Annotated in this window: 47 protein-coding genes and 1 tRNA gene (1 of these 48 running past the window's edge); 24 read left to right on the top strand and 24 right to left on the bottom strand. The window is 66.4% G+C overall.

Annotated features, from left to right (window positions below; all coding sequences use genetic code 11):
• The 3 genes from selB to EBS11_RS14945 all read left to right on the top strand — a co-directional run.
• A protein-coding gene (selB, locus tag EBS11_RS14955) for a selenocysteine-specific translation elongation factor (RefSeq protein ID WP_290603893.1) crosses the window boundary here: on the top strand, positions 1-1,078 show its 3' portion. The gene continues 878 nt to the left of window position 1, outside the view; the window shows 1,078 of its 1,956 coding nt (coding positions 879-1,956); its start codon lies off the left edge, out of view; its stop codon occupies positions 1,076-1,078.
• 12 nt (positions 1,079-1,090) lie between these two features.
• A tRNA-Sec gene (locus EBS11_RS14950) sits at positions 1,091-1,186 on the top strand.
• Between the two features lie 173 nt (positions 1,187-1,359).
• Positions 1,360-2,076 carry a transporter substrate-binding domain-containing protein gene (locus tag EBS11_RS14945; protein WP_290603890.1) on the top strand — a complete coding sequence of 239 codons (717 nt, stop codon included), beginning with the start codon at positions 1,360-1,362 and terminating at the stop codon, positions 2,074-2,076.
• A 14-nt stretch (positions 2,077-2,090) separates the two neighbouring features.
• On the opposite strand, the gene EBS11_RS14940 is transcribed toward EBS11_RS14945, so the two are convergent.
• The 7 genes from EBS11_RS14940 to fur all read right to left on the bottom strand — a co-directional run bounded on the left by EBS11_RS14940 (position 2,091) and on the right by fur (position 6,807).
• A complete protein-coding gene (locus EBS11_RS14940; RefSeq protein WP_290603888.1) occupies positions 2,091-2,831 on the bottom strand; it encodes a GGDEF domain-containing protein in 741 nt (246 codons plus the stop codon).
• A gap of 3 nt (positions 2,832-2,834) precedes the next feature.
• Positions 2,835-3,233, bottom strand: coding sequence for a DUF1987 domain-containing protein (locus EBS11_RS14935; protein ID WP_290603886.1), 399 nt, complete (start codon positions 3,231-3,233; stop codon positions 2,835-2,837).
• A gap of 22 nt (positions 3,234-3,255) precedes the next feature.
• Positions 3,256-3,813 (bottom strand): SiaB family protein kinase, encoded by a 558-nt coding sequence (locus EBS11_RS14930; protein WP_131372967.1) that lies wholly within the window; start codon positions 3,811-3,813, stop codon positions 3,256-3,258.
• 59 nt (positions 3,814-3,872) lie between these two features.
• Positions 3,873-5,090, bottom strand: coding sequence for a SpoIIE family protein phosphatase (locus tag EBS11_RS14925; protein ID WP_290603883.1), 1,218 nt, complete (start codon positions 5,088-5,090; stop codon positions 3,873-3,875).
• A 180-nt stretch (positions 5,091-5,270) separates the two neighbouring features.
• Complete coding sequence (locus EBS11_RS14920) at positions 5,271-5,861, bottom strand: NAD(P)H-dependent oxidoreductase (RefSeq protein WP_290603881.1); 591 nt, start codon at positions 5,859-5,861, stop codon at positions 5,271-5,273.
• A gap of 72 nt (positions 5,862-5,933) precedes the next feature.
• Positions 5,934-6,296 (bottom strand): MerR family transcriptional regulator, encoded by a 363-nt coding sequence (locus EBS11_RS14915; protein ID WP_290603879.1) that lies wholly within the window; start codon positions 6,294-6,296, stop codon positions 5,934-5,936.
• A gap of 70 nt (positions 6,297-6,366) precedes the next feature.
• Positions 6,367-6,807: a ferric iron uptake transcriptional regulator gene (gene fur / locus EBS11_RS14910; protein ID WP_131372970.1), complete on the bottom strand. Its 441-nt coding sequence runs from the start codon at positions 6,805-6,807 to the stop codon at positions 6,367-6,369.
• A 255-nt stretch (positions 6,808-7,062) separates the two neighbouring features.
• Between fur and EBS11_RS14905 the strand changes: the two genes are divergently transcribed.
• Positions 7,063-7,959 carry a LysR family transcriptional regulator gene (locus EBS11_RS14905; protein WP_290603876.1) on the top strand — a complete coding sequence of 299 codons (897 nt, stop codon included), beginning with the start codon at positions 7,063-7,065 and terminating at the stop codon, positions 7,957-7,959.
• Between the two features lie 148 nt (positions 7,960-8,107).
• Positions 8,108-8,725: an OmpW family outer membrane protein gene (locus EBS11_RS14900; RefSeq protein WP_290603874.1), complete on the top strand. Its 618-nt coding sequence runs from the start codon at positions 8,108-8,110 to the stop codon at positions 8,723-8,725.
• 87 nt (positions 8,726-8,812) lie between these two features.
• On the opposite strand, the gene EBS11_RS14895 is transcribed toward EBS11_RS14900, so the two are convergent.
• From EBS11_RS14895 to EBS11_RS14875, 5 genes are all read right to left on the bottom strand, one after another.
• Positions 8,813-9,640 (bottom strand): MetQ/NlpA family ABC transporter substrate-binding protein, encoded by an 828-nt coding sequence (locus tag EBS11_RS14895; RefSeq protein WP_290603872.1) that lies wholly within the window; start codon positions 9,638-9,640, stop codon positions 8,813-8,815.
• 25 nt (positions 9,641-9,665) lie between these two features.
• Positions 9,666-10,340 (bottom strand): methionine ABC transporter permease, encoded by a 675-nt coding sequence (locus EBS11_RS14890; RefSeq protein WP_290603870.1) that lies wholly within the window; start codon positions 10,338-10,340, stop codon positions 9,666-9,668.
• Positions 10,333-11,142 (bottom strand): methionine ABC transporter ATP-binding protein, encoded by an 810-nt coding sequence (locus tag EBS11_RS14885; RefSeq protein WP_290603868.1) that lies wholly within the window; start codon positions 11,140-11,142, stop codon positions 10,333-10,335. Before EBS11_RS14885 ends, EBS11_RS14890 begins: the two co-directional genes overlap by 8 nt.
• 295 nt (positions 11,143-11,437) lie before the next feature.
• Positions 11,438-11,929 (bottom strand): YbaN family protein, encoded by a 492-nt coding sequence (locus tag EBS11_RS14880; RefSeq protein WP_290603866.1) that lies wholly within the window; start codon positions 11,927-11,929, stop codon positions 11,438-11,440.
• Positions 11,929-12,546 (bottom strand): biliverdin-producing heme oxygenase, encoded by a 618-nt coding sequence (locus EBS11_RS14875; RefSeq protein WP_290603864.1) that lies wholly within the window; start codon positions 12,544-12,546, stop codon positions 11,929-11,931. The genes EBS11_RS14880 and EBS11_RS14875 overlap by 1 nt, the downstream gene beginning before the upstream one ends.
• A 20-nt stretch (positions 12,547-12,566) precedes the next feature.
• On the opposite strand from EBS11_RS14875, the gene EBS11_RS14870 reads away from it, so the two are divergent.
• The gene (locus tag EBS11_RS14870) at positions 12,567-12,818 is read left to right on the top strand and encodes a hypothetical protein (protein ID WP_290603862.1); all 252 of its coding nucleotides are present in this window, start codon (positions 12,567-12,569) and stop codon (positions 12,816-12,818) included.
• Positions 12,819-12,987: 169 nt separating this feature from the next.
• The gene (locus EBS11_RS14865; RefSeq protein ID WP_102298271.1) at positions 12,988-13,554 is read left to right on the top strand and encodes a YceI family protein; all 567 of its coding nucleotides are present in this window, start codon (positions 12,988-12,990) and stop codon (positions 13,552-13,554) included.
• Between the two features lie 91 nt (positions 13,555-13,645).
• On the opposite strand, the gene EBS11_RS14860 is transcribed toward EBS11_RS14865, so the two are convergent.
• Both EBS11_RS14860 and EBS11_RS14855 read right to left on the bottom strand, forming a co-directional pair.
• Positions 13,646-15,454, bottom strand: a complete 1,809-nt coding sequence (locus tag EBS11_RS14860; protein ID WP_290603857.1) for an NAD(P)/FAD-dependent oxidoreductase — start codon at positions 15,452-15,454, stop codon at positions 13,646-13,648.
• Positions 15,455-15,597: 143 nt separating this feature from the next.
• Positions 15,598-16,749 carry a helix-turn-helix domain-containing protein gene (locus EBS11_RS14855; protein ID WP_290603855.1) on the bottom strand — a complete coding sequence of 384 codons (1,152 nt, stop codon included), beginning with the start codon at positions 16,747-16,749 and terminating at the stop codon, positions 15,598-15,600.
• A gap of 333 nt (positions 16,750-17,082) precedes the next feature.
• On the opposite strand from EBS11_RS14855, the gene EBS11_RS14850 reads away from it, so the two are divergent.
• The 4 genes from EBS11_RS14850 (at position 17,083) to EBS11_RS14835 (ending at position 23,261) form a co-directional block, all read left to right on the top strand.
• Positions 17,083-18,579 carry an alginate export family protein gene (locus tag EBS11_RS14850; RefSeq protein WP_290603852.1) on the top strand — a complete coding sequence of 499 codons (1,497 nt, stop codon included), beginning with the start codon at positions 17,083-17,085 and terminating at the stop codon, positions 18,577-18,579.
• Positions 18,580-18,691: 112 nt separating this feature from the next.
• Entirely contained in the window at positions 18,692-19,972 is a 1,281-nt protein-coding gene (locus tag EBS11_RS14845; RefSeq protein WP_290603918.1) for a serine hydrolase, read from the top strand.
• Positions 19,973-20,038: 66 nt separating this feature from the next.
• Complete coding sequence (locus EBS11_RS14840; protein ID WP_290603850.1) at positions 20,039-21,637, top strand: EAL domain-containing protein; 1,599 nt, start codon at positions 20,039-20,041, stop codon at positions 21,635-21,637.
• An 82-nt stretch (positions 21,638-21,719) separates the two neighbouring features.
• The gene (locus EBS11_RS14835; protein ID WP_290603848.1) at positions 21,720-23,261 is read left to right on the top strand and encodes a CHASE2 domain-containing protein; all 1,542 of its coding nucleotides are present in this window, start codon (positions 21,720-21,722) and stop codon (positions 23,259-23,261) included.
• Between the two features lie 237 nt (positions 23,262-23,498).
• Here EBS11_RS14835 and EBS11_RS14830 read toward each other — a convergent pair whose 3' ends face one another.
• From EBS11_RS14830 to EBS11_RS14820, 3 genes are read right to left on the bottom strand one after another with little or no spacing between them, the layout of a single operon-like run.
• Positions 23,499-26,297 carry an Hsp70 family protein gene (locus tag EBS11_RS14830; RefSeq protein WP_290603846.1) on the bottom strand — a complete coding sequence of 933 codons (2,799 nt, stop codon included), beginning with the start codon at positions 26,295-26,297 and terminating at the stop codon, positions 23,499-23,501.
• 2 nt (positions 26,298-26,299) lie between these two features.
• The gene (locus tag EBS11_RS14825) at positions 26,300-28,171 is read right to left on the bottom strand and encodes an Hsp70 family protein (protein WP_290603844.1); all 1,872 of its coding nucleotides are present in this window, start codon (positions 28,169-28,171) and stop codon (positions 26,300-26,302) included.
• Positions 28,168-28,749 (bottom strand): DUF2760 domain-containing protein, encoded by a 582-nt coding sequence (locus tag EBS11_RS14820; protein ID WP_290603842.1) that lies wholly within the window; start codon positions 28,747-28,749, stop codon positions 28,168-28,170. The genes EBS11_RS14825 and EBS11_RS14820 overlap by 4 nt, the downstream gene beginning before the upstream one ends.
• Before the next feature lie 262 nt (positions 28,750-29,011).
• Here EBS11_RS14820 and EBS11_RS14815 point away from each other — a divergent pair, with 262 nt between their 5' ends.
• The 7 genes from EBS11_RS14815 (at position 29,012) to urtE (ending at position 36,300) form a co-directional block, all read left to right on the top strand.
• Positions 29,012-29,611, top strand: a complete 600-nt coding sequence (locus tag EBS11_RS14815; protein ID WP_290603840.1) for a transglutaminase family protein — start codon at positions 29,012-29,014, stop codon at positions 29,609-29,611.
• 106 nt (positions 29,612-29,717) lie between these two features.
• Positions 29,718-30,413: a DUF4349 domain-containing protein gene (locus EBS11_RS14810; protein ID WP_290603838.1), complete on the top strand. Its 696-nt coding sequence runs from the start codon at positions 29,718-29,720 to the stop codon at positions 30,411-30,413.
• Positions 30,414-30,638: 225 nt separating this feature from the next.
• Positions 30,639-31,892, top strand: a complete 1,254-nt coding sequence (gene urtA, locus EBS11_RS14805; protein WP_290603836.1) for an urea ABC transporter substrate-binding protein — start codon at positions 30,639-30,641, stop codon at positions 31,890-31,892.
• Positions 31,893-32,030: 138 nt separating this feature from the next.
• Positions 32,031-33,632, top strand: a complete 1,602-nt coding sequence (gene urtB, locus EBS11_RS14800; RefSeq protein ID WP_290603834.1) for an urea ABC transporter permease subunit UrtB — start codon at positions 32,031-32,033, stop codon at positions 33,630-33,632.
• Positions 33,629-34,750 (top strand): urea ABC transporter permease subunit UrtC, encoded by a 1,122-nt coding sequence (gene urtC, locus EBS11_RS14795; protein WP_290603832.1) that lies wholly within the window; start codon positions 33,629-33,631, stop codon positions 34,748-34,750. The genes urtB and urtC overlap by 4 nt, the downstream gene beginning before the upstream one ends.
• Positions 34,747-35,583, top strand: a complete 837-nt coding sequence (gene urtD / locus EBS11_RS14790; RefSeq protein WP_290603830.1) for an urea ABC transporter ATP-binding protein UrtD — start codon at positions 34,747-34,749, stop codon at positions 35,581-35,583. The genes urtC and urtD overlap by 4 nt, the downstream gene beginning before the upstream one ends.
• Positions 35,584-35,601: 18 nt before the next feature.
• Positions 35,602-36,300 (top strand): urea ABC transporter ATP-binding subunit UrtE, encoded by a 699-nt coding sequence (urtE, locus tag EBS11_RS14785; RefSeq protein ID WP_290603828.1) that lies wholly within the window; start codon positions 35,602-35,604, stop codon positions 36,298-36,300.
• A gap of 1 nt (position 36,301) precedes the next feature.
• On the opposite strand, the gene EBS11_RS14780 is transcribed toward urtE, so the two are convergent.
• The 3 genes from EBS11_RS14780 to EBS11_RS14770 are packed head-to-tail and all read right to left on the bottom strand — an operon-like array spanning position 36,302 to position 38,093.
• Positions 36,302-36,913: an alpha/beta fold hydrolase gene (locus EBS11_RS14780; protein WP_290603826.1), complete on the bottom strand. Its 612-nt coding sequence runs from the start codon at positions 36,911-36,913 to the stop codon at positions 36,302-36,304.
• A gap of 11 nt (positions 36,914-36,924) precedes the next feature.
• Positions 36,925-37,509, bottom strand: a complete 585-nt coding sequence (locus tag EBS11_RS14775) for a chromate transporter (RefSeq protein WP_290603824.1) — start codon at positions 37,507-37,509, stop codon at positions 36,925-36,927.
• Positions 37,506-38,093: a chromate transporter gene (locus tag EBS11_RS14770; RefSeq protein WP_290603822.1), complete on the bottom strand. Its 588-nt coding sequence runs from the start codon at positions 38,091-38,093 to the stop codon at positions 37,506-37,508. Before EBS11_RS14770 ends, EBS11_RS14775 begins: the two co-directional genes overlap by 4 nt.
• A gap of 216 nt (positions 38,094-38,309) precedes the next feature.
• Here EBS11_RS14770 and EBS11_RS14765 point away from each other — a divergent pair, with 216 nt between their 5' ends.
• Positions 38,310-38,531, top strand: coding sequence for a hypothetical protein (locus tag EBS11_RS14765; RefSeq protein WP_290603820.1), 222 nt, complete (start codon positions 38,310-38,312; stop codon positions 38,529-38,531).
• Positions 38,532-39,000: 469 nt separating this feature from the next.
• Here EBS11_RS14765 and EBS11_RS14760 read toward each other — a convergent pair whose 3' ends face one another.
• Positions 39,001-39,603 carry a response regulator gene (locus EBS11_RS14760; protein WP_290603818.1) on the bottom strand — a complete coding sequence of 201 codons (603 nt, stop codon included), beginning with the start codon at positions 39,601-39,603 and terminating at the stop codon, positions 39,001-39,003.
• A 361-nt stretch (positions 39,604-39,964) separates the two neighbouring features.
• A complete protein-coding gene (locus EBS11_RS14755; protein ID WP_290603816.1) occupies positions 39,965-40,507 on the bottom strand; it encodes a phosphohydrolase in 543 nt (180 codons plus the stop codon).
• Positions 40,508-40,725: 218 nt separating this feature from the next.
• On the opposite strand from EBS11_RS14755, the gene EBS11_RS14750 reads away from it, so the two are divergent.
• Entirely contained in the window at positions 40,726-43,863 is a 3,138-nt protein-coding gene (locus tag EBS11_RS14750) for an NAD(P)-binding protein (RefSeq protein WP_290603813.1), read from the top strand.
• A gap of 39 nt (positions 43,864-43,902) precedes the next feature.
• Complete coding sequence (locus EBS11_RS14745) at positions 43,903-44,817, top strand: alpha/beta hydrolase (protein ID WP_290603811.1); 915 nt, start codon at positions 43,903-43,905, stop codon at positions 44,815-44,817.
• A 169-nt stretch (positions 44,818-44,986) separates the two neighbouring features.
• On the opposite strand, the gene EBS11_RS14740 is transcribed toward EBS11_RS14745, so the two are convergent.
• Complete coding sequence (locus EBS11_RS14740; protein ID WP_290603808.1) at positions 44,987-47,899, bottom strand: hybrid sensor histidine kinase/response regulator; 2,913 nt, start codon at positions 47,897-47,899, stop codon at positions 44,987-44,989.
• Between the two features lie 176 nt (positions 47,900-48,075).
• Between EBS11_RS14740 and EBS11_RS14735 the strand changes: the two genes are divergently transcribed.
• A complete protein-coding gene (locus tag EBS11_RS14735) occupies positions 48,076-48,705 on the top strand; it encodes a LysE family translocator (protein WP_290603806.1) in 630 nt (209 codons plus the stop codon).
• On the opposite strand, the gene EBS11_RS14730 is transcribed toward EBS11_RS14735, so the two are convergent.
• A complete protein-coding gene (locus EBS11_RS14730; protein WP_290603805.1) occupies positions 48,668-49,471 on the bottom strand; it encodes a YceI family protein in 804 nt (267 codons plus the stop codon). The two genes, EBS11_RS14735 and EBS11_RS14730, sit on opposite strands and share 38 nt — an antisense overlap.
• A gap of 739 nt (positions 49,472-50,210) precedes the next feature.
• Between EBS11_RS14730 and EBS11_RS14725 the strand changes: the two genes are divergently transcribed.
• The gene (locus EBS11_RS14725) at positions 50,211-57,377 is read left to right on the top strand and encodes a hypothetical protein (protein ID WP_290603803.1); all 7,167 of its coding nucleotides are present in this window, start codon (positions 50,211-50,213) and stop codon (positions 57,375-57,377) included.
• Entirely contained in the window at positions 57,346-57,588 is a 243-nt protein-coding gene (locus EBS11_RS14720) for a hypothetical protein (RefSeq protein WP_365955488.1), read from the top strand. Before EBS11_RS14725 ends, EBS11_RS14720 begins: the two co-directional genes overlap by 32 nt.
• The last annotated feature ends 83 nt before the right edge of the window (positions 57,589-57,671 follow it).

Raw genomic sequence — 57,671 nt, 5'->3', positions numbered from 1 at the left:
GCACCTGGGCGCGGCGCACCAGCTGGCGCGCGCCGTCATGCTCGATGGCGAGACGCTCTCGCCGGGGCAGACGGGCAGGGTGCAGCTGGTATTCGACGCTCCCATGCACGGCGTGCCGGGCGACCGCTTCGTCGTGCGCAATGCGCAGGCCACGCAGACGGTGGGCGGCGGCATGGTGCTCGACCCGTTCGGTCCCGCGCGCAAGCGCCGCAGCCCGGCGCGCCTGGCCTGGCTCGATGCGCTGGCCGCATTCGTCGCGCACGGCGACTATGCGGCCCTGCTGGCGCAAAGCCCGCTGGGCTTGCGCGAGTCCTTGCTGGTGCGCCTGTCGCTGTTGCCGGCGCAGGCCATGGCGCTGCCGCCCGACACGCGGCGCATCGCCCTGCGCGCCAACGACGCCCTGCTGCTGGCACCCGCGGCGCAGGCCGCACTGGAAGACAGGGCGCTGGCCGCCTTGGCAGCCTTCCATGCGCGCGCCCCCGACGAGGCGGGGCCGGAACTGTGGCGCTTGAAGCGCATCGTCGACGCGGAGATGGAAGACGCGCTGTGGAGCCATCTGGTGGACGCCCTGCTGGCGCAAGGCGCCGTGCAGGGGCGCGGCGCCAGCCTGCATTTGCCGACGCACAGCGTGGAGCTGACGCCGCAGGAGCAGGCCGTGGCCGAGCCGATGCTGGCGGCGCTGCTGCAGGGCCGCTTCGATCCGCCGTGGACGCGCGACCTGGCGCGCGACTTCGGCCTGGCCGAGGAGGAAACCCGCAGGCTGCTGCGCAAACTGGCCAAGGCTGGGCAGATCAGCCAGGTGGTGCACGACCTGTTCTACCATCCGGCCGCGCTGGCCGAGCTGGCGCAGCTGGCGCGCACCCTGGCTGAAAAAACGGAGCGGGACGAGGGCTTGCCGCCCGGCGCCGGCGCCGTGAGCGCGGCCACCTTCCGCGACGCCAGCGGCCTGGGACGCAAGCGGGCGATCCAGGTTCTGGAATTCTTTGACCGCGTCGGTTATACTCGCCGTGTTGGCAATGGGCATTTATTGCGCCCGCAAGCACTGTGGACCTACAGCCCGGCCTTGCCCAGCAGCTAGCTCAAGTACCGCGGAAAGCACACTCATCCGGTGATGTGGCCGGGCTTCAAACCCGGTGGAGGGCGTCAGACGTTCTCCCGTAGGTTCGACTCCTACTGTTTTCCGCCAGTTATTTCCCCTTTTTCCACTCCCTCGTACGCCTCCAGCCCGCGTTGGCCAGCGGCCACGGTATGGAAAAACAATGATCAATTTTGCAATATTTCATGATGGCTGGCGCGAGCCGATGGTAATATCGTAGTGGTAACAGGGACGCGTATGCCCTGTGGAAGAAGAAGGCAAGCATGAAACAAGGAAGGATGGCGTGGCGGCTCGCCGCGCTGCTGCTGATGCTGCCCATGGCGGCCGGCGCGCAGGGCGTGCGCATCGTCGGCGAGCACTTGCCGCCATCGAGTATGATGGAAGGCAATGTCGTTGTCGGGCGGGAAACCATGAAGGTGCGCGAGATCATGGCGCGCGCCGGTATCGGCTATGCCATCGAGCTGTTGCCGTGGAAGCGCGCGTATGCGCAGGCGCTGCGCGAGCCTGACACCTGCATCTTTTCCACCTCGCGCACGCAGGAGCGCGAAGCCCTGTTCCGCTGGATCGGCCCCCTCAACGAAGCAGAATGGGTGCTGTACGGCCTGGCCGAGCGGCGCCTGGCGCTGCGCACGCTGGATGACGCCCGCGGCCTCGTCATCGGCACGGTGCTGGGCGACGCGCGCGACGATTATCTGCGCCAGCGGGGCCTGAACGTGGCGCCCGTGACCCAGGAGTGGCTCAATCCGCAAAAGCTGCTGCTCGGGCGCATCGACCTGTGGGCCGTCGGCATGGCGGTGGGCAGCAAGCCTTTTCTCGGCAAGGAATGGGAAGGCAAGGTGGTGCCCCTCTTGACCTTCAACCGCGTGCAGACTTACCTGGCCTGCAACAAGCAGCTGCCCGAGGCGCAGGCGGCGGCCATGCAGCGCGCGGCAGCGGCCATGCGCCGCGACGGCAGCATGGCGCGCGAACAGCTGCGCTGATCCGGGGCGCCGGCTCAGCTCTCCAGCCACTGGCGCACGCAGTTGCGCCCCTCGCGCTTGGCCTGGTACAGGGCCTGGTCGGCGTGGCTGTAGGCCGTCTCGAAGGCCGTACCGGCGCGGTTCCAGCTCAGGCCCACGCTGACGGTGATGGCGCGCGTGATGGGTGCCGCATGGCGCTGGCGGCCCACCGTGTCGCAGATGCGCTGCGCCACCTTGGCCGCCTCGTCGCGCGAGGAAGTGGGCCAGACGACGGAAAACTCTTCGCCGCCGACCCTGCCGATGGCCGTTTCCTGCCCCAACAAGCCCTTCAGGCAGTCGACCACGGCCTGGATCACGCCGTCGCCGGCCGGGTGGCCGAAGTCGTCGTTGACCTGCTTGAACAGGTCGATATCGAGCACGATCAGGGCCATGTCGCCCCGTTCCAGGCAGCGCGAGGCGTGGTCGATCACGGCGCCGCGGTTCAGCGCGCCCGTCAGCGGATCGTGCGTGGCGCGGTATTCGAGCTGGCCGGCCAGGGTTTGCAGCTGGCGGTTCAGCAGATGCATGTCGCGCTCGGCGCGGTCGCTGCGGCCGATCAGGCGCCGCGTCTCGCGCATCAGCCGTTCGTAGTGGACGATCAGTTCGCCGAGCACGCGCCGCTGTTCCGCGCCCGGCGCGCCGGCGTCGGCGTGCATGCGGCGCGCGGCGGCCAGCGCCGCCGCTTCCACGGTGAACAGGTCGGGTTCCAGTTCGGACTCGGAGATGGCGGCGCGCATGCCTTAGGTTCCCTGCACGGGGTGGTCGCGGAAGTCCAGCGCCGTGAAGTCCTGCTGCAGCTCCTGGCCGAATTCCAGGATGGTGTCGTCATCCTCGTCGTGGTACCAGTTCAGGCGCACCTGGTTGCCGTCCGCGGCGGCCTGGTTCAGGGCGTCGAACAGGGTAAACAGCATTTTCGTGCTCGAGCTGTTGAAGTAGGCCAGCGAGACATTCACGGTGATGGCGGCTGCGCGGCAGCCTTCCAGGTAGGCGCGCACGGCGGCGATCAGCGGGCCATAGAAGGCGGCCGCGTTTTCCGGATACGACTCGCCCTTGATCGACAGGGTGTGCTGCTCGAAACGGAAGTCGATTTCGGGCGAACTCGGGGTCGCGGCGATGAACAGTGGTGACGGTAATTGCATATGCTTTCCTGAGTCGGCTCTTTCAAATGATGGCTTTGATGCAGAAGATGGTGTGGCCCGGCTCCTGGGGGTCCTGGACGAATTCGAATTCCAGCGGCTCGCTGGCGTCGCGCGCCATGGTGAGGAAGCCCAGGCCCGCGCCCTTGCTGTCGGCGGGCGCCTCCTCGCGCAGGGCCTTCTTGTAGGCCAGGCGGATCTCGTCCATCGTCATGGTGTGCAGCGGTTCCAGGCGGGCGCGGATCTGCGCCACGTTGTCCGTCGAGACGGGGTTGGCGCACAGGAGGAAGAAGCTGTCGCCGCGCGTGCCGATGCAGAACGAGCCGCGCCGCATCTGCTGGTCCAGCTGCGCGTCGGGCGTCAGGCTGTCGGCCGAATAATGCATGATGTTTTGCGACATCTCGATGAACGAGGAAAAGATGCGCCGCCGCGTGGGGCCGGCCGCGCCGGCCGTATCCAGGCGCGCCTTGATGGTTTCGGATATGGCGCTGACCACGTGCTGCGAGAAATAGCCCACGTAAAAAAAGATGATGTTGCGCTTGCGCGCCACGTCCCAAAACTCGTTGAATTCTTCGTACAGCACGTCAGTGCTCCTGGCTAGCCGGTGACCCGGTGTCTGGTTGATAGGGGATGGGCGTCTAACTACAGCCGGAAACAGAAAAAGGTCAGGTCGTCGCGGCGTGGCTGCCTGCCTTGCCAGGCCGCGCTGTCGCGCAGCAGGGCCGCCGCCACGTCGCCGGCGGGCGCGTCGCGCTGCGCCAGCAGCTGCTCGCGCATGCGCCGCTTGCCGTAGGCGATGTCGCGCGCGCCGCCGATCTGGTCGAGCAGGCCGTCGGTGGTGATGAACAACAGGCTGCCGGCGGGGATTTCGGGCGCCTCGTTGCGCCAGCAGTAGCCGGCCGGCGTGTCGACGTAGCCCACGCCCATGCGCGCGCCGTCGATGGCGCGCACGGCGTCTTCGCCGGGCGCCACCACGTGCAGGGCCAGTTTCGCCCCCGCGAAACGCAGGCTGGCGCTGGCGTCGTCATAGCACAGGAAGGCGCAGTCCATGCCGTCGTTCGAGCCGGCGTGGCCCGGCGCTTCGCCGCCCGCGTTGCCATCCTGGCCCAGCAGGGTCTTGATGGCGCGGCTGACGGCGCCGATGAGGGCGGCCGGGTCGTGCGGGCCCAGTTCGCGCAGGGCCTGGCTCAGTGCGGACGAGGCGATCAGGGTCATGAAGGCGCCGGGCACGCCGTGGCCCGTGCAGTCGGCGATGGCGGCGAACCAGCCGCCCGCGTGGCGCTCGAAAAAGTAGAAATCGCCGCCGACCACGTCGCGCGGCTGCCATTCCAGGTGGGCGTCGGGCAGGGTGGCGCGCAGCTCCGCGTTGGACGTGCGCAGCAGGGCGCGCTGGATCACGCTGGCGTAGTCGATGCTGTGCATGATCTGGCGGTTCTTTTCCGCCTGCATGGTGGCCACCACGTTCATCAGCTGCAGGCCGAAGCCCACGCCGGCCAGCGCGCCATCCTCGGTGATGATGAAGCCGTCGGCCAGCGCCTTTTCGCCCGCTTCCACTGCGCGGAAGGTGAGGTCCTCGATGCTCATGGCGCCGTCGACGATCAGCGGTTCCTTGTCCATGAAGGCGATGCAGCTCTTCTTGCCGTACACCTCGTGGTAGAACGGTTTCGACATCTGCGACATGAAGATATTGCGGCTGATCAGACCGATGGGCCGCTGCTGTTCCGTGACGGGCAGGCTCATCATGTCGCGCCGTTCCGTGAACAGTTCCAGCACGGCGAAATTGCTGGCATCGGCCTGCACGGATTCCGTGGGAATGCACAGGTCGGCGGCCACGGAGGTACGATAACGGGGAAGATGCAATCGAGAAGCGTTGAACTCCACAGCGGCTACCTTTACATGACGATCGGAGCCCTTGTTGTCGCGACGGCAAGGCGGCTGACAAACAGGCAATATCATCATGGTAGCCGTCGAATATGACGGCTTGATTACCAGCTTGTCAAAACCGTATGCAAGATGGCTGCGTGGCAAGCCGTTGCCGGGCTAAGCGTGGCGCGCCAGCGTGCTAGCCTGCGCCAGCCAGCGGGTCCGCTGCGGCTCGGTGGAACCGAGGATGGGGCCGAAGCTGGCCACCCTGACGGGCTTGACGCCGCAAAATTCCAGGGTCGTCCTGCGCAGCTGGTGGATGCCGGGCATGCGGTAAACCCAGCGGAAATACCAGGGCGGTGTATCCATCGTCACCAGCAGCTGCGCCGTGCGGCCTCGCAGCAGCTGTTCCGGAAAGGCCTTGCCCGGACGGTACTTGAAGGCAAAGCCGGGCAGGAAGGCGCGGTCGACAAAGCCCTTCAGCAGGGCCGGCGCGCCGCCCCACCAGATGGGGTAGGCGAACACCAGGTGTTCGGCCCACAGGATGGCTTCCTGCGCGGCCAGCAAGTCCGCCTCCAGCGGCTGCACCTGGCGGTAGCCTTCGTGCAGGCTGGGGTCGAAGTCCAGCTGGCCCAGGCGCAGTTCGCGCACGGCGTGGCCCTGCGCGCGGGCGGCGTCGGCGTAGGCTTCGGCCAGGGCGGCGCAGAAACTGTCGCCGGACGGGTGGCCGAGGAGTATCAATATGCGCTTGGAGGATGTCTTGGTCATGGGCAGGCTTTCCGCTAAAGAAGAGCCTGCATGCTAAAGCCTGCCCCTGGGGGCAGAGTCAAGCGCGCCGTGTCACGCGGCTTGCAGGCGCTGGCGCGCCAGGCAGCCGTGGATTTCCTCATCGATCTCGCCCAGCTGCGCGTCGAGCTGGCGCAGGCGGGCGATATCCTGCTGCACCTGGGCGCGCTTGGCGGCGATGTGCCGCGACAGGGCGGCCCAGTCCGTGTCGTCGCCGGCCAGGACGGGCAGCAGTTCGGCCAGGCGGAAGCCCAGCGCCTGCGCCTGGCGGATCAGCTTGACCTGCGCCAGGTCCTGCTGCGTGTAGACGCGGTAGGCGCCGGAACGGCGCACGTCGCCCAGCAAGCCCAGCGCTTCATAGTGGCGCAGGGCCTTGGGCGAGGTGCCCGCCAGGCGGGCGATTTCTCCGATATACATGCTGCTCCTTTGCTGAGATACCGCGCAGTGTAGCGCAGGCGGGCCGCCCTGCGCTACGCGGCGTGCCGGCTCAGGAGGCCTTGCGTGGCGGCACTTTCTTCGCCGTGCAGTCGGCGCAGGTGCCGTACAGCGATAATGCGTGTTCGTGCAGCACGAAACCCCGCTCGGCGGCGATCTCGTTCTGCCGCAGCTCGATGCCTTCGTCGACGAATTCGTCGACCTTGCCGCAGCCCGTGCAGACCAGGTGGTCGTGGTGCTGGCCTTCGTTCAGCTCGAAGACGGCGTGGCCCGATTCGAAGTGCCGGCGAAACAGGATGCCCGCTTCGGCGAACTGCATCAGCACGCGGTAGATGGTGGCCAGGCCCACGTCGATCTTTTCGGCCAGCAAGAGTTTGTACACATCGTCCGCACTCAGGTGCTTGATCGTGCCTTCTTGAAACAGCTGCAGAATCCGCAAGCGGGGGATGGTCACTTTCAAGCCCGATTCACGCAGTTCCCTCAATATATCCATGTCTCCCATTCCTTTTTGTAGTCGCCCGAGCGTGCGCTGAGGCGTGACTCTGCATTATATCGCAAATGATAATCATTACCATTCTCATGTGTGAAGCGACAATAGCATGCGGCGTGGCGGGGCCGGCCACCGGTGACCTCGGCGCAATGTCGGATGGCGCCGCGTGCCTCTTGCTCACACCCGCCATGCAACAGCATGGAAAATCCCTGCCATGATCGCTACACTGTGCAGCAGGGAATAACAATGGAGCAGGACATGGACCGATTTGATGCGATGCGCATCTTTACGCGCATCGTCGAGTTGCGCAGTTTCACCCAGGCGGCGCATGACCTCGGCTATCCGAAGGCCACCGTCACGCACGCCATCAAGCAGCTCGAGGCGCGCCTGCGCGTGCGCCTGCTGCAGCGCACGACGCGGCAAGTCACGCCCACGCTTGACGGCGAAGCGTATTACCAGCGCTGCGTGCGCCTGCTGGCCGACCTGGAGGAGACGGAATCCGTGTTCACGTCGGCGGCGCAGCAGCCGGCCGGCAAGCTGCGCGTCGACCTGCACGCGACCCTGGCCCTGCATTTCGTCATGCCCGTGCTGGGCCAGTTCTGCGCCCGCCATCCGCTCATCGAGCTGGAAATCGGCATGGGCGACCGCCTCGTCGACCTGGTGCGCGAAGGCGTCGACTGCGTGCTGCGCGTGGGGGAACTGGGCGATTCATCCATGGTGGCGCGCAGGGTGGCGCTGCTGGAGCAAGTCACCTGCGCCAGTCCCGCCTACCTGGCCGCGCACGGCACGCCGCGCACCCTGGCCGACCTCGATGGCCACCGGGCCGTGAATTTCTTTTCCGCCCAGACGGGCAAGGTCTGGCCCTTCGACTTCAGGCTGGACGGCCAGCGCCACAGCGTGATCCTGCCCGGCACGGTCTCCGTCAACAATGCGGACGCGTACCACGCCTGCTGCCGCGCCGGCATGGGCCTGATCCAGGCGCCCCGCTACCACCTGGAGCAGGCGCTGGCGACGGGCGAACTGGTGGAAGTGCTGGCGCCCCTGCGCCCCGATCCGCTGCCCGTGTCCGTGCTGTACCCCCATCACCGGCAACTGTCGCCCCGCGTGCGCGTATTTGCCGACTGGGTCGCCAGCCTGTTTATGGCGGCCCATTAATTTTGCGGTGCGGCATTTCTTGACCTGGGCAAAGGAAAAAATCCCTCCCTGCATGCCATCTGGCCCTATTTGATGTGGATCAAAGTTTTTGTTGCGCTGCACTCTTAGACTTCGCAGCGTTACTTAACGACAAAAAGAGGGAACCAGAATGAAAAAGTCCGCAACTGCAGCAGCAATCGTCTTGGCCGCCATCGGCGCATGCGCCGGCAATGCCATGGCACAGGAAGGCCCATGGCTGGTCCGTGCCCGTGCCGTGTACATCGACCCGGCCGACAAATCTGCTCCGATCGGCGGCGTCGGCGCATCCGACCGTTTGCATGTCAGCAGCAAGACGATTCCTGAAATCGATATCTCGTATTTCTTTACCCCCAATATCGCTGCCGAGCTGATCCTGACCTACCCGCAAAAGCATGACGTCAAGCTTGACGGCAACAATATCGGTACCTTCAAGCACTTGCCGCCGACCCTGTCGCTGCAATATCACTTCATGCCGGAAAAACAGTTCAGCCCTTACGTGGGTGCCGGCGTGAACTACACGAATATTTCCGACGTCAAATTGCTGAACGGCGCGGGCCGCCTGGAGCACGACAGCTGGGGCTTCGCCCTGCAAGCGGGCGTCGACTACAAGCTCGACAAGAACTGGTCGCTGAACTTCGACATCAAGAAAGTGCAGATCCGCAGCGACGTCTTCATCAGCGGCGCCAAGGCCAGCGAAGTCAAGGTGGATCCGCTGCTGATCGGCGTCGGCGTCGGCTACCGCTTCTAAGCCTTGCAGATGCCCGCGTCGCGCGGGCGAAAAAAAAGGACGGCCAGGTGCAAACCCGGCCGTCCTTTTTTATATGTCAGGCAGCGCTTATTTTTTCAGCGTCTTTTCCAGCGCCAGCTGGTAGTCCGTCTTTTCATAGCCGGCCAGGTATTTGTTGGTCGCGTCGAGGAAGGCGCGCGAACGGTAGGCCGCTTCCAGGTCCTTGACCCATGGCTTGCCCTTGTCGGCCGTGCGGATGGCCACCAGGTTGATGTAGCTGTCCGAGATCTTTTCCACGGCCAGGGCGGTGGTCAGTTTCATGCCGGCGGCCAGGGCGAAATTACCGTTGACGAAGGCGTAGTCGGCGTCGGCCAGCGAGCGTGGCAGCTGCGCCGCTTCCAGCGGCACCAGTTTCAGCTTCTTCGGGTTCTCCAGCACGTCGCGTTCGGAGGCGCGCAGCGGGTCGACGTTCGGTTTCAGCTTGATCCAGCCCATCTTGGCCAGCACCACCAGCGCGCGCGCCTGGTTGGTCGGGTCGTTCGGCATGGTGATGGTGGCGCCGTTCTTCACGTCGGCCAGCGATTTGTGCTTGCTGCTGTACAGGGCGATCGGCGTGGTCGGCACGGTGATCAGGGGGCTCAACGGCAGCTTGTTATCGGTGGCGAACTTGGTCAGGTACACGATGTGCTGGAACACGTTGGCGTCCAGCGAGCCTTCGGCCAGCGCGTAGTTCGGCTGCACGTAGTCGTTGAATTCGACGATCTTGACCTTGTAGCCCTGTTTTTCCAGGATGGGCTTGATGCCCAGCTTCAGCTGGTCCGAATACGGGCCGGAGCTGGTGCCGATGACGAGTTCTTTCGGGTCCTTGGCGTGGGCAGCGGTGGCGAAGGCCAGGCTGGCGGCGACCAGGAGCAGGTTGCGGCGAATAGTGTTCATGTATGTCCTTGTTTCTGAATAGGGATTAACGTTTGTCGAGGCGCTTGGCGATGCGCGTGCCGGCGAACTGGATGGTCTGCACCAGCACGATCAGGATGGCCACGGTGGCGACCATGATGTCCGTCTCGAAGCGGTAGTAGCCGTAGCGGATGGCCAGGTCGCCGATGCCGCCGCCGCCCACCACGCCGGCCACGGCCGAATACGACAGGAAACTGATCGACAGCACGGTCAGGGCCAGCACCAGGCCGGAGCGCGCCTCCACCAGCAGCACGCGGAAGATGATCTGCATTTCCGAGGCGCCCATGGCGTGCGCCGCCTCGATGACGCCGCGCGGCACTTCGCGCAGGTTCTGTTCCACCAGGCGCGCCAGGTAGGGAATGGCGGCGAACGACAGGGGCACGGCGGCAGCCAGCGGGCCGATCGAGGTGCCCGCGATAATGCGCGTAAACGGCGTCAGGGCGACGAGCAGGATGATGAAGGGGAAGCTGCGCACGGTATTGACCAGCCAGCCGAGGACCATCGACAGCGGGCGGTTTTCCAGCGACTGGCCTTCCGAGACGAGGAACAGCAGGATGCCCAGCGGTCCGCCGATCAGGATGGCGGCGGTGAGTCCGATGCCCAGCATCGTCATGGTCTGGCCCAGCGCCACCCAGATTTCCGGCAGCAGGTTGACGACGTTATTGATCGATTCTTCAAACATGTGTTGCATCCTTCCATGCGGTGGCTTCAAACGCCTCGGTGCCGTAGTAAGCCAGCTCGCGTCCCAGCGCCGTCTTGCGCGGGGTGGCCGTGTCGCTCAGGTCGAATTGTTCGGCGATGGCGCCGTTTTCCACGACGGCGACCCTGTTGCAGATGGCGCCCAGCACCGACAGCTCATGGCTGACGATGACAATGGTCACGCCGAGGCGCGCATTGATGTCGCGCAAGGTGTCGAGCAGGGCGCGCGTCGTTTCCGCATCCAGCGCGGACGTCGGCTCATCGCACAGCAGCACGTCCGGGTGGCTGGCCAGGGCGCGGGCGATGGCCACGCGCTGTTTCTGCCCGCCCGATAATTGCGCCGGATAGCTGTGCAGCTTGTCGGACAGGCCTACCAGCGCCAGGCATTCCTCGACGCGGGCGGCGATCTGCTCGCCCTTGGCCGTGCCATGGATTTTCAGCGGGAAGGCGACGTTGTCGAAGACGCTGGCGTTCTGCAGCAGGTTGAACTGCTGGAAAATCATGCCGATATTCTGGCGCGCGTCGCGCAGCTCGCGCTTGCCCAGGCTCGTCAGCTCGCGGCCGGCCACGGTAATGCTGCCGCTGTCGGGACGCTCGAGCAGGTTGATCAGGCGCAGCAGGGTCGATTTGCCGGCGCCGCTCTTGCCGATCAGGCCGAAAATATCACCGGGATAGACTTCCAGCGTGACCGATTTGACCGCGTGGAATTGTTCGCCCTTGGGCAGCGCGAAGGTCTTGTTCGCGCCATCGATGCGAATCACCGGCGTACGGTGTGGTGTGGTCATGCAGTGTTTCCTTTTTTATTGGACCGTGACAGGCGTGCTTGCAGGGGCCAGATCGCCCGGCCTGTGACGTCGGTTGCGTAGTATACCTCCGATCGCGTTATTACTCCTACGACAGAATCTTGCTTTGAATATGCAAATAATGTCTATGTGGGTGTTTTCAAGTGGAAAAAGCGGGAAAGCGGTAATTCTGCCGAATTTAATCGCGCAGGCGGGCGTGCCAGGGGCGCGTGGTAGTGAAAAGTTCGCCCGGCCATGTGCCGGCACATGGGCGCTTTTGCTGCCCGTTTCAGTTCAGTTAGGGTTTTCTTGACGGGGGCGGGGCCGCTTGCTGCCCGTGATTGCCGCTATCGGGGGCAGATTCTGCCCCGCTGTCGCCTTGCGGGCCTTCCGGGCGGCGCAGCAGGTAGACGATAACGGCCAGTTCCATGCCGCCCACCATGACGATGACCCACCACGGCGGATGGCCCAGGCACATGGCGACGAAGCCGATGGCCATGCCCAGGCAGGCCATGGCCTTGCCGCGCCGCGAGACGGCCCGGTGTTCGCGCCACTGGCGCAGCGGCGCGCCGAAGCGGGGATGGTGCAGCAGCCAGTGTTCCAGGCGCGGCGAGGCGCGGCTGAAGCAGGCCAGGGCGAGGATGAGGAAAATCGTCGTCGGCATCACGGGCAGCATGGCGCCGATGATGCCCAGCAGCACCATCAAGGCGCCGGCCGCCGTCCACGCCCAGCGGCGCAGGCGCACGCCGTGCGCTTCGCGCGGCGCTGCCTCGGCGTGCCGGCCGTCCATCAGGCGTATGCCTCGACGTGGCCGTGCATGCGCATGAAGGCGGCGCGCGCGCCGGCGATCACGCGTTGCTCGCCGCCGGCGTCGAGCGGCGCCGTATCGAGGACGGCCGTGAAGTCGCGCCAGTGGCGCGCGCGGCCGTCGGGGTGGCCCGCCAGGTGGCGCGCGCCGAACTGCGCGTCAAGACCGATCTTGCCGGCCAGTTTGTACAGGATGGCGGCGCCCAGCTTCGAGCCTTCGCTCACATACAGCCAGCCCAGCGCGGTGGCCACGTCCGGTTCCGCGCCGAAGGGCGGCGCGGCGGCGTCGGCCGGCAGCGGGGTTTGCAGGTCCTGCAGGTCGGCGGCGATGCTGGCATAGCGGCGGCGCTGCTCCAGGTCGGGCAGCAGGGCGGCCAGGCCGGCGTGCTCGTACAGCGCATCGACATCGCGCAGGAAGGCGTACTGCGCCTGCAGGAAACGGGCGTAATTGTGCGGGTTGTCGAAGGGCTTGCTTTCCATGATGCGCTTGTCCAGCACCTCGTGCGTGGCCATGGTATCGGCCTTCAGGCGCTGGCTGCGGGGCAGGGAAGTCGTCGGGGGCGCGTTCAATATGGTGGAATCGGTCGGGGCTGCGGTCATGGTTTCCTGCTCTATTATGGATGAATCAAGGCAAACCTGCATGCCCGGCGCGTGCCGGGGCAGGTGGTGGCGGCGCTCGTGGCTGGATGGCTGGCGTGAGGCGGCGGGGAGCCGGCGGGCTGGCGCAGGCGGGCAGCGGTGCAAAGGCAGCGATGATAGCAATTGCGATGAATAATAACAAGAATCATTCGCATCTGAATTGCTGGATAACGCTGGATATTTTTGTCAATGCGGACAATAATCGGCAGCAGAAGGCGCTGTCGCGGACATAATCGGCGTTATTATCGATTTTTTCGATGCTAACTAGGTAAATTTTCCGTTTTACATCGATCTTCATGCCATGCATAATTGTTGCAACTGAAGCCAGACAATCAGCCGCCCGCATCTTCGCCGGCAGCCGGTTGCGGTTTTGACATCCACCACTCCTATCAGGAATCCATAATGAAAAAACTGCTCGCTTTTATCGCCGCCGCCGGTTTCTCGCTGTCCGCCTTTGCCGCCCCGGAAGTCTATGTCATCGATGGCAGCCACACCTTCCCCCGCTTCGAGTACACCCACATGGGCTTCTCGACGCAGCAAAGCCGCTTCAATAACACCACCGGCAAGATCACCCTGGACCGCGCCGCCAAGACGGGCGCCGTCGAAGTGCTGATCGACACCAAGTCCGTCGACACGGGTTCGACCCTGTTCAACTCGCACATCCAGGGCGAAGACTTCCTCGACACGGCCAAGTACCCCGTCGCCACCTACAAGTCGACCAAGTTCAACTTCGACGGCGACAAGCTGGCATCCGTGGAAGGCAACCTGACCCTGAAAGGCGTGACCAAGCCCGTCACCCTGACCGTCACCTCGTTCACCTGCGCACCGCACCCGATGCTGAAGAAAGACGCCTGCGGCGCCAACGCCACGGCCAAGATCAAGCGCTCGGAATTCAACGCCGGCAAATATGCGCCAGCCGTCAGCGATGACGTCACTTTGACGTTCGCGATCGAAGCCATCAAACAATAAACTGCTGGGGTCTGACCCCACATTCTCGTCGCAACGTAAAATGGCGGCGGACTTCGGTCCGCCGCCATTTTTTTATCTACCACCCCGGTTATCACGCCAGGTGATGCACCTCCTGCTGCCCGTACACGGGCGTGTGCAAGCCTTCCATGCGCGCCTTCAGCTGCAGCGACAGGTATTGCGAATAGTGGCGCGACTGGTGCAGGTTGCCGCCGTGGAACCACAGCGCCTGCTGCTGCGTGGGTTTCCACATATTGCGCTGTTCGCCTTCCCACGGACCGGGGTCCTTCGTCGTGGCCGAACCCAATCCCCACACCTTGCCCACCTTGTTCGCCACTGCCGGCGAGATCAGGTCGGCCGCCCAGCCATTCATGGAACCGTAGCCGGTGGCGTACACCACCAGGTCGGCCGGCAGTTCCGTGCCGTCGGACAGCACGATGGAGCGGGCCTTCAGTTCCTGCACGCCGACGCCGCTTTTCAGCTTGATCTTGCCGTCGGCGACCAGCTCGGAAGCGCCCACGTCGATGTAGTAGCCGGAACCGCGGCGCAGGTATTTCATGAACAGGCCGGAATCGTCGTCGCCGAAATCGAGCATGAAGCCCCGCTCCTCGAGGCGCGCGTAAAAGTCCGCGTCGCGCTCGCGGATGGCCTTGAACACGGGCTTCTGGAAGTCGGCCAGGATCTTGTACGGGATCGAGGCGAAGGTCAGGTCGGCCTTGTTTGTGGTCATGCCGGCCGCCAGCGCCCGTTCCGAGTACAGGTCGCCCAGGGCCAGGTCCATCAAGGAATCGGACTTGACGATGTGCGTCGACGAGCGCTGCACCATGGTCACGTCCACGCCCGCTTCCCACAGGGCGGCGCAGATGTCGTGCGCGGAATTGTTCGCGCCGACGACGACCACCTTCTTGCCGACGTACGCGTCCGGTCCCGGATGCTGCGACGAGTGCTGCTGCTCGCCCTGGAACACGTCCATGCCCTTGAACTTCGGCATGTTGGCCTTGCCCGACATGCCTGTCGCCAGCACCAGCTGCTTCGGCTTCAGGGTGACGGGCCGGCCCTCGCGCAGCACCTGCACCGTCCACTCGCCCGTGGCCTCGTCGAAGCTGGCCGATTCACAGGAAGTCGAACCCCAGTAGTTCAGCTCCATCACCTTGGTGTACATTTCCAGCCAGTCGCCCACCTTGTCCTTGGGCGTGAAGACGGGCCAGTTGTCCGGGAAGGGGATGTAGGGCATGTGGTCGTACCAGACCGGGTCGTGCAGGCACAGCGACTTGTAGCGCTTGCGCCAGCTGTCGCCGGGGCGGGCGTTCTTTTCGATAATGATGGTGGGGACATTGAGCTGGCGCAGGCGCGCGCCCAGCGCGATGCCGCCCTGGCCGCCGCCGATGATGACGCAGTAGGGCTGGCGCGCGTAGCCGAGTTCCGCCGCCTCGCGCTCGCGCTGCTCCAGCCAGCTGCTGCGGTCCGTGCGCGCGCCGTGTTCCGCGCCCATGGGCCGCCGGCCGCCCTTGGCTTCCTCGAAACCCTTCAACTCGCCCATGGTGGTGAGCAGGGTCCAGATCTGGCCGTTGCGGATGCGGATGAAGCCCGTGCCGCGTCCCGCGGCCGTCTCCACGCTGATCCAGCATTGCAGCACGCCGCCCGCTTCGCTGGCGTGTTCGCCGTCGGCGATGCGGATGGCGACGGGCTGCACGGCGCCCAGCTGGGCGGCCAGCATGGCGGCGATCTGCTCGCGCCCTTCCAGGGTTTTCAGGTTCCAGGTAAACAGCACCAGGTCGCGCCAGTAGCCGTCCGGCTCGAACAATTGTGCGGCGCCCGTGCTGTCGCTGGCGCGAAGGCAGCCTTCGAGCTGCTCCAGGATGCTGGCCACGGCCAGGTCGTGCGGGTTGCTATCGGTATGCATCGTGTCTCCTCCAAGTCTGCTGACTTTATGATGGGATGCGGCTGTGCTGCCGCTGACGATGTTGTATCACCGCTGTTTTGGCGCCGCATCCTGCAGCGCAGCATGGCGGCTATTGAGACGGAAGTCTCAGCTTTCCCGAACCCTTACTGCCGGTGCGGCGGCACGATCTTCAGGTGCTTGATGCGCCGGTACAGGGTGGCGCGCGACAGGCCCAGCATGGCCGCCGCCTGCAGCGGGCGCCACTTGGCCACGTTCATGGCGTTCACGATGCGCGTGCGTTCGGCCTGTTCCTGCGGCGTATAGGCCACCGCCGCCAGCGTTTCCGGCGCCTCCGCCGCCGCGCTGCCGGTGCGCGGGCGCGTGCCGGCCTGGCGCAGCGGCGCGCGCACGCGCGCATGCAGCCAGGCGCTGCTGCCGGCCACGCGCAGGGACAGCAGGTTGTGGCCCGCGCGCGCATCGAACAGGCGTTCGGCGCGCACTTCCAGCACTTCGCCGACGGGGCGCGGCAGGGTGCCCAGGCCCGCGATGACGTCGCGCGCGCAGCGGTTGGCGGCGACGACGCTGCCATGTTCATCGACGGCGATCAGCATTTCCGGCTGCACTTCCACGAAATGGCGGTTGCGGTGCGCCAGCAGGATGCAGCAGTGGCCATACGACTTGAGGAAAAAGCCGTCTTCGATCAGGGTTGCGCCCTGGCGCACCAGCTGGTTGACGAGGCGCTGGCTGTCGCGTGCGTCGGGCGAGCTCAGTGCCGACGCATCGAGCACGCCGATCAATTCGCCGTGCGGCGAAAAGATGGGGGCCGCGCTGCAGGTCAGGCCCGTGAAGGCGGCGCGGAAATGGTCGGTCTTGTGCACCGTGATGGCTTCCTGGTCGAGCAGCACGGAAGCGATGCCGCACGTGCCTTCCTCGTCTTCCGACCAGCACGAGCCGGGATACAGGCCCGCTTTCTTGAAATCCTTGCGCTGGTCCGCATCGACCGCGTAGTCGATCGTCACCCCGTGCGCGTTGGCCAGGATGACGCAGTAGCCTGCCTCGTGCACCATGGCGTGCAGCCGGGGCAGGCACTGGCCCGTGGAGCGCAGGAAGTTTTCTTCGGACTGCTGCACGGCGCGCAGCTCGGCGCCCGTCAGGATGCGCGGACCCGTGGTCGAGGCGGGGTCGAGCCGGTAGTCGTCCAGCGCGCGCCGGTACGACGACGCCAGCCTGGCCGCGTCGATGCCGGGGTTGACGACCCTGCCGGCGATCAGGTCGCGCACGCGGTCGAGGTGGCTGGTCTGGCGAACGTATGGCATGGCGCTCTCCGTGTCACGGTTGCTGTTTTGCTGCGGCTGCCTGTTTGTAGCATGAAGTGGCGGCGCACGCATGTCGCGCTGCAGCAAGACGCCGGCATGAGACGATCGTCTCAGCCGAAATGGCGGGGCGGGAAGGGAGTCTGGCCTTGCAGGAATGCGTCCCAGGCAGGTCCGCACAATAGAATGCTTTACAACAATAAAATAAAGTTTCTCTGATAACATTCGCTCAAATGGAAAGAAAGCCCGGCCCTTGTGCCTGGCCGGCTTCTGCCGCGAACGCGGCGCCGTCCGCGGGTACCACACCATGAAAAGCCGGCTATTGCAAGGATACCTATGGCAACGCAAGCGATGTTCCTCGTGCGCCGTTCCACCGCGCTGGCCTTGCTGGGGTGGAGCGCCGCGTGCGGTGCCACAGGACAGCTCGATCCCGATGGCCAGAGCGGCATGGAAAAGGAAGTGGCGCGCCGCGCCGCCGTCGAGCCGGCCATCGGCGCCGGCTGGCAAATGACGCCGTCCGTGGAAGCGGGCGCGCAGATCGCCGGCGAGAGCAAGCTGTTCTGGAAACTCTCGAATGCCCCGGCGACCAATCCCGATTTCGATTTCAGCCCCTACTGGTACGAGTTCTACGTCAAGCCGGCGCTGGGCTTCAAGCGCCACTTCGGCAACGGCATGCAGCTGTACGCGCGCGCCTCGGCCGTCGGCTCGGCCACCGTGCGCCACGACCCGTTCGGCGCGGGCGACACGGGCCGCATCTCGATCGAGGAGTTCGTCGCCGGCGTGCGCCTGCCCCTCGGCGACGCCGGCACGCTGCTGGACCTGTCGGCCGGGGCGCAGAACTTCACGCTGGGTACGGGCATGCTGATCGCCAACGGCGGCTCGAACGGCTTTGACCGGGGGGCGCTGAAACTGGGGCCGCGCAAGGCTTTCCAGAATTCCGTGGTGGCGAAGCTGAGCCACGCTGCCTTCAGCGCCCAGGCGTTTTACCTGGACCCGAATGAAAATCCCGACAACGATAGCGGCACGCGCGTGGTGGGCGTCGACGCCAGCTACGCGCCCGCCGACGACCGCAAGGCGGGCATTGCGTACGGCAAGGTGCCCCGTTCGCATGCCGCCTATCCGCAGGCGGCGCCGGGCGGCATCGGCGCGCCGCTGGCCGTGCCCGACGGCCGCAAAGACCTGCAGTTCGTGTACGGCTACGCGCGCATGCCCCTGCTGCCCGCCGTGCTGCCGAAAGGCTGGTTCGGCGTCGACGCGGCGCGTGAGTGGAACACGCGCGAACCGATGCGGGCCTGGGGCTGGCGCACGGAAGGGGGCTTTTCGCTGCCCGGCGTGGCGTGGACGCCGAAATTCACCCTGGGGTACCAGAGCTTTTCCGGCGACGATCCGCGCACGGCGCGCAACGAGCGCTTCGACCCCCTGTTCTTCGAAGGCACGCCGGGCGCCTGGGCTTCCGGCAGCAAGGCCACGTGGGTCTTCGTCAATGCCAACGTGAACGCGCTGCAGGCCACCATCGAGCTGCATCCGACGTCGAAAGACACCGTGACGGCCTACCTGGCGCAGGTGCGCGCCAACCAGATGGGCAGTCCGCTGCAGTTCGGCCAGGCCACGCGCCTCGACGTGCCGGGCGACGCGCCCGTGGTGATCGCCGGCGTGCTGCGCCCGATGCTGGCCAACGATGTCTTCCTCAAGTACGTGCGCGTGGTGAACCCGAATACCTATCTGACCCTGGGCGCGAGCGCGTCGTTCGCGCAGTCCGGCATCAAGCAGCTGGTGAAAGGCCAGGCCAGGACCTGGACGGGCTGGCTGGCCAACGTGGTCTGGATTTACTGAGGATGCTTGCATTTAATCTGTTGTTGAACACAGGAGAACCCGCATGAATGTACTGCCCAAGATCAAACGCATGGCCCTGGCGGCCAGCTGCATGGCCCTCGCATCTGGCGGCATGCCGGCCGTCGCACACGCCGCCGAGGCGTCCGCCGCGGCGCCGCTGTCGGCTGCCGCTAGCGACCCGGCCGCGCTGAAATGGATGGTGGGTTCGCCGCCGCCGCCGGACAAGATCATCCGCTTCGACGATGGCAGCTATTTCACTTTCCCGCAGCTGCGCTGGAGCGTGTCGCACTTCCGCCAGCTGATGCCGACGGTGAATGTGTCGCGCGGCCTGGGGGCGCCGCAGCCCCTGCAGCGCGCGCTGCGCAAGGATATCGACAGCCTGCGCTTCACGCCGCTGGGCAGCAAGGACAGCATGACCTGGGAGCAGTCGCTGGGCGCCAACTACACGGATGGCATCGTGGTGCTGCACCGCGGGCGCATCGTGTACGAGCGTTATTTCGGCGTGCTGAAGGACAGCGGCCAGCATGGCGCCATGTCGGTGACGAAATCCGTGATGGGCACCCTGGGTGCGGCGCTGGTGGCCGAAGGCAAGCTCGATGCGGACAAGCTGGTGGCCGACTACATACCGGAGCTGGCCAAGTCCGCGTTTGGTGACGCCACCGTGCGCCAGGTGCTCGACATGACCACCGGTCTGAAATTCAGCGAGGACTATGCCGACCCGAACGCCGAGATATGGCAGCATGCGGCGGCCGGCAATCCGCTGCCCAAGCCCAAGGACTACACGGGGCCGCGCAGCTATTTCGAGTACCTGCAGACAGTGCAGCACCAGGGCAAGCATGGCGAGGCCTTCGGCTACCGCACCGTCAATGCCGACGTGCTGGGCTGGCTCATCGCCCGGGTCACGGGACAGAACGTCAACGACTACCTGTCCGGGCATGTCTGGCAGAAGCTGGGCGCCGAGCAGGATGCCTACATGTCGGACGATTCGACGGGCACGCCGTTTGCCGGCGGGGGCCTGAGCGCCGGCCTGCGCGACCTGGCCCGCTTTGGCGAGATGCTGCGCAACGATGGCCGCTACAACGGCCAGCAGATCCTTCCCAGGGCGGCGGTGGCGGACATCCGCCGGGGCGGCGACAAGCAGCTGTTCGCCAAGGGCGGCTACGACCTGCTGAAAGGCTGGAGCTACCGCGACATGTGGTGGGTCACGCATAACGACCACGGCGCCTACATGGCGCGCGGCGTCTACGGCCAGCGCATCTATGTCGATCCGAAGGCGGAGATGGTGATCGTGCGCTTTGCCTCCACGCCGACGGCGGCCAACTCGGCCAACGACCCGACCACCACGCCGGCCTTTGAAGCGCTGGGCAAGCTGCTGCTGGCCAAGCCGAAGTAAGGGCGCTTGCCGCCATCAATGGCCCGCGCGTGCGGGCCATTTGCACATTCAACGGGGAGAAGCGCATTGAATCGTCGTACCAGAGTCGTTGCCGCGGCAGTTGCCTGCGCCAGTGCGGTGGTGCTCCTGTCCTTCTGGGGCAGCCTGCACTTTTCCGGCCTGCGGGCGCGCGAAGTCGAGCAGCTGCGCCTGCAGCGCGTGGCCGACATCGCCATGACGCGCGCCAGCAAGTCGTTTGACGAGATAGGCGCGGCCCTGCAGTCGGTTGCCACGCTGACGGTGCGCCCCTGTTCCGACGAACATATCGCGCTGATGCGCCAGTCGACGCTGGAGTCCCGCGGTGTCGCGGAAATCGATTATTTCGAGGATGGCAAGCTGAAATGCTCGTCCTGGGGCATGCCGGAGCAGGGCAGCGACATCGCCCTTGGCAAGCCCGAATTCACCACGCGCGACGGCGTGGACGTGCACACGCACGCGCCCCCGGCGGCAGGCAAGGGCAAGCCCATGCTCGGCCTGTTCAAGGACCGGCACCGGGTGCTGGTCGATCCCGCCGGCCTGGCCGACATCGTTGCCGATCCGGACGTGCAGGTCGCCGTCGCCACCTCGGGCGGCGCCCTGCTGGGCAGCCAGAATGCGCCGGACGCGGAACTGGTGGGCAAGCTGGTACGCGACAGGGGCAATGACCCCGCCATCGCCGGCGCGGACAAGATGCAGGCCGCCGTGGCCCGCAAGGGGGAACTGGCCACCGTCGGCCTGGCGCCCGAGAGCAGCATGCACAGGCAGCTGCGCAACGAACAACTGTACATATTGCCCTTCGGTTTCCTGCTGGCCGCCGTGGCCATCAGCCTGCTGGTGTGGCTGACGCGCAGCCGCCTGTCGCTGCTGGGGGAAATGGCGCAGGCGCTGAAAAACCGCGAATTCATCGTGCATTACCAGCCGCTGGTGCGCCTGAAGGATGGAGTGTGCGTGGGCGCCGAGGCGCTGATACGCTGGCCGCGTCCCGATGGCACCATGATGCGGCCCGATTACTTCATCCCGCAGGCCGAGGAGAGCGGCTTGATCGAAGCGATGACCGACCAGCTGGTGGAAACCGTGGTGCGCGAGATGCGCGCGCTGCTGCTGGCACAGCGCCACCTGCATATCGCCATCAATGTGTGCGCCTCCGATATCCAGACGGGGCGCCTGCTCGACGTGCTGGCCAGGGCGCTCGACGGCAGCGGCATCGAGCCAGGGCAGATCTGGCTGGAAGCGACGGAGCGGGGCTTCATCGACGTGGCGGCGGCGCGCAACGCGCTCGAAAGGGCGCGCGCCATGGGCTTTTCCGTGGCCATCGACGATTTCGGCACCGGCTACTCCAGCCTCGCGTACCTGCAGAACCTGCCCATCGATGCGCTGAAGATCGACAAATCGTTCATCGACACCATCGGCGGCGACACGGTGACGAGCAGCGTGACGTCGCACATCATCGCCATGGCGCAGACGCTGCAGCTGGCGATCATCGCCGAAGGCATCGAGACGCCGCTGCAGGCCGACTACCTGCGCGCGCGCGACGTGGAGTATGGCCAGGGCTGGCTGTTTTCCAAGGCTTTGCCGCCGGCGGACTTCATCGCCTACTGCCACCGGCATCGGGAGGAAGGCCAGGATGGCAGCCGTGCGGCGGCCTGAACACAATTGCAATACCATATTCCTTTTGTTATCAATTGTTGCCTGAAATGTAATTTCGGCGATGCCACCAGGGGAATGCACATTGAATACCGGCCAGCCAGAACCTGCGCCCCTGCCCCTGTGGCGGCGCCTGCTGTGGCCGGTCGCCCAGGTCGGCTCGGCATTCAAGCTGACGGGCACGCACCTGCTGCACCACGTGATCGGCGCCAGCCTGATCGCCTCGCTGATGCTGGCGCTGGAAGGCTTTCACGTGCTCGAATGGCTCGATGCGGCCATGCTGCGCGCCAGCGCGGAACAGGGCCAGCTGCTGAAGCGGGGCAAGGACGCGGGCGCCGCCTACCGGCCCGGCATCATCGAGATCGACCAGCCCGCGTTCGAGCAGGTCTTCGACGAGCGTGAACCGCTGGAACGGGCGCGCCTGCAGCAGCTGCTGGCGCAGGTGGCGCGGCGCGACGCGCGGGTGCTGGCCATCGACCTGGATCTGGCACCGGCCGTCTACGAGCAGCATGCGCCGGGCGAGCGGCCGCTGGACAGCCTTCTCGACGGCCTGGCCGCCGAAGGCCGGCGGCTCGTGCTGATCCTGCCCGAACAGTCTGACCGGAACGCGAACCTGCCGTGGCTGCGCGCGCGTTGCTCGGCCGGCATCCACTTTGCCAGCCCGCAGATCCGCGAGCGCATGGGCGCCGTCACGCGCATCGAGCTGAAAAGCCCCGTGCTGGCCGCCGTCGCGTTCGAGCTGGCGCATGGCGCGCAGCAGCAGGAGCACAAGCAGCCCATGCCGGCCGCCCTGTCCGAGCAAAAGGAAGGCTACCGGCTGGCCGACAGGGTGTGCCAGCTGGCGCGGCGCGCGCGCAGCGAAAAGGAGTTGGCGCGCTGGGCCTTCGAACCCGTCATCCATGGCGACGCCAAGGATGCGGCGGAGCAGAACGCCGTCACGGCGCCGTTTCACCCGGCCGCCGTGGCGCCCGCGTTTCTCGACCCCATGCGCGCTGGCGTGCGGCTCGTCGACGGCAAGGCGGGCGTGGCGGCCGATGCGCCGCGCAAGAAAGTCCTGTTCGTGGGCAGCACCTACGACGTGCGCGACCGCTACACGACGGCCGAAGGCGAGCAGGCGGGCCTGCACCTGCACGCGGCCGCCTACACCTCGCTGGGCATCGGCACGGCGGACGTGAACAAATACGTGGTCTTCGCCGCCGATATCGTCATCGGCGTGCTGCTGGGCTGCCTGTTCGGCGGCCTGTGGACCCTGTACGGCCGCGCCGAGCTGGCCATCGACAAGCGCATGGCGGACCACGATTTCAGCCGCCTGCACCGCATGGGCACCCTGGCCGAATTCTATGGCATCCGCCTGATGCTGGTGCTGGTGTGGGCTTCGCCCTTCGTCATCGGCGCGCTGGCCATCTACCTGTCGCGCGGCTTGCTGGAGCAGGGCTGGTGGGTCAATCCCGGCCCCCTGATCGCCGGCATGTTCCTGCACGCCATGTCCTTGCGCGACGAAGCCCATCATCCGCACGAGGAAGTGCCGGGCCTGAACGTCTGGGCGCAGCTGCGCCGCACGCATCCCGGCATCGTGCTGGTGCAGGCGCCGCTGGCGGTGCTGCTGTTGGTCATCGCCGTGATCTAGCGCAAACCGTGGCGTAGCAGCAGCGCTAAACTGGGCGCCTTCCGCCGCAAAGCCATCGCCGCAAAGCCATATTTATACGGAGACGCAAGTGGAATGGGTGAAATTGGTCGATGGCTTGCCACGGTATCGTGGCGCGCGTAGCGACGGGTAAACCGCCTTTTAGCCCAAAGGCAGAATCTGGGGTCGGACCCTCAGGGTCCGACCCCGGCATTTGCGCCGTTGGGTTTGTAAAAAAGATCACCCGATCAGCTTCAAGCCCGGCGGCAGCGCTTCGCCCAGCATGCGTTTCGTGTTCGCTTCGTCCAGCTGCGTGACTTCGCCCACCATGGCTTGCCACAGGGGCGGGGCGCCCACGGCCTTCAGGCGGGCGAGGATGGTGGCGCGCAAGTCGTCATCGATGTCGCGCGAGCGGTCGCCCGTCATGCGCGCCAGGTGGGTGGCGGCAAAGGCGGCCGGCTCCGTCTTTTTCCAGTCCAGCGCCAGCAGCACGTGCAGCCATTCGGCCACGGTGGCGCTGTCGACCACCTCGTGCGCGCTGCCGTGGAAGGGTTGGCGCGCGCCGACCCGGGCCAGCGCCCACAGGGTGTTGGTATCCGCCGGCTCCCCCTTCTTGCCGGCCTTGTCCAGGCGCTTGAGCAGCCAGGCGCCCACTTCCGCCTTGTAGGCGCCGGGGATGCGCTCCAGCGAGGCGCCCAGGCGCAGCATGTCGTCGTCGCTGCCGTTGACGAGGGTGACGGGACGGCTGCCGCGCTGGGCCGCATCGGCTTGCAGGTTGAAGGCGAAATCGTCGAGCAGGCGCAGTTGCTGCTCCGAGCTCAGGCCGCCGGCCACCCGGCGCCACAGGGTCCACCATTCGGCGCACACCTGGCTGTCCTTGTGGTGCTGCACGCCCGCCTCGAACATGGCCCACAGCTGCTCGATGCGCCATGGGTCGAGCGCATCGCCATAACCGGGCCGCAGACAGTAGCCGGCCAGGTTCAGCCACACCCGCTCATGTTCGGCCGAGCGGCGCCGGCCGCGCGCGCGTTGTTGCAAGGCGTCGAACAGCTGGCGCAGCAGGGGCGTATCCCAGCTTTCGCGCCCGCCCAGCCCCCGTTCCAGGTGCTGGCGCAGCTGGCGCACGTCCTTGACGTCCACCTTCTGCGCCTTGCCGCCGAAGATGCGCTCGATTTTTTCTATGGCTTCCGTCACGCGCGGCGGGACGCCGGCCGTTTCGCTTGCCGTTTCCTCCTCGCCGCGCAGCTGGAATTCCAGCAGCCAGCGGTGGCTGGCATCGGCTTCGGCCACGCAGTGCACTTCCAGCGTCCCCACCTCGGTCATGACGGTGGCCAGCTGCACAGTGATGTCGCGCTTGTCATTGCCGCCGTCCTTGGCGTGCAGCACGCTGGCCAGCGGCGGCAGGCGCAGGTAGTCGCCCGCGTCCAGGTCGACGATGTCGCCCAGCTTGGGCGGCGTGCCCGCTTCCGCGATGGAGGAGGCCAGGTGAAAGCGCACGGGGCGGCCCAGGCGTAGGGCGAACAGGCGCTGCGTCAGGCGGATTTCCTCGCCGCTGGCGCTGCCGCGGGGCAGGATGCAGACGGCGCGGCGGTCCTTGCCCGCCTCGCCCAGCACGAGGAAATAGCTGCGCGGCGAACCGCCGCCGATGCGCGGCGCCTGGCCGCGCCGGGCCAGCGCATAGGCGACGGCACCGCGGGCCACGGCCACGTCGGGATTATCGTTGTGCAGGATGGTGAGGGGCTGGCCCCGCCAGTGCGCCAGGGTCTCGGCCAGGCGGCGCGCCAGCGCGTCGGCGCGGAACACGCCGCCGTTGAGCAGCAGGGTATCGGGCAGGTCGTCCGGCAGTGTCCCTTGATTCTGCTGCAGGAAGCTGGCCAGGTGGCGCGTGATGGCCGCATCCTGCGCATACGGCAGGCCGAATGCGACGATGCCGGCGCGGCCTTTTTTCGCCGTCTCGTCCCGTGCCACCATGGGGAAGAATCCGTCGACCACCATGGCCGCCACTTCCTCGCGCGTGACGTCAACGGAACGGCTGCCGCCGATCAGGCGCGATCCCGCGCCCAGCAGGGTGACGGTGGTTTTCTCCGGCGCGCCGGCGCAGAGCAGCAACTCCTTGGCGGCGCGGCAGCGCTCCATCAGCTGCGACAGGCGTGCGGCCGACAGCTTCATGCCGCCCTCGCTGCCGGCGGCCATGCGCGTTTCCACCAGGTGGGCCAGCGCCAGGTCCATATTGTCGCCGCCGAGGATCAAATGGTTGCCCACGCTGCTGCGTTCCAGCCGCGCTTCGCCGTCTTCGTCGAAGGCCACGTCGATCAGGCTGAAATCGGTGGTGCCGCCGCCCACGTCGCACACCAGGATGCGGCGCGTATGGGCCAGGTCGTCGCGCAGGGTGGCGCGCCGGCGCTGCAGGTAATCATAGAAGGCCGCCTGCGGTTCTTCCACCAGCCGCAAGGTGGGCAAGCCCGCCATGCGGGCCGCCTGCAGGGTAAGTGCGCGCGCACCCTCGTCAAACGAGGCGGGGATGGTCAGCACCAGTTCCTGCTCTTCCAGGGGCGCATGGGGGAAGCGGTGATTCCACGCGGCGCGCACGTGGGCCAGGTAGCTGGCGCTGGCCGCCACGGGCGATACCTTGGGCACATCGGCGTCCGCGCCCCACGGCAGGATGGGCGCGTGGCGGTCCACGTTGGCATGCGACAGCCAGCTCTTCGCGCTGGACACCAGCCGGCCCGGCACCTGTGCGCCCAGCTGGCGCGCCAGGGCGCCCAGCACGGGCTGCGCCACGCCGGCCACGTCGTCCTGCTGCCATGGCAAGGGTAGATCGCCCGCCGCCAGCTCGCCGGGGGCGGGATGGTAGCGCAGGGACGGCAGCAGGGGGCGTGCGCCCACTTCGCCGGGAGCGACCAGCTGCTCGATGGCGAACAGCGCGATGCCCGCCTGCGCATCGGCGGCATCGGCCGCATTCGCATAGGCGACCACCGTGTTGGTGGTGCCCAGGTCGATGCCGACCAGATAGGCCGGTTTGCCCGCAGCGCTGGCCATGCTTATTGCTGTGGCGTGCCGCGCACGTCGAATTCCACCTTCCAGCGCTCGGCGCCGTCAGGGGAGACGGCCAGCAGCTCCAGGGTGCCCGCTTCCGTCACGCGCGCATGCAGTTTCACCTGCACCACGTCGCCGGCCGAGCGGCCTTCGGCGGACAGGGTGGCCTGGATTTCGCTCAGCTCCTGCAGCTCGTCGGGACCCCAGAAGTCGAGCAGGTCGCCGATCTGGTCGTTGCGGCGCGTGGACGAGGCGAAGAAGCGGAAGTGTACGGGCTCGCCCACCACCAGGCCGAATTGCTGGCCCGGCAGTTCCAGTTCGCTGCCTTCTTCCATGCCGAACGGCGCCACGCACAGGGCCTGGATGGGCGGTTCCATGCCGGGAATGGCAGGCATGGCCGATTCGATGGCCACGTAGAAGGAGCTGGCCGTGCCGCCGCGGATGCGCACGCCATGGCCGCGCCGCACGTAGCTGTAGTAGGCCGCGCCGCGCGCGACGGCCAGGTCCAGGTCGGCCCCGGCCAGCATGCGCGCCGGCTCCGCGCCTTCCATGTACAGCCAGTCGTTGACGGTGGCCATGATGCGCTGCACCAGCAGGTCGGACTTGAAGACGCCGCCGTTGAACAGCACGGCCGTCGGGTGCAAAAAGCTGGCGTCGGCCGACTGGCGGCCCGCAAAGCCTTCCAGTTCGGACGTCGCCGCCACTTGGCGGCCCAGGAAGGCGGCCAGGTGGCGCGTGATGGCCGCGTCCTGCGCGTACGGCAAGCCCAGTTGCGTCAGGCCGGCGCGCGTGCGCACGGCAGGACGGCTCGACGCTTCCACCTGCGGGAAGAAGCCGTCCAGGATGAAGGTGGACACTTCCGCGCGCGTCAGTTCCGTGCGGATGGAGCCGCCGATCAGCTTGGAGCCGCGACTCGGCACGACGATGGGCGCCGTGTCCATGCCGCTGTCGGCCAGCAGGCTTTCCTTGGCGCTGCGGCAGCCGTAGGTGAGGGCGCGCATCTGCCAGGCGTCGAGCTGGGTGCCGTTGGCGGCGAGTTTACGGGCCACCAGGTGGGCCAGGGCCAGGTCCATATTGTCGCCGCCCAGCAGGATGTGTTCGCCCACGGCCACGCGGTGCGGTTCCAGCACGCCGTCGCGTTCCAGCACGGCGATCAGCGAAAAGTCGCTGGTGCCGCCGCCCACGTCGACCACTAAAATGATGTCGCCCGGCTTGACTTCCTTGCGCCAGCGGCCTTCGCTGGTCTGGATCCAGCTGTACAGGGCCGCCTGCGGCTCTTCCAGCAGGGTCAGCGAGGTGTAGCCTGCCGCCTGTGCCGCTTCCATCGTCAGCTCGCGCGCGGCCGGATCGAAGGAGGCGGGGATGGTGACGGTGATTTCCTGCTGCGCGAACGGCGCTTGCGGGTGGGCGTGGTCCCACGCCTGGCGCAAGTGCGTCAGGTAGCGCGTGGCAGCCGTGATGGGCGAGATGCGCGCCACTTCGGCCGGCGCGTCGTTCGGCAGGATGGCCGCGCGGCGGTCCACGCCCGGGTGGCACAGCCAGCTTTTCGCGCTCGACACGAGACGGATGGGCGTGGTGGCGCCGCGGCTGCGGGCCATCTCGCCGACGACGAAGGGCGCTTCCGCTTCTTCGGTGACCCAGGGCAGGGCCAGGTCGCCCGCCGCCACTTCCTCCGCGTGGGGCAGGTAGACGAAGGACGGCAGCAGCGGCAGCTCTTCGACCGTGCCCGGCGCCGACAGCTGCGGGACTTTCAGCACGCCGTGGCTGGACTTTTCACCGTCGCTTTCGACCAGGTTGACATACGACAGGGCGCTGTGCGTGGTACCCAGGTCGATGCCGATGGCGTAGCGTGGAGTGTTGTTGGTTTGATCGTTCACAGTTCCACCTCCGCCGGGGCCAGGATGGCGGCGTCGTGCTGCGCGCTCAGCTTCGGCAGGCGCACGCTGGAGGCGCGCCAGCCGCGGTGGCTGAGGGTGCCCGTGAACGGCGCGGAACCGACGACGTTGCCCGTCAGGCGCACTTGCGCGGAATCAAAGCCTTCCTGCAGCACGATGCGGCTGCCTTCGGCTTCCTGGCGCACGGGGTCGATGGTGAAATACTCGCGCATGACCTTGGCGCAGCCTTCATGTACGACGCGCGCGGCCGCGCCGATGTCGGCATCGGCATGGCTGCCCAGGTTTTCCTGGGTAAAGTCGATCAATCGCGCTTCGCGTTGCAGCAGGGCCAGCAACTGCAGGGCGGCGTCCGGCGTCGCTTCCTTCAATATGACGGGCGCGGCGGCCGGCGTCGGCACGGGGGCAGGCGCAGGGGCCACGGGCGCCACCGGGGCGGCTTCGGGCAGGGCCAGCTTTTCCACGCGGGCCGCATAGGCGGCGTCGGACAGGGTACTGAAGAAGGCGCCGAAAGCCAGCGGGACTCGGCGCCAGAACGATGGGTGGGACGAAGATGTGCTCATGGGAACTCGTTTCTCTGATCTGTAGGGTGGCGTCGGCGGCGGGAGCCGCTTCGCAGGGTAGTGCATGTGCCGCGCCCATATGGCCGGCTGCGTTTGCCCGCATGATACCAGCTACGGCGCCGGCGCCAAAGCCGCCGCCGCCCGCTGCGCCTCGCCGGGGAGGGGATTTTCTTTGTTCCTGCGCAAGGAAACGGTGGATTTCCCGCCGCTTCGACTAAAATCCGGCATTACTTTTTCACAAGACCTTTTCTCCCTGAGCGCCATGACGACCGATTTTGCCCCGTATCTCGCCAGCAGCACGCATATCGACAGCGACCATCCGGCCGTGCGCGCCAAGGCGGCCGCACTGGCGGCCGGCGCGGCAGGCGACGCTGCCATCGCGGCCCGCTGCTTTGCCTTCGTGCGCGATGAGATCGCCCACAGCTGGGATTACCAGCGCAATCCCGTCACCTGCCGCGCTTCCGACGTCTTGCAGCACGGCACGGGATATTGTTATGCGAAGAGCCATCTGCTGGCCGCGCTGCTGCGCGCCAACGGCATTCCTGCCGGCCTGTGCTACCAGCGCCTGGCCGTGGGCGAGGCGGGGCCGCCGTTCTGCCTGCATGGCTTGAACGCCGTATATCTGGAGGATTTCGGCTGGTACCGCATCGATGCGCGCGGCAACAAGCCGGGCGTCGACGCGGCGTTCGTGCCGCCACACGAGCAGCTGGCTTTTCCCGTGCTGGCGCCGGAGGAACGCGATTTGCCGGAAATCTGGGCGGAACCATTGCCGCAGGTGGTGGCGTCCTTGACGGGCCATGCGACCGTGCAGGAGGTGGCCGCGCATCTGCCTGATGTCAAACTGCTGCCGCAACATCAATAACTAGAAGAAAGAAATCATGAAAAAAGTCTATATATGTCTGTTCGGACTGTTGCTGTTGGCCGGTTGCGGGAAGGCAAACCGCTTTGTCCAGCCCAGCGATACGCGCGTGACCACAGAGGCTAAAGGGAAAGATTACCTGGCCTACGAACATAACGTCGACGTGATGGCAGGGGAGGCGCAGATACGGCCCCTGTACGAAAAAGTCGTGGCGGCCTGCAAGGCCGATACGGAAAACGGCTGCCTGCTGCTCGATTCCAGCATCGACAGCGGCCGCTACGTGCATGCGCGCATCAGCATGCGCGCCAAGCCGGCCGGCATCAAGAAGATGATGGCGCTGGTGGGGAGCGAAGGCGAGATCACCAGCCAGGGCACCAAGGTGGAAGACCTGGGCCGCCCCGTGCTCGACAGCAAGAAGCGCCTGGAAATGCTGAAACAGTACCAGGCGCAATTGCAGGACCTGGAAAAGCGCTCGGGCACGAATGTGGACGCCCTGATCAAGGTGACGAAGGAACTGGCCACCGTGCAGGCGGAACTGGAGCAGGCGACGGCGGCCGACGCGCTGTTGATGCAGCGCATCGACACGGACTTGCTGAACGTGGCCATCAGCGCGGAAGGCCGGCAATCGTTCTGGACGCCCGTCAAGCGCGCGCTGGGCAACTTCACGGACAACCTGTCGGAAGGCGTGGCCAACGCCATCACGGCCATGGCCTACATCCTGCCGTGGCTGATCGCCTTCGTGCTGCTGTTCCCGCTGGGCCGCAAGGGCTGGCGCCGCTTGCGGGGCGCGCCGCGCAAGGATTGACGCGCCCGGCGCACCGTTTTACGGCAAGTTGAAACCTGGCTGCACAGTCCTTGTGCAGCCAGGTTTTTTTTCGTGCGGCATGGGGCGTGCGGCCGGCACTCGCTTGCACCACGGCATGGCACGCGCACCATGGCGCTCGCCTGTCGATGCTGGCATGCATTCTGCTTTAACAACATCGTATGCCCATCCATTGATACTCATGCAGTTCTTCACTCAGGAGTCCACATGTCACGACGCATCATCTTGAAAGCGGCAGCAGCAGGCGCACTGGCCTTGGCCACCTCCATCACCATGCAGGCGGCCTGGGCGGCCGACACCATCAAGGTGGGCATCCTGCACTCCCTGTCGGGCACCATGGCCATTTCCGAAACGTCGCTGAAGGACGTGGCCCTGATGACGATCGCGGAAATCAATGCCAAGGGCGGCGTGCTGGGCAAGAAGCTGGAAGCCGTCGTCGTCGACCCGGCGTCGAACTGGCCGTTGTTTGCGGAAAAAGCGCGCCAGCTGGTGGCGCAGGACAAGGTGGCCGTCGTGTTCGGCTGCTGGACGTCCGTGTCCCGCAAGTCCGTCTTGCCGGTGTTCAAGGAACTCAACAGCCTGCTGTTCTACCCCGTGCAATACGAGGGCGAGGAACTGGAAAAGAATGTGTTTTATACGGGCGCCGCGCCGAACCAGCAGGCGATCCCGGCCGTGGAGTACCTGATGAGCAAGGATGGCGGCGGGGCCAAGCGCTTCGTGCTGCTGGGCACGGATTACGTGTATCCGCGCACCACCAACAAGATATTGCGCGCCTTCCTGAAAAGCCGTGGCGTGAAGGATAGCGATATCAGCGAGGTCTATACGCCGTTCGGCCACGCCGACTATCAAACCATCGTCGCCAACATCAAGAAGTTTTCCGCCGGCGGCAAGACGGCCGTCATTTCCACCATCAATGGCGATTCGAACGTGCCGTTCTACAAGGAACTGGGCAATGCGGGCCTGAAAGCCACGGATGTGCCCGTCGTCGCGTTTTCCGTGGGCGAGGAAGAGCTGCGCGGCATCGACACCAAACCCCTGCTGGGGCATCTGGCGGCGTGGAATTACTTTGAATCCGTCAAGAACCCCGTCAACGCGGCCTTCATCAAGCAGTGGAAAGCCTATGCGGTGGCGCAAAAGCTGCCGAACGCGGCTTCCGTCGTGACGAACGACCCCATGGAAGCGACCTATGTCGGCATCCACATGTGGGCGCAAGCCGTGGAAAAGGCCAAGTCGACGGACACGGACAAGGTGATCGCCGCCATGGCGGGCCAGAGCGTCAAGGCGCCGTCCGGCTTTACCCTGACCATGGACCCGACGAATCACCACCTGCACAAGCCCGTGATGATCGGCGAGATCAAGGCCGACGGGCAATTTAATGTCGTGTGGAAAACCAAGGAGCCGATACGTGCCCAGCCGTGGAGCCCGTTTATCAAGGGCAATGAGGGCAAGCAGAAGCTGTAGGCGCTAGCTATGTAGGCGCTATTCACCCACCCGCAAATGCCGGGGTCGGACCCTGAGGGACTAGGCGTCCCCATCCGACCCCAGTCCTCGCCTTTGGGGTAAGCATAGATCCCTGTGCAGTCATTCTTTGGAACGCAAATGCAGCTCCTCTTCAAACTGCTGATCCTCGCCTGCCTGTGCCTGTCGTCCATGGCGCAGGCGGCCATCCCTGCGGACTTGCTCAAACCGCTGGCCGGCGACGATCCCGACACGAGGGTCGCTGCCGTGGCGCAGATCGCCGCCCTGGCCACGCCCGAGGCGGCCAGGGTGCTGCAAGCCTTGCAGGACGACGCTTTATATGCGGCGCCCGACGGCAAGGTCTACATCGTCGAGGGCGAGCGGGCGTATGACCCCGCAAGCGGCAAGCGCGTGCCGCTGCCGGACGGCATCGATGGCGTGATGGTCAACAACCGCTTGCGCGCGGCCGTGGCGGGTGCCCTGTCCGGCTTGCAGCTGCTGGCGCCGCAGCGCGCCCAGCGGCTGGCTGCCGCGCAAGCTTTGCAGAAGGCCGTCGATCCCGCCCAGCTGCCCCTGATCCGCACGGCGCTGGCGCAGGAAAGCGACGCCGACATCAGGCAGATATTGCAGGTGCTGATCGCCAGCGCCAGCCTGCATGCACCCGATGCAGCCACGCGCAAGCAGGCCGTGCAGGCCCTGGCCGGCAGCAGCGATGCGCGCCTGCTGCCCGCGCTGCAAGCCATGCTGGATCAAGGGCCAGACGGCAAGGCCGGCGAGCCGGACGAGTCCGTGCAGCTGGCCGCCATCGACACCATGCGCCAGATCAAGGGACGGGTGGCGCGCATGGAATTCGCCGGCAATGTGTTTTACGGCATTTCCCTGGGCAGCGTGCTGCTGCTGGCGGCCCTGGGCCTGGCCATCACGTTTGGCTTGATGGGCATCATCAACATGGCGCATGGCGAACTGCTGATGATCGGCGCCTACACGACCTATTTGTGCCAGCTTTTCTTCCGCCACTTCCTGCCCGGGGTGCAGGACTGGTACTTGCTGGCCGCCTTGCCGGCCGCCTTCCTCGTCGCGGGACTGGTGGGCGTGGTGCTGGAGCGCACGGTGATCCGCTGGCTGTATGGCCGGCCGCTGGAAACCCTGCTGGCCACCTGGGGCATCAGCCTGATCCTCATGCAGACGGTGCGCACCATCTTCGGCGCGCAAAACGTGGAAGTGGCCAACCCGGCCTGGATGTCGGGCGGCGTCACCGTGCTGGGCGGCCTCGTGCTGCCCTACAACCGCCTGGCCATCATCGCCTTTGCCACCGTCGTCGTGGCGGCCGTGTGGCTGATCCTCAACAAGACGCGCCTGGGCCTGTTCGTGCGGGCCGTCACGCAAAACCGCCGCATGGCCGATTGCGTGGGCGTGGCCACGGGCAAGGTCGACATGCTCACCTTCGGCCTCGGTTCCGGCATCGCGGGGCTGGGCGGCGTGGCCCTGTCCCAGCTGGGCAACGTGGGGCCGGACCTGGGGCAAAGCTACATCGTCGATTCCTTCATGGTGGTGGTGCTGGGCGGCGTGGGCCAGCTGGCCGGCACCGTGATCGCCGCGCTGGGCCTGGGCGAAGTGAACAAATTCCTCGAACCCGTGGCGGGCGCCGTGCTGGCGAAGATCGCCATTCTGGTATTCATCATCATCTTTATCCAGCGCCGGCCGCAGGGCCTGTTTGCCATGAAGGGACGCAGCGTCGAATGACTACCTCCCATCCCATCAAGCCTGGCCTGTTCACGCGGCCCGTGTGGCTGGTGATTGCCGCCTGTACATTACTGGCGGCGTTGTTGCCGATTTTCAATCTAGTGTTTGCCGAAGGCCATGCCTTGCACGTGTCCGCCTACACGGTGGCGCTGGTGGGCAAGTTCATGTGCTACGCGCTGGCGGCGCTGGCGCTGGACCTCGTGTGGGGCTACACGGGCATCTTGTCCCTGGGACATGGCGTGTTCTTTGCCCTGGGCGCGTATGCGCACGGCATGTACCTGATGCGTGCCATCGGCGGCGAGGGCCAGTACCACAGCAGCTTGCCCGACTTCATGGTCTTTCTCGACTGGAAAACCTATCCCTGGTACTGGGCGTTTACGGAACACTTCTGGTACTGCATGGCCCTCGTCGTGCTGGTGCCGGGCGTGCTCGCCTTCGTCTTCGGCTATTTCGCCTTCCGTTCGCGCATCAAGGGCGTGTATTTTTCCATCATCACGCAGGCGATGACGTATGCCTTCATGCTCTTGTTCTTCCGCAATGACACCGGCTTTGGCGGCAACAACGGTTTCACGGATTTCAAGACCATTCTTGGTTACAGCGTCACGGCGCCCGCCACCAAGGCCGTGCTGTTTTTGCTGACCCTGGCCATGCTGCTGACGGCCCTGGTCGGCGCGCGCGCCATCGTCACCTCCAAGCTGGGCCGCGTGCTGCAGGGCGTGCGCGACAGCGAGGCGCGGCTGATGTTCCTCGGCTACAACCCGCTGTGGTTCAAGCTCTTCGTCTGGACCCTGTCCGCCGTGCTGTGCGGCATCGCCGGTGCCCTGTACGTGCCGCAGGTGGGCATCATCAACCCGTCCGAGATGTCGCCGGCCAATTCCATCGAGATGGTCGTGTGGGTGGCCGTGGGCGGACGCGGCACCCTGCTTGGCCCGATCCTGGGCGCCTTCACGGTGAATGGCTTGAAAAGCTGGTTCACGGCCGCCTTGCCGGAACTGTGGCTGTTCGCGCTGGGCCTGCTGTTCATCGGCGTGACCCTGTTCATGCAGCAGGGCATGCTGGGCGTGTTGGGCAAGCTCAAACGCAAGAAAGCCGCCGCCGTGGCAGAGGAGGCCGCATGAGCATCCGCATGTTGCCCGGCATGGCCAGCGCCGAAGCGGGCGCCAGCGCCGCCTATGCGCGCGTGAAAGGCGAGGGCGTCGACACGACGCATGGCGCCATCCTGTACCTGGAAGACGTCAGCGTGTCCTTCGACGGCTTCAAGGCCATCAACAAGCTGAGCCTCGACATTTCCGTAGGCGAGTTGCGCTGCATCATCGGCCCGAATGGCGCCGGCAAGACGACGATGATGGATGTGATCACCGGCAAGACGCGGCCCACGTCCGGCACGGCCTGGTTCGGCCAGACCATGAACCTGGCCACCATGACGGAAGCGCAGATCGCCCACGCGGGCATCGGCCGCAAGTTCCAGCGCCCCACCGTGTTCGAGCAGCACACGGTGTTCGACAACCTGGAACTGGCCATGAAGCTGGACAAGCGCGTGGCGCCGACGCTGTTCGCGCGCCTGACATCCGAGCAGGCGGGCAGGATCGAAGCGATCTTGCGCCTGATCCGCCTGAACGGCCAGGAAAGGCGGCTGGCCGGCTTGCTGTCGCACGGGCAAAAGCAGTGGCTGGAAATCGGCATGCTGCTGATGCAGGAGCCGCAGCTGATTTTGCTCGATGAACCCGTGGCCGGCATGTCGGACGCGGAAACGGCGCGCACGGCCGAATTGCTCGATGAATTGCGCGGCAAGCATTCCATCATGGTGGTCGAGCACGACATGGGTTTTGTCACGGAAATCGCCCGGCAAGGCATCGTCACCGTGCTGCATGAGGGCGCCGTGCTGGCGCAGGGGCGCATGGACGAGGTGCAGGCGGACGAGCGCGTCATCGAAGTCTATCTGGGAAGGTAATGGGGGAGATCACAGACCATGCTCGAAGTGCAACAATTAAACCAATACTATGGCTCCTCGCACACCTTGCGCGGCATCAACCTCTCGGCGCGCCAGGGGCAGTGCCTGGCCTTGCTGGGCAGGAATGGCGTGGGCAAGACGACCCTGCTGAAATGCCTGATGGGCGTGCTGCCCGTGGCGCAGGGCCAGGTGCGCTTCAAGGGCCGCGACATCACGCGGCTGGCACCGCATGCGCGGGCAAAGCTGGGTATCGCCTACGTGCCGCAGGGGCGCGACATCTTCGCGCGCCTGACGGTGGAGGAAAACTTGCTGATGGGCATGGCGGTGAAGCGGGGCAGGCCGGCGTCGCGCATCGATCCCCACGTGTATGAGCTGTTTCCAGTGCTCAAGGAGATGCTGCAGCGGCGCGGCGGCGATCTGTCCGGCGGGCAACAGCAGCAGCTGGCCATCGCCCGCGCCCTGCTGGCCGAGCCGGAATTAATCATCTTCGACGAGCCGACGGAAGGCATCCAGCCCTCCGTCATCAAGGATATCGGCCGGGTCATTTCCCTCTTGAAGCAGCGCGGCGACATGGCCATCGTGCTGTGCGAACAGTATTTCGATTTCGCCCGCGAGCTGGCCGACGAGTTCATCGTGCTGTCGCGGGGGCAGGTGGTGGCCAGCGGCAAGGCGGAGCAGATGGATGGCGACGCGGTGAAACGGCATTTGGCCGTGTGAGTCAGGACAGGCGTTGATGCACGAGGTGGGCCAGCTGCCTGTGCGCGGGCAGCAGGGGATGGTGCGCGGGCAGGCGCACCACGTCCGTAAACAGTTCGGGGCGCAGCTCCGCCTCCTGCACGATGCCGTCATTCGCCGCGCCGCCAAACGGCTGGCGGCGCCCGGGAAAGCCGAGGGTGCCGGCCACGCACGTGAGGGGAATGTCCGGCGTGCCGATGGCGGCCATGCGCTGCGGCGAGGCGACGAGCTGGCCGCACTCGCCAAATAGCAGCTTGTACAGGCGAAAACGGTTCAGATAGATATTGGTGCGCGTGGCCACCATGGGCGAGCCGACGAGGAACAGATGCCTCGGCTGGCGCGTGCCGGCGGGCAGGCTGCAGAGCGCATGGCGCAGCAGCACGCCGCCCAGGGAATGCCCGATCAGCGCATAGTCGCCGTCGCGCGCCAGCGCGGAAAGGCGCGCGACCAGCCGCGCCTGGATGGACGCCAGCGTTTCAACGGAGGCGAAATAGGCAAAGGTGGCCGTCGCGTGGCCGGCTTTCCTCAAGCGTCTCAGGGTGGGAAAGGCGTCCCATGGGGTCGCACCCATGCCATGCACAAAGAGAATCTTCATCGCGTCTTTTCTCATACCAGCTGCAGCCACCCCAGCACGGCGCCCGCCGCCAGCAGCCACAGTAAATGGATTTTCGTGCGCCAGATGAGGAGGCCGGCCACGATGGACAGGCTCCACAGGGGCCAGTCCGTGCGCAGATCGTGGTTGGCGCCGCCCAGGATCATGCCCGTGGAAATCAGGAGGGCGACGACGATGGGCGCCATGCCCTGCTTGAAGGCGCGCACGGGGCGCAGGTCGCGGTTGCGGTAGCCCCACTGGGCGGCCACGTAGGTGAGCGTGGTGCTGGGCAGCATGATGCCCACCATCGTCACCAGCACGCCGAAATAGGCGGCCGCGTAGCTGCCCGCATTCATGCCCACGTTCCAGCCCATCAGGGCGACGAACAGCACGTTGGGCCCCGGTGCGGCCTGGGCGATGGCGATCGACTCGTTGAATTGCGCTTGCGTCAGCCAGCCGTGCTGCTCGACGAGGAAGCGGTGCATTTCCGCCGTGGTGGAAATCGCGCCGCCGATGGACATCAGCGACAGCATCAGGTAGTGGCCGAACAGGTTCAGCCAGTCCCCCGTGCTCAGCACCAGTTGCAGGGGCGGGTTCATGCGGACAGCTTTCGATAGGTCAGCAGGCAGCCGATGCCGCCCAGGCCCAGCAGGATGTACAGCAGGGGCCAGCGCAGGATGGCCACCATCAGCACGCCCAGCACGACGAGGGGCAGGGTCAGCCACAGGGGCAGCGGATGCTTGCCCAGCGCGGCGGCCAGTTTCACGCCCGTGGCGGCGATCATGCCGGCCGACACGGCGGCCATGCCGCGCAGGGCGCCGGCCATCTGCGGATTGTCGCCGAAGCGCGTGTACAGCACGCCCAGCAGCAGCACGATGACGAGGGGCACGGCCAGCATGCCGGCCAGCGCCGTCAGCGCGCCCCGCAAGCCGAAGTAGCGTCCGCCCACCATCAAGGACAGGTTGACGACATTCGGCCCCGGCATGATTTGCGCCACGGCCCAGTCTTCCAGGAACTCTTCCTGCGTCAGCCAGCGCTTGCGTTCCACCATCTCGCGCTGGATCACGGCCAGCACGCCGCCGAATCCCTGCAGGGCCAGCCAGGTAAACGAAAAGAACAGGTCGGCAAGCGAGGCGGGCTGCGGGCGGGGGAGGTCGGGCGGGGCGGCGGAGGGCGAGGGCATGGCTGATTATCGCCGTGGCCGCTCGCCCTTGTCCATCGCTTTCGGCTACGCCTGTGCCTGCAAGAAAAAACGGCGCCTCATGTTTCCCTGCCATTGACATCGAGAATTTATCGGCAATACTTTACCGGCAATACTGCCACTGTCCGTGCCCGCGCTGGCGCCCGGCTATCTTCTGCTGGCCGCCGCCCCCGTTCCCTTCCGCAGGAGTTGTCCACCATGCCTAATTCCCCAGAAACCTTGCATATGCCCCCCAAGACCGTGCAGATGCATGCCAGGGTCGACCAGAAGATGTGCGATATCGTCAATCTGGGTATCGCCGTGCAGGCCGCCTTCAGTACCCTGTGCGCGCTGGAATACCTGAAGTCATACAATATCGACCCGGATTTGATCGAGCGCGTGCTGCTGCATCCAGAGCAGCGCCGCCAGGTGCTGCATTGAGCGGCGGCCTGTCCCGGCCGGCGCTTCCTGCCGGGACAGGCTTCTTGTATGGCGGCAACTGTGTTGCCTGTGGCCAGGATCGGGCGTTGTCGAATTGCTCATTATGGCTCAGTTATGCACAAATGATGGGTTAGCGAAATTGCCGAAATAATTTTCACGTGATTATGTGTGAGTTTCTAAGTATCTGATTTTATTGGGTTTTATTTTTGCTGTTTGATTGAGCAGTTTATTGAAAGCCGCACGGGCTGTGGCTTTGGGGCCTGTCAATAGGCGCTTATCCACAAAGATATCCACAGTCCGTGTGGATATCTGAAAAAGCGCTTAACAATCCGCCACTTAGGAAAATACGGGCGATCCGCGCGCGCCGCGGGCGGGCAGGAAGGACCAAAATGGGGCGTCGCCGAAGGCTGTATGCCCATCCAGTGTTCCTGTTTTATAACCAGAAGTAACGCCCGCAGCGCTTGACGGATCAGGGCGTGCCGGCGGGCGGCGGCGGGGTCGAGCCGCCTTGCCGGGCCAGGGCTGCGGCCAGGTCGGCGACCTGCTGCTCGGCTTCGCGCAGGGTGGCGTAGGTGCGCAGCGAGGCGATGACGGTGGTAAACAGCTTGCGCGTGGTCAGGTCGGTCTTGCACCAGAAATCGTTGATGTCGTAATCGATGATGATGCGGTGCTCCAGCGCCTGGCCCGGCTGGCCCGTGCGCAGGATGATGCGCACGGCGCTGTTGTGCAGCTCTTCGCGGATCTGGCGTGCCACCTGCAGGCCCGCATCCTGGGTTTCCATGATGACGTCGAGCAGCACGACGGCGATGTCGGGCGTGCTGCGCAGCACGGCCAGCGCCTCGGCACCCGAATACGCATGCAGGAAACTGAGCCTGCGCCCCTGGAAGCTGGCCTGGCTGAGGGCGAACTTGGTCACCACGTGCACGTCGACATCATCGTCGACGATCAGCACGCGCCATGGCAACGGTGCGCTGGCGGCCTCGGATGCGGTGCCGGCATGCTCCAGCGGCTCGTCCATCAGCCAGTCCGGTTCGTCCGCCGCCTTGGCGGTGCTGTCGCTATCCATATTCATGCAGATTCCAACGTTGATCGTCCCCCTTCACTCCACACTATGCCAGTCCGCAAGGTTTGTCAAAACAATGCCGTTCTTACAAAACCCGGCTGGCCCCGGCCGCGCAGGGGCGGCGAAATATATTTTCATGGCGGTAGCGCAACTTTGCTCCAGCGCAAATTCATGATTGCAAGTCATTGATTTCATTGGGGTAAAAAATTGCCTGTGAAATCAGCAAATTGTTGAAACCCGCATCAATGCTGGCGTTGCGGCTTGTCAAGAGGGGCTTATCAACAACTTTATCCACAGTTGCTGTGGATATCTAAAAAAGCCGTGTAAAAACCGGGACTTGGCGTCCGCTGGCCCGGCCGGGGACAGCCGTTCAGGCGGCCATGCCCTCCCTTGCCAGTTCGGCAAACGCGAGCAGGAAGCGCTGCTTGGCTTCGGCCGGTCCCATGACGTCGATTATACCGGGCAAGGGGGCGATGCCGTCAAGGTAGGCCCAGCGCTCGGCCGAATGGGGCATCAAGTCGCGCTTTTCCGTGGCCAGCGCGATCAGGTCGGCCCGCTTGATGGGCGCGTAATCGGAAAAGTCGATGCCATACGTGGCGGCGATGATGGCGCTGACCTTGTCTTCCAGCGCGGCAAATTCGGGCAGCAGCACTTTCAGCGGCTTCACCATGTCGCCCAGGTAGGCTTCGGCCGCGTCGTGCAGCAGGGCCGCCAGGCGCAGGGACGGCGGCACCAGGCTGGCGACGATCAGGCTGTGCTGGGCGATCGAATAAAACACCTGCGTCTGGCCATTGAAGCGGCACTGGTAGGCCAGGCCATGGGCGATGTCCTCGATGGCGACCTTGTCGATGTGCGGGCGCAGCGGGTAAAAACGGTTGCCGGAAAAAGTGGACACATAATCGGTGGTAATCATTGCTTTACTCAGCTCGCTTGCGGATGCGTGATGCCCCATCCTACACCGGATGGCGTGCGCCTGCCGTCGCCTCCCGTTTCGCGTTTCCCGCACACCTCTTTCCTGCTGAGCCTATGCATCTTGGCAAATCCTTTAATTTATTTCATATCATTCATTGTTCTTTCTCAAATACACTATAGCAATCTTGTTTTTCTGAAACTGACTTTGGAGGCAGGGCAATGACGGCGATACCTTCGGCAAGACCTTCGTATATCTACCAGGGCGGTTCGGTGATGATGCATGCGCCGCTGCAATTGAAACAGTCTGAAATGTTCGGCTATTTCGTCAAGGGCGACCTGGCGAAGCTGCAGGCCACCGTCAACACCACCCTGAACCAGGTGGCGGGCAGCAGGATGACCCTGAAGGTACTGTCGCCGTATGTGATGCTGACCTTTACGCGCGTCAACCATGCCGATTCCGCCAACCCCGTCGACCAGGCCAAGGGCTGGATCACGGAGGTGGATATCGTCACCTGGATCATGGTGGGCCAGATGGATGACAAGGGCAAGCTGGCGCATATCTACTGGTACCCCTGCCACATCTTCGTGGACGACGCCATGGCCCTGATCAACGGGCGCGAGCTGTTCGGCTATCCGAAATACCTGTGCGAGTACGAAATACCGGCCGCCGGCAGCGAGCCGCTGCGCTGTTCCGTGGCCGCCAAGGGTTTCCAGCATTTTTCGCCGGAAACGAAACTGGCCCTGCATCCGCTGCTGGAAGTCAATGCCACCGTGCAGACGGGCCAGCATAAACCCGTCAACAGCTTCCTCGAACTCATCGAGCAGGCGTTCCAGATCTTCCTTTCCATCCCCGATTTCTTCGACATGGACCAGGCCGGCTGGGCCGATATCCTGTCGTTGCTGCGCAATCCCCGCATCGACCAGATCTTCCTCAAGCAATTCCCCGACAGCGCGGGCGTGAAAGCCGTGTACCAGGCCCTGGTGGCGGCGCCGGCCGAGATCAACCGCCTGCACAGCGCGCGCCTGCTGGGCTACGAGTACGAATGCACGCTGCATGCCTTCGACAGCTTCCCGCTGGACCAGACCCTGGGCCTGCAACTGGGGCCGCAGGCGGCCATCCTGCCGTTCAACGTCAACTTCGATTTCACGGCCATGCCGGGCGAGGAACTGGTCGACAATTCGCAGATCGCGCCGGAAAAGATCGCCATCCTCGGCGGCGGCGTGGCGGCCATGACGACGGCGTATTACCTGACCAACCAGCCGGGCTGGCAAAACCAGCACGACATCACCGTCTACCAGCTGGGCTGGCGACTGGGCGGCAAGGGCGCCAGCGGGCGCAATGCGCAGGCGGGCCAGCGCATCGAGGAGCACGGCCTGCACATCTGGTTCGGCTTCTATGCGAATGCCTTCAGGATGATCAAGGAAGCCTATGCCAGCCTCGATCGCCCGCCAGGCAGCCCGCTGGACACCTGGCGCGACGCCTTCAAGCAGCACGATTACGTGGCCCTGTCCGAGGACGTGAAGGGACAGTGGCGCAACTGGTCCATCGTCTTTCCCACCTTGCCGGGCGAGCCGGGCGAGGGCGGCGAGGACGTCACCCTGTGGCAGATGGCCGTGGCCATGGTGGGCTGGATCGAGCAGTGGATACGCCAGATCCGGCAAGTGGCCGACGCCGACGCGCGCATCGTGCGCGCCAGCGCCTCGCAGGGTGAGGGCGTGTGGCCGGGCTGGCTGCGCCGCCTGGCCGACGAGGTGGTGGGCCAGGCCGACGAGCTGGGGCTGGACGTGGGCCTGTCCGTGGGCGCGCTGGTGGCGCTGGTGGCCGACCTGGCGCCCGACTCCGCGCGCCACGACCAGGCCCGCCACCAGCTGCTGGCCAGTACCCTGAACGGCATCCGCGCCTGGCTGCGCCTGCGCTACCGCGCGCTGATCGACGGCGACGACGAACTGCGCCGCCTGTTCATCTGCCTGGACCTGGGCATCACCGTCATGAAGGGCATGTTCCAGGATGGCGTCTTCAGGAACGGCTTCGACGTCATCAACGACATCGATTTCCGCGACTGGCTGCGCAAGCATGGCGGCGACGAGCAGTTCAGCGTCAATTCGGCGCCCGTGCGCGGCTTCTACGACCTGGTGTTCGCCTACGAGGGCGGCGATTTCGCCCGGCCGAACATCGAGGCGGGGACGCTGCTGCGGGCGATGGCGCGCATCGGCCTGGCCTACAAGGGCGGCATCATGTTCAAGATGCAGGCGGGCATGGGCGACACCATCTTCACGCCCCTGTACGAAGTGCTGGAAAAGCGCGGCGTCAAGTTCAAGTTCTTCCAGCGCGTGGAAGAGCTGGTGCCGGGCGCGGGCGACATCGACAGCATCCGCATCACCGAGCAGGTGCAGCTGCGGGACCCGGGCGCCGGCTACGCGCCGCTGGTGGACGTGAAGGACCTGGCCTGCTGGCCCAGCGCGCCCGACTACGCGCAGCTCGACCCGGCCCAGGCGGCCCTGCTGCAGGAAAAGGACGTCAACCTGGAGTCGTACTGGAGCGACTGGCCGCAGCAGTACCAGCAGGCGTTCGGCCAGCCGCTGCCCGCCACGGTGTTAAGAAAAGGCGTGGACTTCGACAAGGTGGTGTTCGGCATTTCCATCGGCTCGTTGCCCGCCCTGTGCCCGCAGCTGCTGGCGCAAAGCCCGGCCCTGCGCTTGAGCGCCGAGAAGGTGAAGACCGTCGCCACGCAGGCGTACCAGGTATGGCTCAACAAGAACCTGGCGCAGATGGGCTGGACCACGCAGCCGCAAGGCCAGCAGCCCGTGCTGTCGGCCTTCACGGAGCCGTACGACACGTGGGCGCCGATGGACCAGCTGCTGGCGCGCGAGGACTGGCCGGCGGGGCTGGAGCCGAAGAACGTCTCCTATTTTTGCAGCGCCTTCCCCGTCGACAGCTATCCGCCCGTCACCGACGCGGATTTCCCCGCCCGCTGCGCGCAGCGCGCCAAGGAGGGGGCGCTGCACCAGCTCGAGCGCGAGATCGGCGCCCTGTGGCCCGAGGCGGGCGCGCCGGGCGCGTTCCCGTGGCAATGGCTGGTCGACGCGAAGGAGGGGGCGGGCGCGGCGCGTTTCGACAGCCAGTACTGGCGCGCCAACGTCGACCCGTCCGAGCGCTACGTCATGTCGGTGGTGAACAGCACGCAGTACCGGCTGGCCACCGACCAGTCGGGCTTTTCCAACCTGTTCCTCACGGGCGACTGGATCAGGACGGGCATCAACGCGGGCTGCGTGGAAGCGGCCGTGATGGCGGGCATGCAGACGTCGCGCGCCATGACGGGCTATCCGGCCGTGATCCAGGGCGAGACGGACTTCTAGGTATGATGGCGTTTCATTGACTCCTGCGCGAGCTTGCCTATGAAACGCCTGCTGCTGCTTTGTCTGGCCTTCCTCCACCTGCCGGCGCACGCCGCGCCGGCAGGCGCGCTACTCCTGTGGCCCGGCGCGCCGCCCGGCGGTGCGGCGCCCGGTCCGCAGCGCGACAGCGCGAAAGGCTCCATCACGCAGGTGGCGCAGCCCTACCTGCTCGTGCACCGTCCCGCGCAGCCCAACGGCATGGCCATGCTGCTGGTCAGCGGCGGCGGCTATGCGCACATCGAGGCGGGCAAGGAGAGCGGCCCGGCCGCCGCCTGGCTGCAGGCGCAGGGCATCACGGCCTTTGAACTCGTGTACCGCCTGCCGCAGGAGGGCGGCGGGGTGGCCGCGCCGTTCCAGGATGGCCAGCGCGCCATGCGCGTCATCCGCGCGCGCGCCGCCGAGTGGCGCATCGACCCGGCGCGCATCGGCATGCTGGGTTTTTCCGCCGGCGCGCACCTGGCCGGCATGACGGCCGTCGAACCGGATGCGGCCCGCTATGCACCTGTCGATGCGGCAGACCGCGTCTCGGCGCGGCCCGATTTTGCCGTGCTGCTGTATCCCGTGCTGACCATGCAGGCGCCGTTCGACACGACGCATGCGAAGAAGGAGCTGCTGGGCGCCCATCCCGCGCAGGCGGCGCGCGACGCGCTGTCGGTGGAACTGCAGGTGGACGCGCGCACGCCGCCCGTCTTCCTCGCGCAGGCGCTCGACGACCCGATTTCCCCTCCCGAGAACAGCACGCTGATGGCCGCCGCCCTGCGCCGCGCGGGCGTGCCCGTGGAACTGCACCAGTTCCAGCAGGGCGGCCATGGCTGGGGCCTGGGCCGCAAGGGCAGCGAACCGGCCGCCTGGCCGGCGTTGCTGCTGGCGTGGCTGCGCACGAATGGCTGGCTGGCCGCTGAGGCCGGCCGCTGATCAGGTCGTGGGAAAGGATTGTGAAGTCATGAAGAACAGCGCCGGATGCGCTGCAAGGCGCCCGTTGCGACGCAGTGCGGGCACTGCCAGCGGCGGGCAAGCCTCGTCGGCCACCTTGCAGGACGCCGGTGATGGAAGTCAGAAAGCACACTAATTTATTGCGACCTGCTTAGTCGACGGCGTCGGCCGGCGCGCGCAGGTCGCGGCGCGCCTCGTCCAGCGCCGCCTGCAGCTGCGGCAGGAACTGCTCCACGCTATCGAGCTGGCCGTTTGACGCCAGGGTTTCCATCTGGTGGCACAGGCCGTGCAGGGTAGGGCGGCTCAGGTAGCCGGCGCTGCCTTTCAGGGCATGGAAGGCGGCCGCCGCCGCGCTGGCGTTGCCGTCGCGCACGGCGTGGCAGGCCAGGTCCAGGCGCCGCGGCGCTTCCATCAGGAAGGCTTGCGCGATGCGCTGCAAGTGCTGCGGCGACAGGCCCGCCAGCGGCAGGATGTGCACGGGCGCGGCCATGGGATCGGCCGGTGACGGCGCCGCCTCCCCGGGTGTCCCGCTGGCGCCGCCGAGGCCGAACTGGCGCGCCAGCGCGTCGTCCGCGTCGGGCAGGGCCGGCGGCAGCGCGTGGCCGCGCGCCAGCAGCAGGTCGATGACGGTATCGAGCTTGTCGAACAGCAGCGCTTCATCGACGGGCTTGCTGAGGAAGTCGTCCATGCCGCAAGCCAGGTAGCGCTGGCGGTCATGTTCGCTGGCGTTGGCCGTCAGGGCGATGATGGGGATCTGCGCGTCGGGAATGGCAAACTGCGCGTTGCCGCCGTCGCGAATCACGCGCGCGGCCTGTTCGCCATCCATCAGCGGCATGCGGCCGTCCATCAGCACGCAATCGTAGGCGTCCGTGCCCAGCGCGCGCAGCGCCTGCTCGCCGTTGTCGACGATGGTGACGGCGTGGCCCATGCTTTCCAGCAGGGTGCCGATGATGATCTGGTTGGTGCGCACGTCTTCGGCGCACAGGATGCGCAGGCGGCAGGCGTGGCGCGCGTGGCGCGGCGCCAGGCGGTCATGCGCGGCCGGCGCGCTGCCCTCGGCCAGCGGCAGGCTGAAATGAAAGCGCGAACCGATGCCGACGCGGCTTTCCACGCCGATCGTGCCGCCCATCAGCTCGACGAGCTCCTTGCAGATGGCCAGGCCCAGGCCCGTGCCGCCGTAGCGGCGCGTGGTGGAGTGGTCGGCCTGCTCGAATTTCTGGAACAGGCGGGGCAAGGTGGCGGCATCGATGCCGGGGCCCGTGTCGCTGATGACGAAGTCGATCTGGCTGCGGCCATCGCGGCGCGGCGCCGCGCGGGCGCGCCGCACTTCCAGCAGCACTTCGCCATTGGCCGTGAATTTCAGGGCATTGCCCAGCAGGTTGATGAGGATCTGCCGCAGGCGGGTCGGGTCGGCGCGCACGTAGCGGGGCAGGTCCAGCGCCAGTTCGCGGCGCAGCAGCAGGCTCTTGGCGTCGGCCTGGCCCTGCACGATGCCGGCCGCGTCGCCGATCAGCGCCAGCAGGTCGAAGTCCAGCGTTTCCAGGGTCAGCTTGCCCGCGTCGATCTTCGAGAAATCGAGGATGTCGTTGAGGATGGTCAGGAGCGACTCGCCGTTGTGCAGGCCGATGCGCAGGTATTCCTGCGTGCGGCCCTTGACGGACTGGTCGCGCAGGGCGAACTTCAGCATGCCGATGACGCCGGCCAGCGGCGTGCGGATGTCGTGGCTCATGGCGGAGAGGAAATCGATGCGGTGGCGGCTGACCACTTCCGCGTGTTCCTTGGCCGTCAGCAGGGCGTCGTTGCTGAGGGTCAGGGCCAGGGTGCGCTCGCGCACGCGCTGTTCCAGGTTGTTGCGCAGCAAACGGATCTGGTCGGCCAGGGCAAAGGCCAGCAGCAGGCCGTCCAGGGTGCCGCCCAGCAGGGTCACCAGCTGGGCGTTGGCCACCATGGCCGGCATCAGCCCCAGGTTGGCGGGCAGGATCAGGAAGCCGGGCAGCATCAGGGCGACGAAGGCCAGCACGAAGAAGCGCGCCGGCTGGTAGCCGCGGCGCCAGACGACGATGCCGCAGGTGAGCGCCAGCAGCATCCACAGGCTGATGGCGATGGTGGCCAGCGCGTGCGCATACTGCAGCGCGAAGTAGCAGCTGGGCAGGAGCAGCAGGGGCAGCACCAGGTTGACCTTGCTGATGCGGTACAGCAGGGGGGAATGGTCGCGCAGGTGCAGGAAATGCATGTAGAACAGGGTGCTGAAGACGGGCAGCAGGAAAAACGGCACGTAATGCAGCTGCAGCAGGTGCCAGTCGAACAGGTCGGCGAAGACGTGGAAGGTCATGGCCCAGGCCAGGCCGTACGTCAGCACGTACAGCGCGTAATACGCCGAGGCTTTTTCCAGGGTGATGGAAAAGATGAAGAAATTGAACAGGCCCAGCGCCAGCAGGGCGCCGATGGAGGCGACGATGAGGAAGTTTTCCTTGCCCACCAGCTTGCGGTACGCCTGCTGCGTCTGCACGCCGAACATGGGCGCGCGCGCATAGTAGGGGCTGGAAAAGCGGATCAGGACGGCGTACGTGGCGCCTGGCGCCAGCTGCACGTTCTTGCCGTAGTGCAGCAAATACTCGTGCGGGCGCTGGTAGCCCGTCAGCAGGGTGCGCGGCGCGTCGTGCTGGCCGGGGCCGTACACGTGGATGTCGACCAGGTCGATCAGGGTGTCGTTCGGGTCGATGACCCAGGCCGTCTCGCTGCTGTCGTTGCGCACCTGCGCCAGCAGCCAGTAGGCGCCGCCGAACAGGTCGACGTCGGCGGCCGGGCGCTGGCGGGCCAGCCAGGCGGGCAGGGCGGCCGCATCGGCGGGGGCGGCGCTGTCGTCTCCGGCGAGAAACAGACGCGCGCCGCTGCCCAGGGTGTGGATGCCCTGCGCCGTCAGCGGCAGCGGCGTGGCGGCGGGCTGCGCCTGCGCCCCGCACGCCAGGCCCAGCAGGCCGAACAGGCACAGCCACCCGCATAGCCAGGCGCTGACGCGGAAGCTGGAAGCGCGGTGGCTGGACGGGAGCGGGTGGGCTGGCATCGGTGAGTAGGGTGACTGTCGCGCGGAAATGGGCGGCAACGCCATTTGCTGTGGAGTGCCCATTTTAATCGACTCTCGGTGGCACACGCGCAATTTCCTGCCACAAAGACATGCTGCCCGCCGGTCGGTCGGCCGGTCCGCTCCGGTATCATGTCGCCTTTTGCCTGCGAGTCATTATGCTCAGTCCCGACCAGTTCCTGGCCTTCCTGGCCGCCGCCGTCCTCATCACCGCCAGTCCCGGCCCCGACAACCTGATGGTGCTGGGCGTGGGCATGTCGCGCGGGCGCCGCCAGGGCATGGCGTTCGGCCTGGGCTGCGCCCTCGGCTGCCTGACGCACACGGTGCTGGCGACCATCGGCGTGTCGGCCCTGCTGGCCGCCTCGCCCACGGCGTTTACCGCACTCAAGGTGGCCGGCGGCCTGTACCTGGTGTGGCTGGGCATCGGCGCCATCCGCAGCCGGGGCGGCGCGAAAGTCGATGGCGCGGCGGCCCTGCCCGACGAATCCTTGCTGCGCCTGTTCTGCAAGGGCCTGTTCGCCAACAGTATCAATCCGAAAGTCGTGCTGTTCTTCCTGTCGTTCCTGCCGCAGTTCATCGTCGCGGGGCGGGGCGATGCCAGCTGGCAGACGGCGCAGCTGGGGCTGGTGTTCACGGCGCAGGCGTGCGTGCTGTTCGGCCTGCTGGGCTACTTTTCCGGCGCCGTCGGCACGTGGCTGAACCGCCGCCCCCGCGCCGGCCTGTGGCTGGACCGCGTGGCCGGCACCATCTTCATCGCCCTGGGCCTGCGCCTGATCCTGGCGCGCTAAGGTCGGCCCTGGCGGTGATGCGGAAGGCCAGTTCCATCTGGTCCTGCACGGCCATGGCGCCGCCCAGGATGGCGAAGGGCACGATGCCGAAATCGCTCTGCTTGAGCAGCAGGCTGCCGCTGGCCTGCAGGCTGCGCCCGTCGGCCGCTTCCTCGATCCGCACGGGCAGCTGCACCGCACGCGTCACGCCATGCAGGGTGATGTCGGCGTCGAGCAGTGCCATGTTTCCTTCGCCGCCCGCCTCGCTGCGCCGGGCGTCGACACGCCGGGCGTCGATACGCCGGGCGTCGACACGCACCCACGGATAGCGCTCCGCCTCGAGCACGCGCACCAGCATGTTGTGCCGCGTGCCGGCGATGGCATCGGCCGACGGCGTCGTCGTCAGGCCGGCCGCCTGGCGCAAGCCATCCTCGTCCACGCTCATCTCGTCCAGCCGGAACTGGAAGGCGGCGCGTCCCGCCCGGGGCGCCACCACGCCCTGCAGGCTGCGGCTGGCGACCACGTGGTCGTGGCCCAGGCGTGCCAGCGCGCCGCCGCGGCGCACGGTGATGGTCAGCAGCGATTCCTGCGGCGCGATGTGCAGCAGGCGCATGCCGCGCTGCTGCCAGGCGGGCGCGGCCATGGTTGCCGCCCCGGCGGCCGGGGCCGGCGTCAGGGCAGGGGGCGGCGCGCCGAACGGCGAACAGGCGGTCAGCGCGGCGCAGGCGCAGGCCAGCAGCGCGCGGCGATACGGCATCGAAGGGCAGTCCTGGCGGGAGAGCGGCATGGGCATGGCGTCGGGGCGTTGAAGGCGATGGGGGCATAGTAAGCGATCCGGCCCGCGGCGGGCTAAGTAGGTCGCAACAAATTATTGTGATTTCCGACTTCCATCACCGGCGCCCTGCAAGGTGGCCGACGAGGCTTGCCCGCTGCTGGCAGTGCCCGCACTGCGTCGCAACGGGCACCTTGCAGCGCATCCGGCTCTGTTCTTCATCACTGCACAATCACTCCCACGACCTGCTTCGCCGCGCGCGCGCGCCGTTCCGGCAGGACCAATTCGCCCGGCGGCATGCCCTTTCTAGCAGGGAAACGGGGCGCCATGCCGCCCGACTGGTATTCACGGCGGGCGCCTGGCCATGCATCTGGCTCCGTGCGCAATGGAATGGAAAAGCCGCTGCGAATTAACAAAGGCAGGAATGGAGATAATGGGGGCGAATCGACATTAATAGTTTCTTTTAAAAAACAAACTACGCGTTTGATAGTTTCGCATGATTATGTAAATGATAATTTAAATATTATGTCGAGCTGATCAGTATGGGGCAGAAAAAAGAATGTCGGCATGACTATATGATTAATTTGTGGAATGTGTTGCTAAATATCAACGAGATAATTTAATTTCTTTATTGGAAATAAAAAAACCACGGTTGTCGTACGCTTGGACTGTTACTTGTTCATATAATCATGTCAATTAAATGTCATTTTTATATGTATCTGCGGCTTGCAGCGGTACTTTCTTAGCGGACAACATGATCAAAACACTACAGGAAACGGCAGGCCGCCTTGGCCGCCACGCAGCTTTGTCATGCACCGGGCGCGCCAGCGGCAGCCTGGCGGCGATAGTCCACCGGGTCCGCTTAGCCCGTCTTTCCAGATCTCCCCTCGTCCCGCTGGCGCTCGCCGCCGCGCTGCTGGGCGCCGCCGCGCCTGCCGCCGCACAGGTGCTGTGGGAGGATTACCGGGGCATTTCGCGGGTTCCCGCCAGCCCGGCCACGCCGAATTACGACAACAGCTTCAACGCCGGCAGCACGGCGCGGCTGGCCAGCCTGATGGGGCTGGCCGCCAATCCGGCCGTCAACGCGGCGCGCACGGGCACGTCGCCGCAGCTGGACTGGGCCAATGGCACGACGGCCAGTCCTGGCCAGTTATGCAACTTTGATACGCAGCAAACGTCGCCTGCCTGCCGCGCCTGGATCATGGGCCGCGTGATGTACACGCTGGTGGTCTTTCCCCAGGCGGGCAATTACAAATTCAGCGTCGCGCATGACGATGACGTGAAAGTCGATTTCTCCACCCAGTATTCGACCAATTACCGCAGCGCCGTGTATAACGTGGCCGTGGGCAGCGTGGCCGAATATTCGAATAATGAAACGGATTTCCAGAATCTGGCCGGCAATTTCAATAGCGCCACGCCGGGCGGCTGTTATCTGGCCCGCGTGCTGTGGAATAACGTGGGGGGCATCAATTATCTGCACATGCGCTGGACGCGTCCCGACAATGTGACGGAAATCATCCCCGCCGCCCAGTTGCGCGACCCCAGCCTGGCCAGTTCCTATGCCAGTTGCACCAATGCCAAGACCGACCTGGCCGTCAGCAAGGCAGGACCGGCGACGTTTTCCGTCGGCAAGCCCTTGAGCTACACGCTGAAGGTGTGGAACCGTGGTCCCGCCGTCAGCGCGGGTGCCACCTTCAGCGACGTGCTGCCTGCCAGCCTGAGCAATGTCAGCTGGACCTGCGCCGCCAGCGGCGCCGCTTCGTGCGGCAGCACCAGCTCGGGGGCGGGCAGCAACAACGTCGCCCTCACCATGGGCACCTTGCCCCTGAACGCGGCCACCAGCGCACCCACCAGCGGCGCCTACCTGACCCTCACCATCACGGCCACGCCGGGCGACGCGGCCAGCATCGTCAACACGGCCAGCGTCACCGTGTCGCCGAATGAAACGGATAGCGACCTGAGCAACAACAACAGCAGTACCACGGCCACCGTCACGACGCAGACCTTGAGCGTGATCAAGTCGCTGGCGCCGGCCAGCGACAGCGGCCTGTTCATCATGAATGCCAACGGCACGCCGGGCGCGCCGGGCGGCAATGGCGCCACGGCCAGCGCCGTGACGCGCGTGGGCAACCTGGTGACGTTCGCGGAAAGCGCGGGCGCGGGCACCAGCCTGGCGCAGTACCAGAGCAGCTACAGCTGCGCGCGCACGGATACGGCCGCCGTCATCGCCAGCGGCGCGGGCACGGCGGGCAGCGTCACCATGCCCGACGCGCCCGTCACCTGCACCATCAGCAACCGCCGCCTGCAGGCGGACATGCAGGCCGTCACCACGGTGCCGCCCGGCCCCTACAATGCCGGCGCCGCCATCACCGTCACGGGCGTGTGCACGAACAACGGCCCCGACAACGCGGCCGCGCCCACCTGCGTCATGAGCGGCTTGCCGGCCGGCACCACGGCCAGCTGCAGCGCGCCCGTTTCGCCCTTCATTCCCGGTTCGCGCATCAATTGCAGCGCCACCTTCAACCTGCCCGCCAGCGGTGGCCTGACGATCACCACCACGGCCGGCAGCACCACCCTGGACCCGGTGCCGGCGAACAATGTCGACAGCGATACCCTGGGCGTGGTCAGCCCGCGCGTGGGCGTGAGCAAGAGCGTCGACAAGACGGCCGCCACGGTGGGCGACACGGTGCAGTGGACCTTGACGGCCAGCAATACCGGCACGGGCGCCACGACGGCGGCCCTGACCCTGAGCGATACCTTGCCCGCCAGCCTGGCCGGCATCGTCGTCACCCCCACGGCGCCCGTCACCTGCGCGCCCGTGGCCGGCAATACGCTCGTCTGCACGGTGCCGGCCGGCCTGGCGCCGGGCGCCAGCGCGCTGGTGGGCATCGCCGCCAGCCCCACGGCGGCGGGCAACTTCGTCAACGGCGTGGTGCCGTCGGGCGGCAATGGCGCCAGCTGCGCCACGCCCGCCGCCTGCCAGACCACCACCGTCGTCAGCAAGCCGCTGGTCGACGTCACCACCACCCTGAACGGCTTTCCCGGCACCTCGAACGCGGGCGACGTCATCAGCGGCGTGGTGAGCTACGCCAACCTGGGGCCGGGCACGGCCGAAGCCGTAACGTACAGCCTGCAGCTGGCCACGGGCCTGTCCGGCGTGTCCGTCACGGGCGTGAGCGGCAGCTATGATGCGGGCACGGGGCTCGTCGTGCTGACGGGCCTGCCCGTGACCCTGGCGCCAGGGCAGGGCTTTTCCTTCAACCTGGCCTACACGCAACCCGGATCGAATATTTCCGCCGTCACCAGCGTCATCGCCACCACGTCCACGGAAGTGGCGAACGACCACCCGAACCGGGCCATGGTGACGGTGCCGGGGCCGAACGTGCGCGTCACCAAGACGGCGAACAAGGCCACGGCCAACGTGGGCGAAGACATCATCTGGACGATTACGGCCAGCAATACCGGCAATATCGCCAACCAGGGCGCCGTGACCCTGGCCGACCTGCTGCCGCCGAACCTGGTGGTGACGAGCGTGGTGGCGGCGCCGGGCGTGACGTGCCCGCCGCTGGCGGCATGGGTGGCGTCGAGCACGCAGACCTGCTCGGTGGCCGCCGGCCAGCTGACCGCCCTGAACGGCAGCCGCACGGTCACCATCACGGCGCATGCCACGCAGGGCGGCGGCAGCCTGGCGAACCGGGTCATGCCCGGCGGGCCGGACAATCCTGCCTGCAGCGCGCCCAGCGCCTGCCAGACGACGAGCACCATCACCAGTCCGAAAGTGGCAGTGAAAAAAACCGTCGACCAGGCCAGCATCAATATCGGCGCCACCCTGAGCTGGAGCGTGACGGCCACCAACAGCGGCGACGGCGCCAGCACCGCGCCCGTCACCCTCACCGACACCTTGCCCGCCAACCTGCTGAACGTGAACGTGGCCGTGACGGGCGGCGCCACCTGCACGGCGCCCGTGGGCAACCTCCTCACCTGCACCGTGCCGGCCGGCCTGGCAGCGAATGGCGGCGTGGCCGGCTTCACCGTCACGGGCCAGCCCGCGGCGGCGGGCACCTATGCCAACAGCGTCGTGCCGTCCGGCCCCGACAATCCCGCCTGCGCCACGCCCGGCGACTGCGCCACCACCAGCACGGTGACCAGCCCCAGCGTGGCCGTGACGAAGGGCGTCGACAAGGCCACCGTCAACCTGGGCGACACCATCAGCTGGACCTTGCGCGTGCGCAACAGCGGCAGCGGCCCCACCACGGCGCCCGTCACCCTGACGGACAGCCTGCCGGCCAACGTGGGCGCGCTGCAGATCCTGCCCGTGGCGCCCGCCAGTTGCGGCGTGCCCGTCGGCACCACCCTCAGCTGTACCGTAGCGACAGGCCTGGCCGCCGGCGCGGAAGCGAGCATCGTCGTGAAAGCCGTGGCGAACGCCGCCGGCACCGTGGCCAACAGCGTCGTGCCGTCCGGCCCCGACAATCCCGCTTGCGCCACCGCGGCGGCATGCCAGACCACCACCATGGTCACCCGTCCGAACGTGACGGTGAAGAAAACCGTCGACAAGACCACGGTCAACGTGGGCGACACCATCACGTGGACCTTGACGGTGAACAATAGCGGCACGGGCGCCAGCACGGGCAGCGTGAGCCTGGCCGACACCTTGCCGGCAGGCCTGGCGAACGTGGTCGTCAGCGCCCAGGCGCCGGCCACCTGCGCTCCCGTCGCCGGCACCGCGCTGGCGTGCAGCGTGCCGGCCGGCCTGGCCCCGGGCGCGTCGGCGAAGGTCGTCATCAGCGCCACGGCGACGCTCGCCGGCGCGGCCGTCAACAGCCTCGTGCCCGGTGGCCCGGACAATCCCGCCTGCGTGCTGCCCGGCGATTGCGGCACGACGACGACGGTGGTCAAGCTGCTCGTCGACGTCACCACCACCCTGAACAATTTCCCGCCCAATACCCTGGCAGGCGACAGCATTTCCGGCACCGTCACGTATGCCAACGTGGGGCCCGGCCCCGCCGAAGGCGTGAGCTACACGCTGAAGCTGACGCCCGGCCTAGCCGGCGTCGTGGTCACGGGCGCCGCCGGCAGCTACGATGCCGGCAGCGGCGTGCTGACCCTCAGCGGCCTGCCGCCTACCCTGGCCAATGGCCAGAGCACCAGCTTCAACATCCGCTACACGCAGCCGGCCGACAACCTGTCCATGGTGACGTCGAGCATCGCCACCACTTCCGTGGAAGTGCCCAACGACTTGCCGAACACGGCCACGGCCACGGTGCCCGGCCCCATCATCCGCGTGACGAAGCTGGCCGACAAGACGACGGCCAACGTGGGAGAGACGGTGACGTGGACCATCACGGCCACCAACACGGGCAGCCTGGCCAACCTGGGCGTGGTGACCCTGACGGACATCCTGCCCGCCAACGTGCAGGTGCTGTCCGTCACGCCGGGTGCGGGCGTGACGTGTCCGCCGCTGTCGAGCTGGCTGGCCAGCAGCGCGCAGGCGTGCAGCATCGCCCCCGGCCAGCTGGCGGCCCTCACGGGCAGCCGCAGCATCACCATCAGCGCCACGGGCACGGCCGGTGGCAGCCTGGGCAATAAAGTGCTGCCAAGCGGACCCGACAATCCCGCCTGCGCGCAGGCCGCGTCCTGCCAGACCACCACCACCATCCTCAGTCCCCAGGTGGCCGTGCGCAAGACCGTCGACAAGAGCAGCATCAATGTGGGCGATGCCCTGACGTGGACCATCGCCGTGGCCAACACGGGCACGGGCGCCACCCGCGGCGTCATCACCCTGAACGATACCCTGCCGGCCAACCTGACCATCTGGCAAGTGCTGCCCGCCGCGCCAGCCACTTGCGCGGTGCCGAACGGCACCCAGCTCAGCTGCTCGATTCCCGCCGGCATGGCGGCGGGCAGCGCCCTGAATATCGTCGTCAAGGGCGTGGCCAACGCGGCCGGCGCCTACGTCAACACGGTCGTGCCCAGCGGCCCGGACAGCCCGGCCTGCCTGCAGGCGGGCGATTGCAGCACCACCAGCACGGCCGTCAAGCTGCTGGTCGACGTCACCACCACCCTGAACGGCTTTCCCGGCACCACGCATGCGGGCGACCTCATAGCCGGCACGGTGAATTTCAGCAATATCGGACCCGGCGCGGCCGAAGGCGTGACGTACAGCCTGCAGCTGGCGCCCGGCCTGGCCGGCGTGAGCATCAGCGGCGTGACGGGCAGCTACAACGCGGGCTCGGGCCTCGTCACGCTGTCCGGCGTGCCCGCCACGCTGGCGCAAGGGCAGGGCTTCAGCTTCCAGCTGGGCTATGTCCAGCCGGCCAGCAACCTGTCGACGGTCGTCAGCCGCATCGCCACCACCTCGACGGAGGTGGCGAACGACCAGCCGAACGTGGCGACGGTCACCATGCCCGGCTCCATCATCCGCGTCAGCAAGACGGCCAGCAAGAGCGTGGCGAACGTGGGCGAGGAAATCATCTGGACGATTACGGCCAGCAACACGGGCAGCCTGGCCAACCAGGGCGCCGTGATCCTGACGGACTTGTTGCCAGCCAATATCGTCGTCACGGCCGTGACGCCCGACAGCGGCGTGACGTGTCCGCCGCTGGCCAGCTGGGTGGCGAACAGCCAGCAGAGCTGCAGCGTGGCCAGCGGCCAGCTGGCGGCCGGCAATGGCCAGCGCCAGATCGTGCTGACTGGCAAGGCCAGCGCCGGCGGCAGCCTGGCCAACCAGGTCATGCCCAGCGGTCCTGACAACCCCGCCTGCTTCCAGGCCAGCAGCTGCCAGACGAACACCACCATCACCAGCCCGGCCCTGGCCCTGAAGAAAAGCGTCGACAAGCTGGCCCTGAACATCGGCGACAGCCTGAGCTGGACGCTTACCCTGGCAAACAGCGGCACGGGCGCCAGCACGGCCGTGGCCAGCGTGACCGATACCCTGCCGGCCGGCCTGGCCGACATCGCCGTCGCCCCGGCCGCGCCGACGACGTGCGCTCCCCTGGCGGGCAATGTGCTCACGTGCAGCGTGCCGGCCGGCCTGGCCGCCGGCGGCGCCGCCACGGTACAGGTGACGGCGCGCGCCGTCGCCGCCGGCAGCCTCGTCAATGGCGCCAGCGCCAGCGGCACGGACAATCCCGTGTGCCTGCAGCCGGGCGATTGCAGCACCACCAGCACCGTCAGCTCGCCCTTGCTGCGTGCCAGCAAGACGGTCGACAGGACGGCGGCCAGCGTGGGTGACACGCTGACGTGGACCTTGACCTTGCGCAATACGGGCACGGGCCCCAGCACGGGCGTGGCCACCCTGAGCGACACGGTGCCGGCGGGCCTGGCGAATCTGCTGCTCACGCCGGTGGCGCCCGTCACGTGCGCCGTGCCGGTAGGCAATGTCGTGACGTGCAGCGTGCCGGCCGGCCTGGCCGCGGGCAGCGCCGCCAGCGTGAAGCTGAGCGCCACGGCCAGCGTGTCGGGCAGCCTGGTCAATACCCTGGTGCCGGGCGGAGCGGACAACCCCGCCTGCGCCGCTCCCGCCGATTGCCAGACCACCACCGTGGTGTCGAAACTGCTCGTCGACGTGACGACGACCCTGAACGGCTTCCCCGGCAGCAGCAATGCGGGCGACGCCGTGCGCGGCGTGGTGACGTTTGCCAACGTGGGTCCCGGCGTGGCCGAGAACGTCAGCTACAGCCTGCAGCTGGAAAGCGGGCTGGCGGGCGTCTCGCTGAGCGCCATCAGCGGCGCGCCCGGCATCAGCGGCGCCTACAACAGCGGCACGGGCCTGTTCGGGCCTGTTCGTGCTGAGCGGCTTGCCGGCCACCCTGATCAGCGGGCAGAGCGCCAGCTTCAACCTGTTCTACACGCAGCCGGCCAGCAACAGCTCGCGCATCACCAGCCTGGTGGGCACCAGCTCCACGGAAATCGTCAATGACTTGCCGAACACGGCGACGACGAACCTGCCCGGCCCCGTGATCCGCGTCAGCAAGACGGTCGACAAGGTCAACGCGGCCGTGGGCGATGTCCTGACCTGGAGCATCACGGCCGTCAATACGGGCAACCTGGCGAACCAGAACCCCGTCGTCGTCAGCGACGTGCTGCCGGCCAACATCGTCATTCTCGGCGTGACGGCCTGTTCGTGCTGAGCGGCTTGCCGGCCACCCTGATCAGCGGGCAGAGCGCCAGCTTCAACCTGTTCTACACGCAGCCGGCCAGCAACAGCTCGCGC

Source organism: Janthinobacterium sp., from assembly GCF_009923995.1.
Taxonomy (GTDB): Bacteria; Pseudomonadota; Gammaproteobacteria; order Burkholderiales; family Burkholderiaceae_D; genus Janthinobacterium.
This window is presented reverse-complemented; position numbering and strand designations above follow the sequence as displayed.

Excerpts from the sequence above, each read along its gene's own strand:
- EBS11_RS14945 (WP_290603890.1), top strand. The coding sequence starts at position 1,360 with ATGAAACAAGGAAGGATGGCGTGGCGGCTCGCCGCGCTGCTGCTGATG.
- EBS11_RS14940 (WP_290603888.1), bottom strand. The coding sequence starts at position 2,831 with ATGCGCGCCGCCATCTCCGAGTCCGAACTGGAACCCGACCTGTTCACC.
- EBS11_RS14935 (WP_290603886.1), bottom strand. The coding sequence starts at position 3,233 with ATGCAATTACCGTCACCACTGTTCATCGCCGCGACCCCGAGTTCGCCC.
- EBS11_RS14920 (WP_290603881.1), bottom strand. The coding sequence starts at position 5,861 with ATGACCAAGACATCCTCCAAGCGCATATTGATACTCCTCGGCCACCCG.
- EBS11_RS14915 (WP_290603879.1), bottom strand. The coding sequence starts at position 6,296 with ATGTATATCGGAGAAATCGCCCGCCTGGCGGGCACCTCGCCCAAGGCC.
- fur (WP_131372970.1), bottom strand. The coding sequence starts at position 6,807 with ATGGATATATTGAGGGAACTGCGTGAATCGGGCTTGAAAGTGACCATC.
- EBS11_RS14905 (WP_290603876.1), top strand. The coding sequence starts at position 7,063 with ATGGACCGATTTGATGCGATGCGCATCTTTACGCGCATCGTCGAGTTG.
- EBS11_RS14900 (WP_290603874.1), top strand. The coding sequence starts at position 8,108 with ATGAAAAAGTCCGCAACTGCAGCAGCAATCGTCTTGGCCGCCATCGGC.
- EBS11_RS14895 (WP_290603872.1), bottom strand. The coding sequence starts at position 9,640 with ATGAACACTATTCGCCGCAACCTGCTCCTGGTCGCCGCCAGCCTGGCC.
- EBS11_RS14890 (WP_290603870.1), bottom strand. The coding sequence starts at position 10,340 with ATGTTTGAAGAATCGATCAATAACGTCGTCAACCTGCTGCCGGAAATC.
- EBS11_RS14885 (WP_290603868.1), bottom strand. The coding sequence starts at position 11,142 with ATGACCACACCACACCGTACGCCGGTGATTCGCATCGATGGCGCGAAC.
- EBS11_RS14880 (WP_290603866.1), bottom strand. The coding sequence starts at position 11,929 with ATGGACGGCCGGCACGCCGAGGCAGCGCCGCGCGAAGCGCACGGCGTG.
- EBS11_RS14875 (WP_290603864.1), bottom strand. The coding sequence starts at position 12,546 with ATGACCGCAGCCCCGACCGATTCCACCATATTGAACGCGCCCCCGACG.
- EBS11_RS14870 (WP_290603862.1), top strand. The coding sequence starts at position 12,567 with ATGAATCAAGGCAAACCTGCATGCCCGGCGCGTGCCGGGGCAGGTGGT.
- EBS11_RS14865 (WP_102298271.1), top strand. The coding sequence starts at position 12,988 with ATGAAAAAACTGCTCGCTTTTATCGCCGCCGCCGGTTTCTCGCTGTCC.
- EBS11_RS14860 (WP_290603857.1), bottom strand. The coding sequence starts at position 15,454 with ATGCATACCGATAGCAACCCGCACGACCTGGCCGTGGCCAGCATCCTG.
- EBS11_RS14855 (WP_290603855.1), bottom strand. The coding sequence starts at position 16,749 with ATGCCATACGTTCGCCAGACCAGCCACCTCGACCGCGTGCGCGACCTG.
- EBS11_RS14850 (WP_290603852.1), top strand. The coding sequence starts at position 17,083 with ATGGCAACGCAAGCGATGTTCCTCGTGCGCCGTTCCACCGCGCTGGCC.
- EBS11_RS14845 (WP_290603918.1), top strand. The coding sequence starts at position 18,692 with ATGCCGGCCGTCGCACACGCCGCCGAGGCGTCCGCCGCGGCGCCGCTG.
- EBS11_RS14830 (WP_290603846.1), bottom strand. The coding sequence starts at position 26,297 with ATGGCCAGCGCTGCGGGCAAACCGGCCTATCTGGTCGGCATCGACCTG.
- EBS11_RS14820 (WP_290603842.1), bottom strand. The coding sequence starts at position 28,749 with ATGAGCACATCTTCGTCCCACCCATCGTTCTGGCGCCGAGTCCCGCTG.
- EBS11_RS14815 (WP_290603840.1), top strand. The coding sequence starts at position 29,012 with ATGACGACCGATTTTGCCCCGTATCTCGCCAGCAGCACGCATATCGAC.
- urtA (WP_290603836.1), top strand. The coding sequence starts at position 30,639 with ATGTCACGACGCATCATCTTGAAAGCGGCAGCAGCAGGCGCACTGGCC.
- urtB (WP_290603834.1), top strand. The coding sequence starts at position 32,031 with ATGCAGCTCCTCTTCAAACTGCTGATCCTCGCCTGCCTGTGCCTGTCG.
- urtC (WP_290603832.1), top strand. The coding sequence starts at position 33,629 with ATGACTACCTCCCATCCCATCAAGCCTGGCCTGTTCACGCGGCCCGTG.
- urtD (WP_290603830.1), top strand. The coding sequence starts at position 34,747 with ATGAGCATCCGCATGTTGCCCGGCATGGCCAGCGCCGAAGCGGGCGCC.
- urtE (WP_290603828.1), top strand. The coding sequence starts at position 35,602 with ATGCTCGAAGTGCAACAATTAAACCAATACTATGGCTCCTCGCACACC.
- EBS11_RS14780 (WP_290603826.1), bottom strand. The coding sequence starts at position 36,913 with ATGAAGATTCTCTTTGTGCATGGCATGGGTGCGACCCCATGGGACGCC.
- EBS11_RS14775 (WP_290603824.1), bottom strand. The coding sequence starts at position 37,509 with ATGAACCCGCCCCTGCAACTGGTGCTGAGCACGGGGGACTGGCTGAAC.
- EBS11_RS14770 (WP_290603822.1), bottom strand. The coding sequence starts at position 38,093 with ATGCCCTCGCCCTCCGCCGCCCCGCCCGACCTCCCCCGCCCGCAGCCC.
- EBS11_RS14765 (WP_290603820.1), top strand. The coding sequence starts at position 38,310 with ATGCCTAATTCCCCAGAAACCTTGCATATGCCCCCCAAGACCGTGCAG.
- EBS11_RS14760 (WP_290603818.1), bottom strand. The coding sequence starts at position 39,603 with ATGAATATGGATAGCGACAGCACCGCCAAGGCGGCGGACGAACCGGAC.
- EBS11_RS14755 (WP_290603816.1), bottom strand. The coding sequence starts at position 40,507 with ATGATTACCACCGATTATGTGTCCACTTTTTCCGGCAACCGTTTTTAC.
- EBS11_RS14750 (WP_290603813.1), top strand. The coding sequence starts at position 40,726 with ATGACGGCGATACCTTCGGCAAGACCTTCGTATATCTACCAGGGCGGT.
- EBS11_RS14745 (WP_290603811.1), top strand. The coding sequence starts at position 43,903 with ATGAAACGCCTGCTGCTGCTTTGTCTGGCCTTCCTCCACCTGCCGGCG.
- EBS11_RS14740 (WP_290603808.1), bottom strand. The coding sequence starts at position 47,899 with ATGCCAGCCCACCCGCTCCCGTCCAGCCACCGCGCTTCCAGCTTCCGC.
- EBS11_RS14735 (WP_290603806.1), top strand. The coding sequence starts at position 48,076 with ATGCTCAGTCCCGACCAGTTCCTGGCCTTCCTGGCCGCCGCCGTCCTC.
- EBS11_RS14730 (WP_290603805.1), bottom strand. The coding sequence starts at position 49,471 with ATGCCGCTCTCCCGCCAGGACTGCCCTTCGATGCCGTATCGCCGCGCG.
- EBS11_RS14725 (WP_290603803.1), top strand. The coding sequence starts at position 50,211 with ATGATCAAAACACTACAGGAAACGGCAGGCCGCCTTGGCCGCCACGCA.